The sequence below is a fragment of the Micromonospora sp. DT201 genome (genome assembly GCF_049841575.1).
GTDB lineage: Bacteria > Actinomycetota > Actinomycetes > Mycobacteriales > Micromonosporaceae > Micromonospora.
Window position 1 is genome coordinate 1 of record NZ_JBNCKP010000036.1, and the last position, 49,864, is coordinate 49,864.

43 protein-coding genes and 2 pseudogenes are annotated in these 49,864 nt (G+C 70.0%); 32 read left to right on the plus strand and 13 right to left on the minus strand.

What is annotated here, in order from left to right; genetic code table 11:
• Window positions 1-1,461: 1,461 nt before the first annotated feature.
• Together ACLQ28_RS32975 and ACLQ28_RS32980 are read right to left on the minus strand one after the other, a co-directional pair.
• Complete coding sequence (locus tag ACLQ28_RS32975) at window positions 1,462-2,355, minus strand: IS982 family transposase (RefSeq protein WP_425690168.1); 894 nt, start codon at window positions 2,353-2,355, stop codon at window positions 1,462-1,464.
• 61 nt (window positions 2,356-2,416) lie between these two features.
• Window positions 2,417-3,130: a hypothetical protein gene (locus ACLQ28_RS32980; RefSeq protein WP_425690169.1), complete on the minus strand. Its 714-nt coding sequence runs from the start codon at window positions 3,128-3,130 to the stop codon at window positions 2,417-2,419.
• A gap of 544 nt (window positions 3,131-3,674) precedes the next feature.
• On the opposite strand from ACLQ28_RS32980, the gene ACLQ28_RS32985 reads away from it, so the two are divergent.
• From ACLQ28_RS32985 to ACLQ28_RS33010, 6 genes are all read left to right on the plus strand, one after another.
• Window positions 3,675-4,466, plus strand: coding sequence for a hypothetical protein (locus ACLQ28_RS32985; protein WP_425690170.1), 792 nt, complete (start codon window positions 3,675-3,677; stop codon window positions 4,464-4,466).
• 418 nt (window positions 4,467-4,884) lie between these two features.
• Window positions 4,885-5,223, plus strand: a complete 339-nt coding sequence (locus tag ACLQ28_RS32990; protein WP_425690171.1) for a pilin — start codon at window positions 4,885-4,887, stop codon at window positions 5,221-5,223.
• A 1-nt stretch (window position 5,224) separates the two neighbouring features.
• Window positions 5,225-6,475, plus strand: a complete 1,251-nt coding sequence (locus ACLQ28_RS32995; protein ID WP_425690172.1) for a conjugal transfer protein TrbL family protein — start codon at window positions 5,225-5,227, stop codon at window positions 6,473-6,475.
• Window positions 6,472-6,693, plus strand: a complete 222-nt coding sequence (locus ACLQ28_RS33000; RefSeq protein ID WP_425690173.1) for a hypothetical protein — start codon at window positions 6,472-6,474, stop codon at window positions 6,691-6,693. The genes ACLQ28_RS32995 and ACLQ28_RS33000 overlap by 4 nt, the downstream gene beginning before the upstream one ends.
• Window positions 6,680-7,642, plus strand: a complete 963-nt coding sequence (locus tag ACLQ28_RS33005; RefSeq protein ID WP_425690174.1) for a PrgI family protein — start codon at window positions 6,680-6,682, stop codon at window positions 7,640-7,642. The genes ACLQ28_RS33000 and ACLQ28_RS33005 overlap by 14 nt, the downstream gene beginning before the upstream one ends.
• Entirely contained in the window at window positions 7,620-9,416 is a 1,797-nt protein-coding gene (locus ACLQ28_RS33010) for a VirB4 family type IV secretion system protein (protein WP_425690175.1), read from the plus strand. Before ACLQ28_RS33005 ends, ACLQ28_RS33010 begins: the two co-directional genes overlap by 23 nt.
• A 156-nt stretch (window positions 9,417-9,572) precedes the next feature.
• Here the strand turns inward: ACLQ28_RS33010 and ACLQ28_RS33015 are convergent, their stop codons facing one another.
• A complete protein-coding gene (locus ACLQ28_RS33015) occupies window positions 9,573-10,226 on the minus strand; it encodes a LysE family translocator (RefSeq protein WP_425690176.1) in 654 nt (217 codons plus the stop codon).
• Window positions 10,227-10,540: 314 nt separating this feature from the next.
• Between ACLQ28_RS33015 and ACLQ28_RS33020 the strand changes: the two genes are divergently transcribed.
• The 17 genes from ACLQ28_RS33020 to ACLQ28_RS33100 all read left to right on the plus strand — a co-directional run bounded on the left by ACLQ28_RS33020 (window position 10,541) and on the right by ACLQ28_RS33100 (window position 27,680).
• Window positions 10,541-13,084 (plus strand): helicase HerA domain-containing protein, encoded by a 2,544-nt coding sequence (locus ACLQ28_RS33020; RefSeq protein ID WP_425690177.1) that lies wholly within the window; start codon window positions 10,541-10,543, stop codon window positions 13,082-13,084.
• A gap of 243 nt (window positions 13,085-13,327) precedes the next feature.
• On the plus strand, window positions 13,328-14,305 hold the full coding sequence (locus ACLQ28_RS33025; RefSeq protein ID WP_425690178.1) for a replication-relaxation family protein: 978 nt from the start codon (window positions 13,328-13,330) through the stop codon (window positions 14,303-14,305).
• Window positions 14,306-14,883: 578 nt separating this feature from the next.
• Window positions 14,884-15,546 carry a hypothetical protein gene (locus ACLQ28_RS33030; protein WP_425690179.1) on the plus strand — a complete coding sequence of 221 codons (663 nt, stop codon included), beginning with the start codon at window positions 14,884-14,886 and terminating at the stop codon, window positions 15,544-15,546.
• A 90-nt stretch (window positions 15,547-15,636) separates the two neighbouring features.
• Window positions 15,637-16,401, plus strand: coding sequence for a GGDEF domain-containing protein (locus ACLQ28_RS33035; protein WP_425690180.1), 765 nt, complete (start codon window positions 15,637-15,639; stop codon window positions 16,399-16,401).
• Between the two features lie 280 nt (window positions 16,402-16,681).
• Window positions 16,682-17,104, plus strand: coding sequence for a hypothetical protein (locus ACLQ28_RS33040; RefSeq protein ID WP_425690181.1), 423 nt, complete (start codon window positions 16,682-16,684; stop codon window positions 17,102-17,104).
• 35 nt (window positions 17,105-17,139) lie between these two features.
• Window positions 17,140-17,889, plus strand: coding sequence for a hypothetical protein (locus ACLQ28_RS33045; RefSeq protein WP_425690182.1), 750 nt, complete (start codon window positions 17,140-17,142; stop codon window positions 17,887-17,889).
• A gap of 148 nt (window positions 17,890-18,037) precedes the next feature.
• On the plus strand, window positions 18,038-18,391 hold the full coding sequence (locus ACLQ28_RS33050) for a hypothetical protein (protein ID WP_425690183.1): 354 nt from the start codon (window positions 18,038-18,040) through the stop codon (window positions 18,389-18,391).
• 64 nt (window positions 18,392-18,455) lie between these two features.
• A complete protein-coding gene (locus ACLQ28_RS33055) occupies window positions 18,456-19,469 on the plus strand; it encodes a DUF4192 domain-containing protein (RefSeq protein ID WP_425690184.1) in 1,014 nt (337 codons plus the stop codon).
• A gap of 137 nt (window positions 19,470-19,606) precedes the next feature.
• Window positions 19,607-20,290, plus strand: coding sequence for a GGDEF domain-containing protein (locus tag ACLQ28_RS33060; protein ID WP_425690185.1), 684 nt, complete (start codon window positions 19,607-19,609; stop codon window positions 20,288-20,290).
• On the plus strand, window positions 20,290-20,631 hold the full coding sequence (locus ACLQ28_RS33065; RefSeq protein WP_425690186.1) for a hypothetical protein: 342 nt from the start codon (window positions 20,290-20,292) through the stop codon (window positions 20,629-20,631). Before ACLQ28_RS33060 ends, ACLQ28_RS33065 begins: the two co-directional genes overlap by 1 nt.
• On the plus strand, window positions 20,628-20,927 hold the full coding sequence (locus ACLQ28_RS33070) for a hypothetical protein (protein WP_425690187.1): 300 nt from the start codon (window positions 20,628-20,630) through the stop codon (window positions 20,925-20,927). Before ACLQ28_RS33065 ends, ACLQ28_RS33070 begins: the two co-directional genes overlap by 4 nt.
• 308 nt (window positions 20,928-21,235) lie before the next feature.
• Entirely contained in the window at window positions 21,236-22,381 is a 1,146-nt protein-coding gene (locus ACLQ28_RS33075) for an ArdC family protein (protein ID WP_425690188.1), read from the plus strand.
• Window positions 22,381-23,286: a DNA-processing protein DprA gene (locus tag ACLQ28_RS33080; RefSeq protein WP_425690189.1), complete on the plus strand. Its 906-nt coding sequence runs from the start codon at window positions 22,381-22,383 to the stop codon at window positions 23,284-23,286. Before ACLQ28_RS33075 ends, ACLQ28_RS33080 begins: the two co-directional genes overlap by 1 nt.
• Before the next feature lie 5 nt (window positions 23,287-23,291).
• Window positions 23,292-23,441: a hypothetical protein gene (locus ACLQ28_RS33085; RefSeq protein WP_425690190.1), complete on the plus strand. Its 150-nt coding sequence runs from the start codon at window positions 23,292-23,294 to the stop codon at window positions 23,439-23,441.
• A gap of 291 nt (window positions 23,442-23,732) precedes the next feature.
• Window positions 23,733-25,082, plus strand: coding sequence for a hypothetical protein (locus ACLQ28_RS33090; protein ID WP_425690191.1), 1,350 nt, complete (start codon window positions 23,733-23,735; stop codon window positions 25,080-25,082).
• Between the two features lie 268 nt (window positions 25,083-25,350).
• Complete coding sequence (locus ACLQ28_RS33095) at window positions 25,351-26,481, plus strand: hypothetical protein (RefSeq protein WP_425690192.1); 1,131 nt, start codon at window positions 25,351-25,353, stop codon at window positions 26,479-26,481.
• A 161-nt stretch (window positions 26,482-26,642) separates the two neighbouring features.
• Window positions 26,643-27,680 (plus strand): M23 family metallopeptidase, encoded by a 1,038-nt coding sequence (locus tag ACLQ28_RS33100; protein WP_425690193.1) that lies wholly within the window; start codon window positions 26,643-26,645, stop codon window positions 27,678-27,680.
• Window positions 27,681-27,891: 211 nt separating this feature from the next.
• Here ACLQ28_RS33100 and ACLQ28_RS33105 read toward each other — a convergent pair whose 3' ends face one another.
• Window positions 27,892-28,374 (minus strand): hypothetical protein, encoded by a 483-nt coding sequence (locus ACLQ28_RS33105; protein WP_425690194.1) that lies wholly within the window; start codon window positions 28,372-28,374, stop codon window positions 27,892-27,894.
• Between the two features lie 356 nt (window positions 28,375-28,730).
• On the opposite strand from ACLQ28_RS33105, the gene ACLQ28_RS33110 reads away from it, so the two are divergent.
• Entirely contained in the window at window positions 28,731-29,291 is a 561-nt protein-coding gene (locus ACLQ28_RS33110; RefSeq protein WP_425690195.1) for a hypothetical protein, read from the plus strand.
• A 19-nt stretch (window positions 29,292-29,310) separates the two neighbouring features.
• Here ACLQ28_RS33110 and ACLQ28_RS33115 read toward each other — a convergent pair.
• Together ACLQ28_RS33115 and ACLQ28_RS33120 are read right to left on the minus strand one after the other, a co-directional pair.
• Window positions 29,311-29,523, minus strand: a pseudogene (locus ACLQ28_RS33115) (recombinase family protein); the annotation flags it as partial.
• Window positions 29,524-29,862: 339 nt separating this feature from the next.
• Window positions 29,863-32,712: a LysM peptidoglycan-binding domain-containing protein gene (locus tag ACLQ28_RS33120; protein ID WP_425690196.1), complete on the minus strand. Its 2,850-nt coding sequence runs from the start codon at window positions 32,710-32,712 to the stop codon at window positions 29,863-29,865.
• Window positions 32,713-33,372: 660 nt separating this feature from the next.
• Here ACLQ28_RS33120 and ACLQ28_RS33125 point away from each other — a divergent pair.
• Entirely contained in the window at window positions 33,373-33,714 is a 342-nt protein-coding gene (locus ACLQ28_RS33125) for a hypothetical protein (RefSeq protein WP_425690197.1), read from the plus strand.
• Between the two features lie 61 nt (window positions 33,715-33,775).
• On the plus strand, window positions 33,776-34,513 hold the full coding sequence (locus tag ACLQ28_RS33130; protein WP_425690198.1) for a hypothetical protein: 738 nt from the start codon (window positions 33,776-33,778) through the stop codon (window positions 34,511-34,513).
• A gap of 195 nt (window positions 34,514-34,708) precedes the next feature.
• On the opposite strand, the gene ACLQ28_RS33135 is transcribed toward ACLQ28_RS33130, so the two are convergent.
• The 5 genes from ACLQ28_RS33135 to ACLQ28_RS33155 all read right to left on the minus strand — a co-directional run bounded on the left by ACLQ28_RS33135 (window position 34,709) and on the right by ACLQ28_RS33155 (window position 40,672).
• Window positions 34,709-36,778, minus strand: a complete 2,070-nt coding sequence (locus ACLQ28_RS33135; RefSeq protein WP_425690199.1) for an AfsR/SARP family transcriptional regulator — start codon at window positions 36,776-36,778, stop codon at window positions 34,709-34,711.
• A 1-nt stretch (window position 36,779) separates the two neighbouring features.
• Window positions 36,780-38,627, minus strand: coding sequence for an Hsp70 family protein (locus tag ACLQ28_RS33140; protein ID WP_425690200.1), 1,848 nt, complete (start codon window positions 38,625-38,627; stop codon window positions 36,780-36,782).
• A 344-nt stretch (window positions 38,628-38,971) separates the two neighbouring features.
• The gene (locus ACLQ28_RS33145) at window positions 38,972-39,643 is read right to left on the minus strand and encodes a hypothetical protein (protein WP_425690201.1); all 672 of its coding nucleotides are present in this window, start codon (window positions 39,641-39,643) and stop codon (window positions 38,972-38,974) included.
• Between the two features lie 126 nt (window positions 39,644-39,769).
• Complete coding sequence (locus ACLQ28_RS33150) at window positions 39,770-40,045, minus strand: MTH938/NDUFAF3 family protein (RefSeq protein WP_425690202.1); 276 nt, start codon at window positions 40,043-40,045, stop codon at window positions 39,770-39,772.
• Between the two features lie 66 nt (window positions 40,046-40,111).
• Entirely contained in the window at window positions 40,112-40,672 is a 561-nt protein-coding gene (locus ACLQ28_RS33155; RefSeq protein WP_425690203.1) for a DUF4240 domain-containing protein, read from the minus strand.
• Between the two features lie 36 nt (window positions 40,673-40,708).
• On the opposite strand from ACLQ28_RS33155, the gene ACLQ28_RS33160 reads away from it, so the two are divergent.
• Window positions 40,709-41,113 carry a transposase gene (locus ACLQ28_RS33160; RefSeq protein WP_425690204.1) on the plus strand — a complete coding sequence of 135 codons (405 nt, stop codon included), beginning with the start codon at window positions 40,709-40,711 and terminating at the stop codon, window positions 41,111-41,113.
• 16 nt (window positions 41,114-41,129) lie between these two features.
• Here ACLQ28_RS33160 and ACLQ28_RS33165 read toward each other — a convergent pair whose 3' ends face one another.
• Entirely contained in the window at window positions 41,130-41,369 is a 240-nt protein-coding gene (locus tag ACLQ28_RS33165) for a hypothetical protein (RefSeq protein ID WP_425690205.1), read from the minus strand.
• A 9-nt stretch (window positions 41,370-41,378) separates the two neighbouring features.
• Between ACLQ28_RS33165 and ACLQ28_RS33170 the strand changes: the two genes are divergently transcribed.
• A protein-coding gene (locus ACLQ28_RS33170; protein ID WP_425690206.1) for an IS5 family transposase occupies window positions 41,379-42,271 on the plus strand; the annotation gives its coding sequence in 2 pieces (ribosomal slippage) (window positions 41,379-41,759 and window positions 41,762-42,271; 891 coding nt in all).
• A gap of 322 nt (window positions 42,272-42,593) precedes the next feature.
• Here ACLQ28_RS33170 and ACLQ28_RS33175 read toward each other — a convergent pair.
• Window positions 42,594-42,884: pseudogene (locus ACLQ28_RS33175) on the minus strand (ADP-ribosylation/crystallin J1); the annotation flags it as partial.
• Between the two features lie 1,815 nt (window positions 42,885-44,699).
• On the opposite strand from ACLQ28_RS33175, the gene ACLQ28_RS33180 reads away from it, so the two are divergent.
• The 4 genes from ACLQ28_RS33180 to ACLQ28_RS33195 form a co-directional block, all read left to right on the plus strand.
• Entirely contained in the window at window positions 44,700-45,875 is a 1,176-nt protein-coding gene (locus ACLQ28_RS33180; protein WP_425690207.1) for a metallophosphoesterase, read from the plus strand.
• A gap of 399 nt (window positions 45,876-46,274) precedes the next feature.
• On the plus strand, window positions 46,275-47,048 hold the full coding sequence (locus ACLQ28_RS33185; RefSeq protein WP_425690208.1) for a hypothetical protein: 774 nt from the start codon (window positions 46,275-46,277) through the stop codon (window positions 47,046-47,048).
• A gap of 213 nt (window positions 47,049-47,261) precedes the next feature.
• Entirely contained in the window at window positions 47,262-48,761 is a 1,500-nt protein-coding gene (locus tag ACLQ28_RS33190) for a hypothetical protein (RefSeq protein WP_425690209.1), read from the plus strand.
• 10 nt (window positions 48,762-48,771) lie between these two features.
• The coding region (locus tag ACLQ28_RS33195; RefSeq protein WP_425690210.1) for a S8 family serine peptidase at window positions 48,772-49,864 on the plus strand (1,093 nt) is incomplete at its 3' end.

Consider the following 49,864-nt stretch of genomic DNA (forward strand, 5'->3'; position numbering starts at 1 on the left):
GCCAGGCCACCCTCGACGCAGCTCACGCCGCGCACCCAGACAGGTTCAACCACCGGCCCCGCGCACCCAAACTCCCCGACCAAGTGTGGATCAACCAGCCAGCCCAACAGGCACAGACCGTCTCAGTTTGACTTGACAACTACCGCATGGCCGGCGAGATAGGTAGCGAGCACCTGCCGCTCTTGGCGGCTGAGGCTCTGGCGGAGGGCTTCGATAGTCCGGCGTTGCGGGAGCTTGCTGGGCTTTCTCGCACCGATGTGCGTGAGGCGCGGGACTTGTTCGTACGTGCCGCCAGAGAGCTCGGTGCGGCTGTCCCCGACGAGGACGCCTGCCCAGAGGACCTGGTGCTGTATTGGGCTTCGCGGATGGTGGACGGCAGCGTTGGGCCCGCTGCAGGTGCCAACTGCATCGTCAGTCATGGGGAAGCCTTGGGCTGGCCGGATCGACTCTCGCACCTGCTCGGCCTCGCTTCTGTGTGGGATGACTGGCCGGAGGGTCGGGACGAGACGGAGCGAAGCATGCTGGCGGGGGCGCGCGCCCTGCTTGCCGAGGGACTCCCCACCAGTCCTCATCCAGTCCTCAAGAGGTCGACCCTCGGCCGTGGACACTGACAGATGTCGAGAGCAATTTCCGCAGGCCAAGCAGGGTTCGGGCAGGTAGGGCAAGGTAAGCAACTTGATCTCATAACCCCTCGGTCGACCGTGCCCGCTGCGTGCCCGTTGGTATGGGCGACGGCGGTCAACGGCGGTCAACGGCGGTCAACGGCGGTCAGCTCCTGGACGTGGCAGCCAGGGTGGCGGCGCAGGTCAGGCCAGCTCACTGCCGAGCAGCTTCTGCCCGTGTCCACACTTCCTAAACCGTGCGCTGCGGTCATCGAGCGTGTCAGCGTCGGGGACCAAGTAGGGACCACACGGCCTGCGCGATGGTGCGCGGCACGACGTCGACCGCACGGCCTGATCTTGGGGATAGCGTGTGTGACGTGCGTGGACGTGTGACGAAGCGTCCTGGGGGTCAAGGGGTCGTCGGTTCGAATCCGGCCGTCCCGACGCAGGTGAGGGGCCATCTCGGAAGATCGAGACGGCCCCTTTGTCGTACCTGGGTGACTAACTGAGTGACTACGCCTGAGAGTCGAAGATCCGGTCCATGGAGACTGCGCCGCCCAGGAGCACCGGCCGTAGTTGGTGCCGGTAGACGCTCCCGCGCGGACGCTTGTCCGTCCCCAGCGAGCCGTATCGAGCACCCGTCGACTATCTATGATGTGTCGCGACATGATGCCAGAACATTCCTGAACCCGTCGTCGCGCATCCCTCCGGGTACTCAGCGCCGGCCTTGAGTCGCCACCACGCGGAAGTTGACCAGTCGCCAGACGAGCGTGGATGTGGCGTGCTGGACACAGCTTTTCGGCGAGACGTCACGGCAGGGACCACCGCGTGCCCCTAGACGAGTAAGTCCGAAGTCTGGTCAGTGGTCGTAGGCGATCAAGGACCTGGTCACGGGTTGGCCGGTGGCCCGGTTGTGCCAGATCGCGGCGGTCATCGCGAGGAGGCGCTGGGCGACCCGGGCGGCTACCCCTTCGATGCTGCGTCCGCCGTGCAGTTCGAGGTCGAGTTGCCCTTTCAGCGTGTCGTTGACGGACTCGATGAGCTGCCGGATCGGTTTCAGTAGGTGCTCGTCCGGGCGTGGGACGCGGTTGCGGTACGACGGTCTGAGCAATCGCACCCCACGTTCTGCCAGCCACCGGTCCAGTTCCGCGGACACGTATCCCTTGTCCGCGACGATCAGCAGGCCTGGACGCTCGGCGATGAGGTCGGGGTCGTGGTCAAGGACAGCCATCAGGACCTGACGTTCGTCGACCTTCGGTGTCGCCAGGGCCCAGGTGATCGGCAAGCCGGCCGGGGTGCAGATCAGATGCAACCGCAGTCCCCAGAAGAACCGCGAGTGCGAGGCGCAGTAGCCGTAGCCGGCCCACCCGGCCAGATCCGAGCGTTTCACCGTCGGCCTGGACCGGCCGCACTCGACCGGCGTCGAGTCGACCACCCAGGTAGCGTCGGTCCACAGGTCGGTGTCCGCCGCGACCACGCGGATCGCTCGTTTGAGCAGAGGCACCGCCGCACGCAGCCGCTTGTTGTAGCCGGACTGCCCGGGCAGGTACGGAAACGCCCCAGGCAGATGCCCCGGGACGAACCGCAGCCAACGGGCTTCGGACCGCACACCGAGCAGGGCCTGCGCGACGGCCAGGGTCAGCAACTCCGCGTCAGAGAGCTTCGGTGGCCTACCGGTCCGGCGAGGACGCCCAAGCCAGTCGTCGATCTTCACGTACAGTGCGGTCAGAAGGGTGTTGAGGTCGGTCGTCACAAACTGATCCTCAACACCCTTCGTCTATCTCCACCACCCAGGGGCGTTAGGACTTACTCGTCTAGTCATGCCACTGCCCTGCGGTGAAGACCATCAGCTGTGAGGAGTAGATGCCGCCCTCGTCGGCCCGCGACTTCTCCCGCGATGCCTCGGCCTCACTGGCGTAGTAAAGGAATTCGTCGCCTTCGCCGGTACCGCGGACAGCGACGATGTGCAGCACGTGGTTCAGGCCCGCGGCGCGGGCAGCGGGCAGGAGTTCGTCGAGGTGCTCGGCGTATGTTGTGCCGGGTTGGCCCGGTGCCGCGGAGCTGACGGCGGCGATGGCGCAGGCGTCGGTTTTCATGATGAGCCGGCAGGCGGTGAACAGGTCGGTGACCGCGGACGGTGTGCTGATGTGCCGTGGTGGCCATCGCAGGACGGCGAGGTTGACCGGGCCGATGAGCGTGTCGAGGTCGGCGACCGCGGTGGGATCGGTGATGGACAGGTACGAGCGGGATGTGCGGACGCTGGCGTGTTCCACCGTCGGGTCACTGTCGAAGTCGACGACCGTGTCGCCGCGCCGGGTGTATACGAGGATGAGTCGCTGCGCCAGACGCGACGCAAGTTGGCCGCCGGGGGCGGCGCTGGGGTCGGTGTCGTCACGGTCGTCGAGGCGCCAGACGGTGATCGGGACATCACCGACGAGGGCCGCCTCGTTGTTATGCTGTCGCGCCTCGTGGTGGAACGGGTTCGGGCAGGTTGCGCCATTCGGCGCGGGGTCAGGTGCAGCAGGCATGTGGGGGTGGCTCCCGCGCTGGTTGGCCGTGTTCGCATCTACAAATGGCTCGGCCGTCCCGGCTCAGAGCTCGCGGTGGCGTGGTCGGCTACCCAACGGGCGCCCAACAGCGTGCGGGGATGTTGGCTGTAGCTCCTCAACAGACCACGCGGGTCTGCCTGACAATGGGTCGGGCACCAACCCAACGGCCACAGGTGCTGGGCAACAGCATCGGGTGGTCGGCTGTGAGATGGGGTGGCGACACCTGCTCTTTATGTTCGGACCCTCACCGCTGAGCGTTCCGTGGTGGCTAGGGTCCGGCCGTTCATCGACTCGCGGGTCTTCCCTGGCCAACAGCGTCTAACAGGGCGGTGAGCTGGGCTGTTGGGCTGTCGACGTCGGACGTCGCCCTCCCGTTGGCTGTTGGGTGGACATGTGCCCTGAGCAGGCCCAACGGGGGTCTCGGCCCTGCTCGGTTGGTCGTGGCCTGTTCGGTAGCCGTGCGCGGATAGGGGTCTCGCACTGCCGACACGGTGCGGTGCCTGAGCGCTTCGCAAGGGATGCCATGTCTACTCGATCTTGGCCGTCATCGCCGCTGGCCGCGGCGAGTCGTGCCTTCACCCTGCTGGTGCAGCCGCCGACCCAGATGGGATTCGATGGTCGCGGGTTCGACGGCCTGCCGGATGAGATCCTGCCGCTGCAACGGCTCCGCGTGCTGCTGCTGCAGCCGCAGACCAGCGTTGAGGTCCGCGACGCGGTGTGGCGTGAGCTGGTTTTCCGCGCTCGCCGGGACGGCCCGGCGTGGGTGGTGGTCGCGGTCGGTGTTGCCCTGCCGGGCCTGCGGCACATCGCCGGACTTCTCGCGGCGGGGTGGCGTGGGGACACCCGTGACCTGGACGCGGAGCTGCTGGTCGGGTTCATCGAACGACTCGCGACCATCGACGTGGAACCGCCGCGGGTGGTCGGCCGGCTCATCGACGCTGGTCTGCGCAAGGCTCGCAAAGCCCGCGACGCGGACTCTGACGCCCAGCTCATCCGCATTGACGCGACCGGGCCGATCGCGCCTGTTCAGCCGTGGGATCACCCGGACCTGGTCCTGGCCAGGGCCGTCGCGGCCGGGGTCATCGACGCCGATGAGGCGAACCTGATCGCGGCGACTCGCCTGGAGAACGCCACGCTCGCGCAGGCAGCGGCACGCCTGGGTATCACCGCCAGTCTGGCCTCGTCGTGGCGGTTGAAGGCCGAACGTCGGCTTTTGGAAGCGATTCGCGGGGGTGACCTCGCGTTCGTGTCGTTGCGGCCTCGTCGACGCCGCCGCGCTGCCGTGACGCCCCACCGGGCCGTTGCGACTCAATAGCGGGTCGCTGCCACTGACGACCGCATGACCACCGCCCACCAGCGTCACTGCCACGGACTCCGCGACTCAACGTCCGGTCGCCGCGACCCACCAGCGCACGGCCGTCGCCCAACAGCACGTCGCTGCCGCGGGTGCGACCCAACAGCGGCCGCCTGTTGGGTCGCTGTTGGGTCGCCGCGACGCGGCGGACGCGGTGTTGGCCACCCAACAGCGGGCCCTTGGTGGGTAAGACATCGGACCGAGAGGCGGCCGGTGTCGGCGCCCCGGGGATCGGGGCGCGGCCGGCCTGAGTGGCCGTGTTCGCACCCGATCACCTCACGGCTGGAAGGAGCGACGCTCCCACGGCCCGCCCTGATTCCCGGTGGCGCACCTCAACCCCAATCAAAGCCCTGCGTACGCGGGGCGGGAGGTGCTCACGATGGTCCGCCACATCCTCTACCGCACCATTGCGGTCATGGTCGTGTTCCTGGCGACCGTGGCCGGCTCGGCCCCGGCGTACGCGGCCGAGCCGCACATCGTGGCCGCCAACTCGCTACCCGTGGTCATCAGCAATATCACCACCTGGATCGTCGGGATCCTCATCGGCGTCGCCACCCTGTTCCTGACCATCGGCGGGCTGCGCTACCTCGCGGCAGGCGGGGACCCGACCGAGGTGGAAAAGGCAAAGTCCGCGCTCAAGAGCGCGCTGATCGGTTACGCCCTGGCCGTGCTCGCCCCCATCCTGCTCGCCATCGTGCAGGGCTGGGTGGGGGGCTGAGGTGGACGACTGGCTCGTCGGCCAATTCATCAATCCCGTCATCGGGTGGTTCGCCGAGACCATCCTCGGCGCGTTGGCCGTTCTGTGGGACCTGCTGGCCGCCACGGTGTTCGTCAGCCCCGACGTCACGCAGCTGCCGCAGGTCACCGCGTTCGCTGACACGTCGCTGGCCATCGTGAACACCTGCTACGTGCTGGCGTTCCTGTGGGTGGCGGTCCTGGTGATGGGCCGCGACACCATCCAGTCCCGGGTGGGGCCAGGGGAACTCATCCCCCGGCTGGTCATCGGCCTGATCGCGGCCAACTTCGCCATCCCGATCTGCTCCACCGCGATCGAGTTGGTCAACGCATTCACCGCAGCCCTGACCGGGCAGGACATCACCGCGCCCGGCTCGCTGCAGCAGCTGCGCGCCATCACGGCCGCGGCGCTGACCGGGCAGACGGGAATGAGCCCGGTCGGGTTCCTCCTCATCCTGATCGGAGGGCTCATCACCGTGCTGCTCGGCATGCTTATCGTGCAGTGGATCATCCGGTTGGGGTTGCTGGTCATCACCGTGGGCATCGCCCCGATCGCCTTGGCCCTGCACGGCACTGCACAGACCGAGGGCGCGGCGAAGCTGTGGTGGCGGACCCTGCTCGGTTGTCTGGGGACGGTCACCCTGCAGGCCGTTGCCCTGCACACCACGTTGCGGATCTTCCTGGCCCCGGACGCTAACCTCCCGGTCCTCGGTCTGCCCGGCGACCCCGGCGCGGTGATGAACCTGCTCATCGTCGTCTGCCTGCTCTGGGGCGTGGTCAAGATCCCCGCGCTGATGAGGCGGTACGTCACGCAGAGCCGGCCGAACCCGATGGGCACGGTCCTGCGGGTCGTGCTCGTGCAGCAACTGACCAGGGGCCTGCCCCGCGCGGTCGGTTCCAGAGGCAGGGCCGCCCGCGTCGCCGGCCCACGAGGCGGCGGCCCGGGCCTGGGCGGGGCGGGCGCGGCGACCCGGCCGTGGCCGGTGAGCACCGGCGGGGGAGGAGGAGCGCGACCCCGCCCCGCCCCGTTCTCCCCATCACCGTACGTCGGCGGATCCGCACCCCGACCGGTTCCGCAGCCGTCGGGCGCCGGTCCCGGCCGCGCCGGTACCGCCTACCCCACGGGCCGCTCCGTGCGTCCGTACCGCCGCGACGACATCACCGGCGGTGTTGACCTCTACACCCGTGCGATGAAGGCCCGCGCCGGCTCCCCCTCTCGAAAGGCACCCCGATGACCACCACCTGCCCTGCCTCGCGCCCGGACACCAAGGTCACCGACTCCACCCCCATACGGGACACGTCCACCATCGTCGCCATCGCCTGGCCCACTGGTCGGCCAATCCACCGATACACCGCCGCTGAGATCGCCGACGGCGTGGACGTCTACACCCAAGCGATGAAGGCCCGTGCCGCCGGCACCACAGAACAGGGACACCACGATGCGCCCGAATGACGACACCACCCCGCACGCCCGCATTCCCGCTGACGTCGACACCCCCGACAAGATCGTCTACGGGTTGACCGCGCGGCAGTTGGCCATCTTGGCGGTGGCCGCAGTGCTCGGCTACGGCACCGTCCGGTCGGTGGGGACGCTGCTGCCGCAGCCGGTCCTGATCGCGGTCCTCACCCCGCTCGCCGGTGCGGCCATCGTGCTGGCCCTGGGACGCCGCGACGGCCTGTCCATGGACGCCTGGCTGATAGCCGCCCTCCGACACCACCGCAGTCCCCGGCGGCTGGCCCCGGCCGCGACCGGTCGACCGGCCACGGTGCCGGCCTGGGCGCCGGCCACCGGAACGCCCCCCACCGCGGTACCGGTACTACGGCTACCGGCGACGGCCATCAGCGACACGGGTGTCATCGACGTCGGGACACACGCGGTGGCGCTGGTCGCCTGCACCACCGTGAACATCGGGCTGCGCACCGGCGACGAGCAAGCCGCCCTGATCGGCAGCTACGGACGGTGGCTCAACTCGCTGTCCGGGCCGGTGCAAATCGTGATCTCCGCGCAGCGCGTCGATCTGTCCAGCCACGCCCACCGCATCGCTGAGAACACCGAGACGATCGCCCATCCGGCGCTGGCCGGCGCTGCTCGCGACTACGCCCGCTTCCTCGAGGACCTCGCGGCGCGACGGGACCCGCTGTGGCGCACCGTCACCGTCGCGGTCACCGCCGCCGGCGACAAGGGCCGCGACACCGAGGTCCTGCGCCGCGCCGCGCACGCCGCGTCGGCGCTGTCCGCGCTCGGGGCGCAGACCAGCGTTCTGGACGGCGGCCGAGCGGCCGCGGTGCTGACCTGCGCCACCAACCCCTACACCCCGGCCGACGTCACCTGGGCTCGTGCCCTGCCGGACGCGGCCATCACCGGAGCAGGAGACTCACATGCCCCCACTGCCAGGGCGTAAGCCCGCCAGCGCTGACCCGAGCCCGGCCGATGCGGCCGGGCTCGCGGCCGTTCTGGGCCCGGCCGGGATCGAGAACACACCCCGCTACCTGCGCGTCGGTGACGGATACGCGGCCACGGTGATCGTGACGGGTTACCCCGCCGAAGTTGGACCGGCCTGGTTGGAGCCCCTGCTGGCCTGGCCGGGCCGGCTCGACGTTGTCGTCTACATCGACCCCCTCACACCGCACACGGCCGCCGCCCGGCTGCGTAAGCAGCGGGCCCGGCTGGAATCCAACCGGCGCACCGACGCGGAGAAGGGCCGCCTCAGCGACCCAATCGCCGAGGCCGCCGCCGACGACGCCGCAGAGCTGGCCGACCGGATCGCCCGCGGCCACAGCAAACTGTTCCGCGTCGGCCTGTACCTGTGCGTGCACGCCACCACCCTCGATGACCTCGACGAGGCAGTCGCGCACGTGCGGGCCACCGCCGCGTCGGTCCTGCTCGACACCCAACCGGCGACGTGGCGGCACCTGCAGGGCTGGACCACCACCCTGCCCCTGGCTACCGACGGGATCACCATGCGCCGGGTGATGGACACCGACGCGGTCGCCTCGGCGTTCCCCCTCGCCTCGGCGGACCTGCCGGCGCCGCTGCCCGGTGAGCCCGGCGCCACCGGCGGGATGCTCTACGGCCTCAACTCCGCCAGCAACGGCATCGTCTGGTGGGACCGATGGGCGCAGCACAACGCCAACAGCGTCGTCCTCGCCCGATCCGGGGCCGGCAAGAGCTACTTCGTCAAGCTCGAAGTGCTCCGCTCCCTCGCCGACGGTGTGCACGTGGCGGTGATCGACCCCGACAACGAGTACATCCGTCTCGCCGACGCCGTCGGCGGAGTCACGATCGCCCTCGGCGTCGGCGGGGTCCGGCTCAACCCCCTCGACATTCCGCCCGGGGACCGCCGCCCGCAGGCACGCACCTACCGGGCGCTGTTCCTGCACACCCTGATCGCGGTGCTGCTGGGACAGCAGCCGCCGCCGTCGGAACGGGCCGCGTTGGACAAGGCGATCAACGACGCCTACGACCAGGCGGGCATCTCCAACGACCCCGCCACCTGGCGCCGGCAGGCCCCGCTGCTACGCGACGTCGCCACCGCGCTCACCGATCAGCGCACCGACGCCGCCGACACCCTCGCCGCCCGGCTGACGCCGTGGACCACCGGATCGTTTCGGGACCTCTTCGACGGTCCCACCACCACCGTCCCGAACGGACAGTTGCTGTGCTGGTCAACCCGGCAGCTCGCCGACGAACTGCGCGCCCCTGGCATGCTCCTCGCGCTGGACGCGATCTGGCGTGAGGTCGACACCCCGGCCATCCGCTCTGCGCAGACGCCCCGGCGGCTCGTCGTCGTCGACGAAGCGTGGACTTTGCTGCGCGACGGTGAGGGCGCCCGGTTCCTGTCCCGCCTCGCGAAGTCCGCCCGTAAACGTCGGGCCGGGCTGGCGGTCATCACCCAGGATGTCGGGGACCTGCTCGGCTCCGACCTCGGGCAGGTGGTCATCGCGAACGCCGCCACCCAGGTGCTGCTGCGGCAGGCACCGCAGGCGATCGACGTCATCGCCGACGTGTTCGGCCTGACCGCCGGCGAAGCCCGGGTACTGCTCGGCGCCGGCCGCGGCGAAGGCTTGCTGATCTCGGGCACCCACCGGGTGGGTTTCCAAGCGGTGGCCTCCCCGCAGGAGCACCGACTGTGCATCGGAGACCTGGAGTTCGCTGATTCTGAGGGCGATTCCTAACGAACCCAGGGGTCAGCTCCGGCTTGTGAGCATGGAATGACCCCCAGGTTCTATCCTTCCGTCGAAGGTCGGGGGGACCTACGCGGCGGACCGCCCGGCATCCGCTTCTGCGGGGATTTGAGTGCGGCCGCCCTGGGGTCCCTGACCGCCGGTGGATCACGGCGTGGCGGTGACCACCGCGCGGGACCGGTCTGCGGCGATCCGCACCGCCATGGCGCCGAGCACGGTGCCCATCACATAGCGCTGGGCCTTCAACCAGCCCGGCCGGTTACCGAGGAATCGGGAGATCGACCCCGCAGACATCGCGATCAGGCCGTTCACGGTGATCGCGATGGTGATCTGGACCAAGCCGAGCGTAAAGCTCTGCGCCGCGACGCTGCCCCGGGCCGAGTCGACGAACTGGGGGAGCAGCGAGACGTACATGATGGCGATCTTGGGGTTGAGTAGGTTGGTGACCAGGCCCATCGTGAACAGCTTCCCGGGCCGGTGCACCGGCAGCGCCTTGGGCGCGAACACCGACTTGCCACCAGGCCGCACCGCCTGGAACGCCAGCCACAGCAGATACGCGGCGCCGGCCAGCTTCAGCGCCGTGTAGACCGCCGGCACCAGGGCGAAGATCGTGGCTACGCCGGCCGTGGCGGCGACCAGGTAGACGAAGAAGCCGCAGGCCACCCCGGCGAGCGAGGTCAGGCCGGCCCGGCGGCCCTGGGTCACGGTCCGCGAGACCAGGTAGATCATGTTCGGGCCGGGGATGAGCACCATGCCCAGCTCGATAGCGGCGACGCCCAGCACGGCGTTGAGGGTGACCATGGCGCGACCCTACGCACCGCACCGCCCGCCGCCAGCGACGCCGCCCGCCGCCGGCGACCCGGATCACACCTTGCTGAGTTTCCAGACCAACGGCCGGGCTGGTGAACGTCACAGTCCGGTCGGCGCAGGTGCAGCCCGGGGCATGACGTCGAACTTCGCTCGATCCCGAGCCGGCCGCCGTTCAACCGGCCGGCAGTCGACGAGTGACACCCGACCGGCCGCGACACGACCACCCATCCGAGGGGTCACGGGCGGCCAGCCCGCAACGGCCACGCCCGACCCCCTTTGTCCGTGCTCTCGGAGGGATCCGACCGATGACATTCAGCATCGATTTCGCGTTCATCACCGCGGGTGTTGGCACACCCGCGCCCGCTCCCACCCCACCGCCGGCCCCGCCGTTGCCCGGCCCGTCGCAGTGGCTGCACGACACCGCCGCCGCTGCCGTCGACTGGTGCCGGGACCGGCCCTGGCTCGCGCTGCTCGCCGTGCTGCTCATCGCCGCCGGCTTCGCGGCTCGCGCCGTGGTGGCCGGCCGCTGGCACGCCCGGATGGCCCGGCACGCCCAGCTGATCACCATCAACCCGCCGCCGCAGGTCGACCCGGGCGGCGCCGCCACCCTCTGGGCCACCCTCGCCGAGGTCCTGCACACCGGCTGGCGACGCCGGCTGCGCGAGGGCCGCCCCCACCTCGCCGTCGAGTACCGGTGGAGCGGCCGGGAACTCACCATCGCGCTCTGGGTGCCCCGCACCGTCCACCACGCGTCGATCCAGGCCGCGATCCGCGGCGCCTGGCCTGGCGCGGCGTGCACCGTCACCGACGCCACCCCGCCGCTGCCCGTGGACGCGCTCGCCGTCGGTGGCGCACTCGCCCCCACCTTGGCGCCCTGGTACCCGCTGCACACCGATCACGACACCGACCCGCTGCGCACCCTGATCGCCGTCGCGTCCGGCCTGCGCGCCGCCGAGTCAGCCTGCGTGCAGGTCCTGGCTCGGCCCGCCACCGTCCGGCAGATCCGAGTCCTGCGCCGCGGCGTGCAGAGCCTGCGCACCGGGCGGGCACCGCGGAACCTGCTCGACCCCGCCACCTGGCTGCGCGCCGTCCTCGACCTCAGCCTGGAGGTGTTCACCACCGGCCGGCGGCCCTCGACATCAGCACCGCACACACCCGTACCCGGCGGCGACCCGCGGCGCGAGCGTGACGGGCGCGCCGGCATCGACAAGCTCACCGGCACCCCGTGGGAGGTCGCGCTGCGCTTCGGTGTCGCGCACCGCAACCCCCGCGGCAACGACCCCAACACCCTCACCCCACGGCTGGTCGCCCTCTCTGACGGTGTCGCGTCGGCGTTCGGATCCTGGACCGGCCGCAACCGGCTGCGCCGGCTGCCCCTGCACCATCCGGCCCGCGTCCTGGCCGCCCGGGTGCTGCGCCGCGGATTCCTGCTCTCCGTCGCCGAGCTGGCCACAATCGCGGCACTGCCGCAGGACATCGCCGTGCCCGGTCTGGACCGGGCCCGCGCCAAGCCGATGCCCGCACCCGTCGCCGTCCCTACCGGAGGACGCGGCACGAAGGTCCTCGGCCGCGCCGACGTCGGCGGCCACTCCGTGGCCGTGACCGTCACCGACGCCCGCCAGCACCTGCACGTGCTCGGCTCCACCGGCTCCGGTAAGAGCACCCTGCTGCTCAACATGATCCTCGACGACATCCACGCCCGCCGTGGCGTCGTCGTCATCGACCCCAAAGGCGACCTGGTCCTCGACCTGATCGACCGGATCCCCACCAGCCACGCCAACCGGCTGACCATCATCGACCCGAACCAGCCGGCCGGCACCACCCTCAACCCGCTGCAGGGCGACGACCACGATCTGGTCGTCGACAACATCGTGTCGATCTTCGGGCGGATCTTCGCCAAGCACTGGGGACCCCGCATCGACGACACCCTGCGCGTGGCATGCCTGACGCTGCTGCGCAAAGCCAACGCCACGCTGACGCTGATCCCGCCGCTGCTCAACGACAAAAAGTTCCGCCACGCGTTCACCCGAGACCTCGACGACCCGGAAGGCCTGCGCGGCTACTGGGAATGGTTCGAGTCGACCCCACCGCCGCTGCGGGCCCAGGTCATCGGCCCGGTCCTGTCCCGGCTGCGCGCCTTCCTGCTGCGCGACTTCGTCCGCCGCACCCTCGGCGCACCGCAGTCGAGCTTCGACATGCGCCGCGTCCTCGACGGCGGCATCCTGCTGGCCCGTCTTCCCAAGGGGCAGATCGGTGAGGAGACCGCCCGGCTGATGGGCAGCTTCGTCCTCGCCTCCGCCTGGCAGAGCGCCACCGGCCGCGCCCGGCTACCCGAAGCCGATCGCCGCGACTCCTTCGCCTACATCGACGAAGCCCACAATTTCCTCAACCTGCCGGGCTCGGTCGGCGACATGCTCGCCGAGGCCCGCGGCTACCACTTCGGCCTCGTCCTGGCCCACCAGAACCTGTCGCAGATGCCGCGCGACACCCAACTGGCCATTTCGGCGAACGCCCGTAACAAGGTGTTCTTCTCCTGCGCCCCCGAGGACGCCCACCAGTTGGCCCGGCACACGATGCCCGAGCTTGACGAGCACGACGTGTCGCACCTGGACGCCTACCGGGCGGCGTGCCGGCTCGTCGTCAACAGCCGCGAGACCGCGGCGTTCACCCTGCGGACGAACCCGCCGCGGCCGCTGATCGGGGAATCGACGGCGGTCCGGCAGGCCGCCGCGCCGTCCGTTGCCGGGAAGTCCGCACGACGGCCGGCGATCGCCCGGCTCGCTGGCGTGGCCAACCCGCCGGACGCTGATCCGGGTGACCCGCCAGCCATCTCACCGGACGGTGCGTGACCCGCAGGCGCGCCACCAGACGACGCCGCAATGGGGGAGCCGCTGAGGGATACCGCCAGCGGATGCCTGTCGCTGACCTCGTACCGGATCGAGGAGTCTCCTCGCCTGACATCCCGGTCATGGCCGCGCCAGGTCGGCCAGGACCCGATCGTGACGGCGGCCACCGACCCGGCCGGCACCGGGCGCCGTGCTGCCGGGCCGGTGGCCGCCCCTGCCCACCCAACAGCCCAGCTAGGAGCCGTCATGTCCGGTCACACCGAATCCCGACACCTCCCTGAGGGGGAGCCATCCACGGGGGACACGTCGTTGACTGCACTGCGTACGACCAACCCTCGTGCGACCCCTGCGCACACCCTCATCGACGTCTCTCATCGTCTGCGACCTCGCGACTACACCATCGCCGCGCTCCTCGACGAGCACGGCACCCTCACCACCGAGCACCTCACCTCCATCCTGTTCGCCAACCCCACCACCTGCCGCCACCGCCTGCACCTGCTGCGGCGCCTCGGCTTCATCGACCGGTTCATCCGCAACCGGCCAGGCGCACCCAACCCGGTGTGCTGGCTGCCCGGCCTGCTGTCCTCCCGGTACGTCGCCCTGTCCCGCGACGACACTCCACCGACCGCCCGAGCCTTGCGGGAACGTCAGGACCGCATCTACGCCAGCCCCACCCTGGAGCACCTGCTCGCGGTGAACGACGTCTTCGTCGCTCTGCTCGTGCGCGCCCGCCACCAGCCGGGTGCCGCGCTGACCCGCTGGTGGTCGGAGCGCAGCACCGCCGCGGCCTTCGGTCACCGCATCAAACCCGACGGCCACGGCGTCTGGACCGACGGTGACCAGGAAACCGGGTTCTTCCTCGAACTCGACCGCGGCACCGAGCCGATTGGCCGCCTCGTCGATAAGTTGGCGTCGCACCGCAAGCTGCACGCCGAGGGCGGCCCGCACTATCCGCTGCTGTTCGTCCTGCCCAGCCGACTACGCGAGCAGAACCTGCACCGCAGGCTCACCGACCGGCCGGAGCCCACTCTGATCGTCGCCACCACCTCACCGGAATCCGGGTCCGATCCGGCCGGACCGGTGTGGCGGCTCGCCGGTAACGGACGTCACCGGCTCACCCTGGCCGACCTGCCGAGCAGCCACGGCCCACCTGGCCCGCTGACCCCCGGACCGGCGCGACCGCAGGACCATCCGCTGCGCCTCGTCGTCGACGCCACCTCGTGACCAGGCAGGGGGAAGTTGTGCTGACACAGCCACGGGTACGGAGCGTTCAACGCCGGTGATCCTGGTGGTGGCCGAGGCGGCGTCAGCGGTGGAGCCGGGCGACGCAGGCCCGAGACACCCCATCGGGTTACCCAACGCCCAGGACGACGGCGGGTTGGCCAACAGGGCGCCACGCCGACCCAACAGCGTCGTGCCCGGCGGCGCCGTCCCACCGGCGCGTACCCGACAGCGCAGGTCAACCGGGGTCGTCGGCGGATCCGTACGGCCGGTGTCTGTTGGGTGATCGGGCTACGGTGAGGGCTCACATTGATTGAACCCCCTTACGCAGCACCATCCGGGCCCCGCCGCCCACGACCGCGGTCGCCACCGCCCACCCGCCACCTGGCCGGTCGGCCTGCGCCGCCCGTAGGCGTCTCGCCCACCCTCAGCACCACCTCACGCCGTTTCGGCGCCCACCGCGGATTCGTCCCGCGAGCCGCTGACCGCATCGCGGTCACGCCCTCCCTTCCCCACCTCACCTCCCTGGGACACCGCTCCCGGCATACCCGCGTCTCGCCACGCCCGTGCAAGGAGGAACCATGCCCCATGCGCCCCTGACCATCGTGTGCCTGCCTGACGGCACCCCCACCAACCGACTGGCCACCACCGCCGCGACCCGCCTCGCGGCTACGCCGCTGACCCCTCTCAGCAGCGTCAGGCACTTCATCACCCGCACCCGCTGGCACCGCGGCAGCCTGCTGCAGCCCTGGAAGAACACCGCCGCCGGTGGACCCGTCCGACATCTGGACCTCGAGACGATGCGCATCGCCGCCCGCGACGCCTTCTGGTGGCGCTGGCACATCTGGAACCAGGTCGTCGCCGGCACCCGGCCCGCCCAGCCCTACTGGACGTTCCTCGACCGGCACCGCGCCGACCCAGACAGGTACCCGATCGTCAAGGCCCGCACGCAGTACCTCGCCCAGCCTCGCATCGCGAGCATGCTCACCTACAACGCCCTGCCGACCCGGCTCACGGATCTGCCCACCAGTCACCTGGAGGCGCTGCAGACCGGCGCGCACAGCTACGCCCACGTCGGCTGGCTGCGCGCCGTGCCGGGTCGCAACTTCATCTGCCTCGACGGCACTCACCTGGTAGCCGCCAACGACCAGTACGTCACCCAGATGGCCTACCTCGCCGCGGTCAACCACCACATCAGCCTGCTGCACCACCGCGATGTTCTCGTGGCGCTCTCCACCCGCTGATTCCGTGCCGCACCCCGAACGAGCAGGCGAACCGGTCACACCGGTCCGCCTGCCGGCGTGCGCGCCCCCACATGGAAAGGAGAACCGTTCATGCGCTTCGCCCCACGGGCGACAGCCCTGCGCCGGATCCCGGTCGCCACCACGATCGTGGCCCAGGCCGTCCTGCTCTCTCTACTGCTCACCGGTCGCACCTCGGTGGCGGGCATCATCGCCACCGTCGGCATCACCCAATCGATCCTGCTGGCCCTGTCCCACCACCGTGTCGGGCACGCCGCGGACCGCATCGCCGACCTGGAAAGGGACCTCTCCGTCGCGTACCTCGACCCGGTCACCGGGCTCGCGGTCCGCCGCGTCGCCGAACACCATCTCATCGACGCCGCCGGCACTGAGCTGACCGTCGCGCTGATCGACGTCGACGGCATGCATGCCATCAACACCACCCACACCCACGACGGCGGTGACCGGTACCTCGCCGACCTCGCCGACCGACTCGAGAACGCCAGCCACACCGGCGACCTCGTCGCCCGCCTCGGCGGCGACGAATTCGTCCTCGTCACACCACGCGACCCGCAGACCCTCGCCCGGTCCCTGACCACCGCCCTCGCGCCGCCCATCACGATCGACGGCATCACCCGGCCGATGCGCGTCAGCATCGGCATCTGCCGCACACCCGGCGGGGACCCGCACCGTGCCCTCGGCCGGGCCGACCGGGCCATGTACACCGCGAAACGCCGCGGCGGCGGAATCGCGCACTACGACCCCATCCGCGACGGCGAGCCGCCCGCACCCGGCGTACGCCCGGCGGTGCGACACCGCGACCGCCGCCCCCACCGGCATCGCACCGGCGCCTCCTGACCCCACCCCGCGTCTCGTGGGCGCACAACGGGGTGCGGCCGCCCCACATCCGGCCGGGCCAGGGCGACGTCACGTACTGACGCCGCGCGGTGCTGCCGCGCGCTGACCGGCCCGGCTACCGCTGCGTCGCGCTGCCGCGACACGCGCGCCGGACAACGCCGGCACCCCTGCGTTCGATGCACCGGCCGCTGCCCGGCCTGACCACGTGATCACCGCACGCTCCCGGGCACGGCACCGCCGCCGTGTCCGGGTTCTTCATCCCTCCATGAAGGAGCCCGGCATGACCGATCTGTTCACGTCACCCTTCCTCCCCACGGCCGTGCTGCATGTGGGGCAGGCCGTCCACGTCAACGCCCGCGCCGCCTGGCTACCGGCCACCATCACTTCCCTGGCACCGGCGCGCGTCGGCGTCGACTACCGCATCCCCGCACCGCCCGGTCGCCGGCACACCGAGGCGGTCGCGGCCTGGCGGGTTCGGCCCGCCGACGGGGTGCGCCTGCGCCCGGTGCGCGAGCTGCGCGCCGGTGACGACGTGCTCGCCTTCGACGGCACCACCCGCACCGTCGCCGCCATCTGGCCCAGGCGCGACCGCTGGTGGGTCATCTCCCACGCCGACGGGGCCCGCGCGGTCGTACCGCCGACCGCTGTCCTGCGCCTGACCGACCCGACCCCGACGGTCAGCGTCCACGGCATCCCGCTGTGAGCACGCGCCGTCACCCATTCACGGAGGAACACCCGATGGGCAACCGAGCCGTCGTCACCATCACCGACCAACACGGGAACAGCCGCTCCTTCTGGGCCGGCTGGGGAAGCCCCGATTACCAGATACCGCACCTGGCCGACTTCGTCGCCTGGGCCGACCGGCATCAGCGGCCGCTGACCGTGGACAACTGGCTCGCCCACGCCGACACGTTCCCCGGCACACTGCCACGGCTGGAAGTCACCGGCACCACTGCCGCCCACGACACCTACATCGGTGACCTCGACTACCGCTATCAGTTGGTGCTGCACGACGACTCGCATGCGGTACGGCTGCGCGTGCAGCAGCTGCGCGGGCCAATGGGGCAACCGCAACCGCACCTGGTAGCCGACCTGACCCACGCCACCCTCTACGGGGAAGCGGCTCGGCTGTGCGAGCTGATGGCCGACCGCGCCCAACAGTGGGCCGACAGTCACGGCGGCACCGCGCCGCCGGGCAACGACCCCGACGGGTGGCGGCGCCGCGCCGCACAATTCCACGAGATCCACCAGTCGACGCCGGTGGTCGCGATCGGCGCGAACCTCGACGCCCGCCTCGTCGCGGCGAGCTTCGACGCGCCGCACCCGGCGATCCACCTCGCCGGGGTGTGGGTCTTCGCCTACGTCGACGCCGCAGGCGTACTGCAGCTGTCCGCGCGGCTGCAGGACGCGGCCGGGTGGCTGCGCCGCCCCGACGGCACCGTGCCGATGCGGGTCACCGTCGACGGTGAGCCTGTGTTCGACGCGTAACCACCATCGCACCCCCGCCGCGTAGAGCCGCCGACGGCGGGCTCGACGGGCGCACCTCTTCCGCCCCTGGCCGACGCCCGGCCACCACGTGTCGCCGGGCATGGCCAGACGGCCCTGCCCGGCGACCCCACCTCCATGGGGGTTGCGCATGGCGCACACCGCTTACACGTTCCTCGTGGTCGCCGAAGACGGCACCAGCCACGAACACCACATCCGGCAGCGCACCGGCCGGGCCGACACCTGGCTGCGCCGCGCGGTCGGCGCCGCGCCGACACCGATCCCGCTCGCCGCCGCACACCTGGTCGCCTGGTGCGACGCGCACGCACCGTCGGTGGGCCGCCGCCCCAACCCCGTCGCCGGTGCGCTCATCGCCCGTCTCGGCGGTGCCCGGCTGCCGCTGCTCGGCCCGATCGCCCTGACCGGCTACCAGGACGGCACCGCCCGCAGCCTCACCACCGCACAGGTCGACGCGGTACTGGCCGCTCTCGCCCACTGCCGCTGATTGCCCGACCGGCGGCCCCGGGTCGCCGGCCCATTTCTCACCGCATCGTCAAGGAGGACCCACCGTGGTCGCACCCCGCACGCTCCGACTCACCAGCCGCGACGACATCATCGTCGCGGTGCCCTACCTTCTCGGCTTCCACCCCACCGACAGCCTGGTCTGCATCGCCCTGAACGACCGGCGGATCCAGTTCGTCGCCCGACTCGACCTGCCCGAACCGTCCGCACTCGACGACTTCGCAGAGCCGGCCGCGCACACCGCCACCCTGGTGGCGCAGTACGCGCCGACGGTGATCCTCGTCGGCTACGGCCCGGCCGACCGCGTCGCACCCGCGACCGCCGCCCTGCGCACCGCGCTGCACGCGATCGACGTCGACGTGCCCGAGGTGCTGCGCGTCGACGACAACCACTACTGGTGCCTGTGCGGCGCCCCGGACTGCGCCGACGGCGTGGCGTATGACCCGTCCGCCAGCAGTGTCCCGGCGGAGGCCGTCTACCTCGGTATCGCACCGCTGCCGGACCGGGACGCGCTGCAGCAGCTGATCACCCCGGTGAGCGGGCCGGAGCGGACGCGGATGCGCGCCGCGACCGAGACGGCGCTGCGCCGGCTCGCCGGCATGCTCGCCGACGGCCGGGACCCCGCCGCTTCCGCCGGGCAGCAGCCGTCGCCGCTGGAGACGGTCGTGCACGACGGTGTCACGGCGGTGCGGCAGGCCTACGAGTGCGCCGTGCGCGGCGACGTCCTGTCCGACGACGACGTGGCGTGGCTGACCGCCGTGCTCATGGTCACCGAGGTACGCGACCACGCCTGGACCACCGGCGACGGCAGCGACGAGCAGCGGCGGCTGTGGATCGAGGTGACCCGACGGGCGATGCCGGAAACCAGCGCCGCCCCGGCGTGCCTGCTCGCCTGCACCGCGTACCTCAGCGGCGACGGTGCGCTGGCGAACATCGCCATCGAACGGGCCCTGCACGCCGATCCGGACTACCGGCTCGCGCACCTGCTCGGCCTCGCCCTGCAGGCCGGCGTGCCGCCGCACATCTGGCAGGCCGCCATCACCGGCACCACCACCGACTAACCGCCCCGTTCGGTGCCCGCACAGGGCGCCGCCGGCACCGCCCCGCAACCCCGCGCCTGGGGTTCGCGCACCGCTTGAGGTGAGGGCAGCCGGTGGCACCCGGCTGCCCTCACCACCTCCCCAACCAGGGATTGGAGGTGTGGGCACCAGTGTCCACCTTCGCGCAGATCACCGCAGTTCTCGCGGCGCTGACGATCACCGCCGCCATCACCCACCACCTGACCCGGCACCGCACCGCCGGCCGCTACCGCGCGGCGGTCACCGCCGCCGTGAGCGCCGCCCGCCGCGACGACCTGACCGGCCTGGGCAACCGCACCGGCTTGCACGCGGCGCTGGCCGCCGCCGTCGAACGGCGCCGCCCTGTCGCCGTCATTCTGATCAATCTCGACGACACACACACGGTCGTGGGGCGCGTCGGGCACCGGGCGTTCGATGAACTACTCGTCCTTACCGCCGGCCGGGTGCAGCACGTCGCGTCCGCCGCCGGCGCACCGGTGTTCCGGATGCGACGCGACGAGTTCGCCGTCGTCCTTCCCCACCCCGGCGACGCCGCCGGCCACGCCGCACATCTGGTCGCTGCCGTCGCCGAACCGACCGACCTGCATCACGCCCGGCACCCCGTCACTGTCACCGCTTGTGCCGGTGTCGGCGTCTTCACGCCACACGCCGACGCTGATCAGCGGCGGGCGCTCGTCCGCGCCGACCGGGCGATGCGCGCCGCGAAGAGGACCGGCCGCGGAGCCACCACCGTCTTCGACCCGATCACGATGCGCGGCAACGGCGGTCCACCTGCCGCACCCGCTGACCGGGGGCAGGCGTGATGAAGACCCGAAGGGTGATCATCTGCCGGGTGGGGGAGCGGCCCCCGACGGCACCAGCCGGTGGCGATGTGTACGGGCTGATCGACTGGGACGACGCGCCGATCCTCATCGTCGGGCGCAGCACCGACGGGGTCACCCGTGAAGCCATCCGCATCTTCGCGCGCACCCTCGCCGAGGCCGGTGACCTGGCCGAGGACGACCCGGACTTCACCCGCCGGCACCCGCTGCCGGACCCCGACGGCCCCATCGCCGACATCGACGGCTGGCTGACCCTGCTGCGTCGGGCGACGGCCATCCCGTGGTTCGCCATCCTCGACGACGAGGTGGTGATCGCCCGATGACCGCACCTCACTGCGCCGGTCTGCCCGGGCCGACGCTGCCGCCCCTCACCGATCAGCCCGTCCCGTTGGCCGACCTGCCGGTCGGCGCGCACCACATCAGAGTGTGGGCGGACCGGCCGGCGCGCGGGCTGACCAGGATCATGCTGGTCGACGCGGCCGGCGGCGGCTGCGGCGACGCCGTCCTGCGCGACGACACCCTCACCGTCACCCTGCCCGCCGAGTGGAGCGGCGCGGACCGAGCCGCAGTGGCATGCGTGATCGTCCACCTCGTCTATCAGGACGGGTCGGGCTCGTGACCCATCAGCCGCCCACCACCGGGGCATCCGCCGGCGGTGCGGCGACGTCTCCGACGCCGCCGACCGGGAGGCGTACTACCGGCGGGCACGCCGAGCAGGTCCGGGCCGGAGAAACGCCGCACGGACCCACACCGTCGAGGTGGGTGCGGCCCGCCACGAATCACTGACCGATCCCGACACCTGGTTGCAGCAGCCAGCTCGCCCCCACACGGGGGCGACGGCCTCACCTCGTGCCTACGGGCAGGTTGGGGCCGCAGCGGGTCCCAACCTGTCCGCCGCCACGAGGCGGGGATAGGAGGGCCACACTGATGGCCACGCACCACCCCATGGCCACGAAGGCCAGGGCCACCGGCTCCCGCACGTCACGGGCCACCACCAGCACGACCAACGGGCAGGCCCGCGGCGACGGCGACCGCGCGGAGCTGCTGGCGACGATCAAAGCCGACTTCGACGCCCGGCTGGCCCGGATGGCGACTGATCCGGCGCAGTGGGTCGAGTTCATCGACCACGTCGCCACGTTCGGCGCCCGCTACAGCCTCGGCAACCAGATCCTGCTGCTCACCCAGGCAGAAGAGCGCGGCATCACCGCACGCTACTTCCTGCCGTACGGCAGGAAGGACGGTTCAACCGGGTGGAAGGCCCACCAGCGGTACGTGCGCGCCGGTGAAACCGCGTTCAAGATCTGGGCACCGATCAAGCGCCGGCCGACCGAGGAGCAGGCCGCCGAGTGGGAGGCCACCGGCCGCACCGTGAAACGGGAACCGTCCGGACGCCCCACTGTCCAGCTGGTCGGGTTCGGCCTGGCCAACACCTTCGAGGTGTCACAGACCGACGGGAAGCCGTTCGAACCGCCGACCGTGCTGGTCCGCCGACGGGTACACCAGCGGGAGCACACCCCGCAGCTGCTCGTCGGCGACGACCCGACCGGCGTCTACGACGACCTGGTCACGCTCATCACCGACGAGGGCTACCGCTACGAGCTTGTCGCACCGCACACCGGCTACCTCAACGACGCCAACGGCGTCACGGTCCGTCGCCCGGGAGTGCAGATCGTGCAGGTCCGCGACGACGTCGACCCGGCGCAACGGACCAAGACCACCCTGCACGAGTTGGCGCACATCCGCTGCGGTCACCTCAACACCACAGCGGCCGACACAGTGGTGCACCGGGGCCGCGACGAGACCGAGGCCGAGAGTGTCGCCCACATCGTGTTACGGGCGTTGGGCATGGACAGCGCGGCTTACTCCGACGCCTACGTCCTCGGCTGGGCCGACGGTGACATGAATCTGGTCAAGGAGTGCGCCGAAACGGTGCTGCGGGTGGCGAAGCAGGTGCTGGCCGACCTCACCCCACCCGAGCGCACCGACGAGTCCGACCCCGCCGCGGCGGGACCCGACGACCCGGATCCGGTCACAGTCGAACGGGCTGCGGCGGACGGACGGGAGACCGCGTGATGGACACCATCGACGATGAGCGGATCGTCCGGGGCATGCTCAGCTGGCTGTGTGAGCCGGGTGATGCCCGGCTGCGGCAGCTGCTGGCGCAGCACACACCGATCGACGTGCTCGACCTGCTGCTGCGCCGCGGTGTGTCGTTCGTGCGCCGGCCGGAGATCCGGCACCTGCCCCTATCCCGGCTGCGGGGTGAGGCGGCCGCCGCGGTCGAGGCAGCCCAGCGGGGCGGTGGCCGGGTGGTGATCCCCGCCGATCCCGACTGGCCCACCGGGTTACGACACCGGGACGGCGGCGAGCCGGTGTGTCTGTGGGCGCTCGGGCCGGCCCCGATCCCACCGCAGGCGGGATCGGTCACCATCGTCGGGTCGCGGGCCAGCAGCAGTTACGGCAACCACGTCGCCGCCGACATGGCCGCCGAACTCGCCGCCACCGACTGGACGGTGGTGTCCTCCGGCGGGCTCGGGATCGACGGTGCCGTGCTGCGGGCCACGCTGGCTGCCGGCGGTCGTGCGGTTGCGGTCCTGCCCTGCGGCCTCGACCGACTCCACCCGCACCAGCATCGGGCTTTACTCGAACGCGTCGCCGAGACCGGCCTGCTGCTCAGCGCCCAACCACCGGGTGCCGAGCCGACCCTGGCGCGGATGGCAGCGCACCGGGCGCTGTTGGCGGCGCTGACGGCGGGCACCGTCGTGGTGGAGGCGTCGACGCGCAGCGCGGCGCTGCAGACTCTCCGGCAGGCCCTCGACCTGGGCCGTGCCGGCCTGGTCGTGCCCGGTCCGGTGACGTCCGTGCTGTCGGCCGGCTGCCTCGAGGTGCTGCGCACCGACGCCCGGGTCCGGCCGGTCGGCTGCGCCGGGCACATCGTGGCGGACCTCGCCCCGCCACCCGCGCCGCCGGGGAGGTGACGCCGGTGACGGGCACGCCTGACATCCCCGCGCACCGGGTCGACCGGCCTCGCGGCGGCGGTCCCGTCGGCCCGCGGATCACCCCGGCCACCACCGGCGGGGGACGGGATCTGTTCGCCACGATCGGCATCCGGGCCCTCGCGGCCACCGCCTAACCGCACCACCGCACGCCGCGCTGCGGCACGTGCGCTTGCCGGCACGTGACGGCCAGGTCTGGCCGCGACGGACAGCACCCCGCGGCACGACCGCACGGCCGGGCTGCGCCGTACCCCGGTGCCCCGCCGATCACGTCGACCTGCCCGTCGGGGACTGGCAACGGCGCCAGCCCCACCAGCCCATCCAGTGAACCTTCCGGGGATCGTGGCGGCCGCGTGCCGTAACCCCGGGGGCTGCCCGGGGTGAGGTACGCGGCCGGTGTGGTACCCCGGTGACCGAGGAAGGCCACCATGTTTGAACCATCCGCGCAGATCACGTCCCTGCTCACCGCCATCAGCGTGAAGGAGTCCACCGCCGCGGGAATGCGGGCGATGATGCACCGCGAACAGGAGTTCCCCAGCCCGACGCAGGCCAGGCTCACCGGTATCGCCCTGGACCCGTCGGGCCGCGCCTACGCCGACGAGGTCCTGGACGCCTCCTGGGCTGACGAGCAGCGTCAGCACGAGCTGCTCAGCGTCGAGGGCACCAACCGTGAAGTCGTCATCGGCAGCGGCTTCCACGCCGCGACCTACGCCGCGGTGCGCGTCCTCAGTGGGTACCCGAAGCCGCTGGTGCTGGAGCGCAGCGAGCGCGTCGGCGGCAGTTTCGCGATGACCACGCGGCCGGTGTTTCACCTCAACTCCCGCAACCGTGCCGGCAGCGCGGGCCTGGCGGGTGACCAGGGCACAAGCCCGAACTACCTGCCGGGCGCACCCATCCAGGCCGCGAACGTGTCCATGACCGAGTACCAGACGAACACGGACATGGCCTTCGTGATCCGCCTCGCGTTGGCGCAGTTCGCCGACGTGGTGCCCCACGCCACCGTCCTGTCCGTCACCGACGGCGACCCCGGAGTAGAGCTGGAGATCGACGGCAGAGCGTCGCTGCTCGCCGGGCGGGTCATCGACGCCCGCGGCCTGGGTGACCCGGCCGGCCAGGACGTGGCCAACGGCACCACGATCCTCACCTACCCGCAGTTCATGCACCGCATGGCGGGCAGGTGGCCGCTGCGCGGGGTGCGTCGGGTCGCGGTGATCGGTGGCGGCGATTCCGCCAAATGTGTCGTCGAATCGTGCCTGGGCCTCGCCCCACAACCGTCCATGGCCGCTGCCGCCCTGGACCAGGTGCAGCGCATCGACTGGTACGCCGAGGACCTGCCGACGACCTGCGACCGGTGGCGAGAGGAGAGTCGGGGCAGGTATCAGGGGATCGGTCGGTACCTGCGCCCGGACCGGTTCGGGGTGCGACGACTCACGGTGCTGCCTCGCCGGGCACGGCCCGTCGCGCTGCCGGGTGTGGGCCTCATCGACGGCCGCGCGTATGACCTCGTCGTCGTGTGCACCGGCAACCAGGAGACCGACATCGACCGGCTCGGCCTCGGCGATTTCTACGAGTACACGGCCGACGACGGGACCGTGGTCGCGCGTGAGCACTACGAGCTGCCCGCGTTCCGCGTCGGCCCGCACGCACGGTTGCCCTTCACTGCGCGGGAGCGTGCCGACGGTATCGCCGACATTGCCGCGAACGCGGTGTCGATGTTCCGGACGGCGTCCAAGACCGCCGCGTTGGCGGCCACACTGCCCGCGGTGTTGCTGGCCTAGCCCGACGGCGTTGGGCGGAAAACCGGCGTCACCGCCGGCACGACGGTGTCCACGTCGTTGCGGGAGCGGGCACTCCTGGCTGCCCTCGCCGGTTGCGGGGTGCGGGCCGCAGCCGGCAGCTAATCGCCACCTCTGCATCACCACCTGACCCGCACGCAGTGAGCGACGGACACCCCTGTGGTGGCCGTCGCGGCGGGGATGCCTACCCCTGGGTGGCCCAGCGTCGCGTCCCGACGCTGGGCCACCTTCGCCTATGGAGGAGAAGGTCATGACCCTCGACGAGCGCCACCGGCGGGTGGATCTACCCAACGGAACGACGCCCTCGCGCCGCCCAGCGGTGGAACGCGCCGCCTGGGTCTTCTACGCCGTCGCCGCCCTCGGCTCCACCATCGGCCAGATCTGGGTCGGGGTGCAGATCCCGCCGTGGCCCGACACCCTGCACTGGTGGTGGCGTGTCGTGTTCGTCGCGCCGTTCGCGATCGTCATCGACCTCGGTGGTGCGGTCACCGCGGCGTTCGCCGACTGGCGGCAACGTCTTGGTGAGGCCGCCTACGGGTGGCGGACCCTGTCGGCCGCCACGGTGACCGTCGGCGTCACCACCAACATCCTCGGTCACGCCGACGTGGCATACCTGGCCGTCGTCTTCGGCGGCCTCGGCGTCTTCGCCTACGCGATCTGGCTGATGCACAGCGCCGCGCGGCGCCGTGATGCCCTGCGCGCCACCGGGAAACTCGCCGACACCGCCCCCGTCTACGGCCTCACTCAGTGGTGGCGTGAGCCGGCGGTCACTCGCCGCGCCCGTTCCCTCGCCCTCGCCCAACGTCTGCCGCTGCATCAGTCCCTCGACGTCGCCCGGCAGCAACTGCGCGACGAGAAGCGCCGCGCCGCCCTCGCCACGCACGTGGAGACGCTGATCCGGTCCCGGCACGACGACCCCGTCCGTGCGGACATCGCCGCGACCACCCTCGACCTCGACGCGGTCGCCGCCGCACTTACCGCCCACGCCGATGTGCCCGGCTGGGCGCGCGTCATCGGCGCCGACCTGCGACCACCGCCCGTGCCCGTGCCGGCGGCCGGCACCGACGTCGACGCGGACCCCGAGCGGGACCTTGTGACGGTGGCCGGACCGATGCCGCCCGCCGACGTGCTGCGCCGGGTGCCGCAGGACCAGGCGTCCTACGACCGGTGGCGGCACCTGTGGGCCGACCTTAAAGCCGACCCGGACATGGAACTCGCCGCGTTCGCGCAGCGGCACGGTATCTCCCTGCGGCAGGTCCAGTGGATCCGTCGTACCGGCGCCAGCGGCCTACTCGACTCACCGCTCACCCTGATCGACCGGATCGCCCAACTGGCCGCCACCAACGGTCACGCCCCGCACCACCCGGCGTCCACCTCGTGAACCTGTGCCGCAGGTGGCGCAAGACGCACATGGTCCACGACCGGCGCGCATCCCTGCCCGGCCCACACCAGCCACCCTGCGGCCCCCTGTGCGGCAGACCGGCGTAGGCACCTACCTCGACGGGAAATCACCATGTGCGTACACACGTTGCGGCGGCTGCCATGACCAGCCGCACCATCGCCCTCACCGCCGCCGTCATCGTTGGCGTCGCATCTCTGTGCGTCGCCGGACTGATCAACCTCACCGGGGCGGCAACGGCCTGCTCGGTCGTCACCACCCCGAGCGGCACCACCGGCCGCTACGACACCGAGCAGGTGCACCACGCCCAGGTCATCGTCACCGTCGGCGTCCAGCACGGGATACCTGTCCGCGGTCAGGTCATCGCCGTGGCCACCGCGCTGCAGGAATCCGGGCTGCGGAACCTCGGGCACCTCGGCGAGGACAACGACCACGACTCACTCGGGCTGTTCCAGCAGCGACCGAGCCAAGGTTGGGGCACACCTGCCCAAGTCATGGATCCGGAGTACGCGGCGGGGGCGTTCTTCGGCAGGCTCATCACTGTCGCCGGCTGGCAGTCCATGCCGATCACCGTCGCCGCGCAGGCCGTGCAACGCTCGGCCTACCCCGACGCCTACGCGAAGTGGGAGGGCGACGCCACCGCCCTCGTCGGGCTCGTCTCCGGCCCACCAAGCGCCCCCGGCGGTCCGGGTGAGCAGTGCATCAGCGTCGGCGGCTGGATGACACCCGTGCAGGGAACGTTCGTGTCTGGCTTCCGGACCGACAGCCGGCCCGGCCACGACGGCGTCGACATCGCCGCCGCCAAAGGCACCCCGATCCACGCCGCCGCTTCCGGTCTGGTCATCCGCGTAACCTGCAACGCCCACCTGCGCGACGGCAGCCCCTACTCCTGTGACGTGGACGGCCACCCGGTCACCGTCCTGGGTTGCGGGTGGTACGTGGAACTGCGGCACCGCGACTCGACCGTCACCCGCTACTGCCACATGCTCCGGCGCCCATCCGTTGACGTGGGCCAGCAGGTCGTCGTTGGTCAGGTCATCGGGCAGGTCGGCAGCAGCGGCCACTCATCCGGGCCGCACCTGCACCTGGAGACCCACACCGGCGAGCCTGCGACCGAATCCAATGCCGTTGACCCCATCGGTTTTTTCGCCTCGCGTGGCATCGACCTGACGACCACCTAGTGCACGTCCCGTTCGTTCAGGAGGTTCGCCAGGAACCTGCGCGGTGTGGAGGTCGCTTGGCACTCGAACGTCACCGGGCGGTCGGCCCGGCTGCTCACCGTGGACGCGCCCGAGGCGCGACAGGCCCTCTTCTGCATCCCCATTGACTACTCTAAGTAATTGAACGGTCGCTGGTGCTGCGGCTCTCGATGGAGATGTTGCACAGGAGCGTCTAGCGAACGGGCTCGACGTCCAGCAGGTCAGCTGCGGCGAGGACGGTGGCCACGAACTCGTCTGGCGCAATCGTGGCAACGAAGATCGCGCCGAGATCGTCGGGGAGCGGATGCGTCGGTCGCCAGAACGAAAAGACCAGCACCAGGTCGCCGTCCAGATAGGCATACCGAGGCACGTTGTCCAGGATTTCGCCCCACTGCAGGAACCAGAAACGTTCCCGGAACTCCGTCCCGTCCTGCTCCAGGAGCCGGAAAACATCTTCTGGAGAGCGTCCCGGGAAGGGGCAGGCAGGGACGTGGCGCTGCCGCACGCGCGCTGCGGTCGACCGCATGGCCGCGAGCAAGGAGGGCACGTAGGCCGAGTTGTCGTCCGTGGTCAGCTGCGTGCCCGCCGCCCACAGATCAACGGTACGAAGATGGGGCGACTCGACCTCGCCGACCTCCACCGCGAAGGTATCCCGGTCACCGAACCGTCGTGTCATCAGCTCAGCAGGCTAGCAGTCACCGCAGCCGCGGTGGGGTGTGCCATTGCGCCAGCAAGGCGGAATGGATCTTCCGCCCAGCCGTAGATCCTCCGTCCACTATAGGGACAGAAACCCGTCCTAGTCTGCGAAAACAATCGGTCCTGAATGGGTGTACGCCTAGCGCGCTGCTGGTTCTCGCGGTGGTCGTCAGTTTCGCGGTCGGGCGGCTGTCCGGGTGGAAACCGCGAGGGGGGACACGGCTGCTCTAGCCCAGCCGACCAGCCACATCCGCAGTCACCAACCCGACACTCTGTGGCCCCGCGAACGTGATCACACCCAGCATCAACCAGTCAACACCTCGTGGGGAGAACACCTTGACCGACCCGTACCAGCCGCAGCCGCCCGCGCAGCCTTACCAGCAGGGCGGCCCCGCATACCCGCCTCAGCAGTACCAGCCCGGCCCCGATGGGCAGCAGGATCCGCAATTCGGTTACCCCGGGCAGCAGCCGCCTCCGGCGTCGCCGGCCGCGTCGTCGTCGCGGAAGCCGCTGCTGATCGCTGGCCTCGCGTTCGTTGCCGTACTTATGCTCACCGCGGGCGGGTACGCCGTGTACGACCGGTTCATCCGCGAAGACTCCGGGATTGCCGCGTGCAAGGCGATGGCCGACGGCAAGCAGATGGACGGCAGCCCGAAAACCTCGGACGACGACAAGCTGACGGAGGCCGAGTACCGGGACGCTCGCAAGATTTTCGAGGACTCCCGCAACACGAAGATCCGGGAGCACGGGACAGCACTGATCGACATCCTCTGGCAGGTGCAGGGCATGGAGGACGGCGGAGCATTGGCGTTGCTCGGGCCGATGGGCACGCATGTGTCGGGGTTGCAGACGGCGTGCGCTGATGAGGGTTTCATCGTGAAGCTTGACTCTGACTGACGTTGCGGCGTGGGGCCGGTCACCTGGTTGGGTGGCCGGCTCTTCGTGTCGTCCACCTGATACTGGGAGTGCGGTGAAGCCGGTCGGAGTGCCAGGAGAGCAGACCGCGCACCTCCCTGGCCTCCACGCCGGCCAGGAGCCGTTCATAGCCAGGCCGGAGATTGCCGGAGTAGGCGGAGATGTCGTTGTCCCGGTAGACCTCCGCGACGGTCCAGCCCAGGGCGCTCGGCCAGCGCGCGGCAGTCCGCCTCGTGGCGGGCCCACGCCCAGGCCCCCACCGGTCGCGTCGGAGGAGATCCGCACGTAGATCGCGCGCTAATCACGCCTCGATCGTGGCATGACCTGGCTGATAGCTGTGTGGGGGAGGGGCTTTGAGGACCGGATGAAACTGCTGGGTTGCTGACGGGGGTTGCTGACGACGGCGGTGAGACGCTGAACGCCACCGTCCACGTCTAGAGACGATCGACCAGTGGGATGGCCGCTGCTGCGGCCACGGTTCAGCGGGTGCCCACGTGCCCGAGGTGTGTGCCGGCCTGCGGCCTCAGCCTGTTGCCGTCGGGTGGCGGACCGTTCACGGGTGGGTGAGATCCTGGAGCAGGCTGGTGGCGAGGTCCTCGGTGTCAGGGTCGATGTCGAGGTCGGCGTCACCGAGGTCGCGGCGCAGCGCGACGAGCCGTTCGCGGACGCCGACAGCGTCACCGAGATGCGCTGCGGTGCGCATCGCCCGGCGGGCCAGCTCGTCGGAGAGCGGATCGAGTGCGCGGGCGGTGTCGTAGAGGGCGAGCGCGGCGGCAGGATCACTGCCGACGTGAAGCCCGGCGGCCTGGGCGTAGATCTTCACGAGGCGGCGTCGGGCGTGCTCGCGGTCGGTGTCGATCCACTCGTAGGTGCTGCCGTCGGCGAGTCCGCCGCTGGCGGCGCCGATCGCGGTGTGCAGGTGGGCGAGGCGATCCGCGTCGTTGACTGCGGTGGCGACCCGGGCGTAGGAGTCCTGGACGGTCCACCAGTCGACGTCGAGCAGGTTCGGGTCCAGGTGGTAGCGACCGCCGGTGTTGATGACCGGTTCGATCTTGGGGGTGTCGTCGTTCGGTCCGGTGCCCGTTCGCGCGATGGACCGGATGGTGGTGCGCAGGTTCGCCGCGCAGGTGGAAAGGCGTTCTGACGCGCGGGAGACGGTGACGTCCGGCCAGATCGCCTCCATGATGTCGTCCAGGTTGGCGCCGCCGCGGTGAATGACCAGGTACACGAACAGCTCCAGGCTCTTGGCGCGCAGGCCGCGCACCGGCTTGCCGTCGGCGTCGAGGATCGTGGGATGGCCGAGCACACGGGCACGCACCCGGCCGCCGGCGGCGGCGCTTCCCGGATCGGGTGGGGCTGCGCCCTGCGCCGGCGCGGAGATCGGCGGCGTGGGGTTCACCTTGTCGGACGCTGCCCGGGTGGTGTCGCCGTGTCGTATCGGGGTCGTTGCCGGCTCGGCGGGTGCAGGTGCGGGGTCCGGCGTGGTGGTGGCGGGTGCAGTGTCGCCGTGCGCTTCGGCGAGCATGTGGAGGATGTCGGTGGTCGCGGTGGCACCGAGGACGCCGACGCGCTCGCCGTGGCCGCCCTCGGTCGTGCCGTCGGCGGCGACGGTCAGGGTGGTGCCGTGGGGCCAGGCGCCGATCAGGGCGGTGCCGATGTCGACGTTGTTGCCGAGCTGGATCGCGGTGGCCAGCCGTGGGTGCCAGCTCTCCTCGGGGACGTCGGCGATGAGGAGCAGATGCGGCAGCGGCTCGCCGAACGTCTGCTCCTGTTGGAGGGCGGAGACGGTGGCGGCCTTCTGGTCGGCGAGGATCCGGCTGCGGCGGATGATCTCCTCTTCCAGCAGGGTGAGCGCTGCCGCGAATGTCGGGGCGACGGTGAGGGCGTGCATCGGGTCGAGGCCGACCGCGGACATGCCGAGCAGCGTGGTCAGTGTGGCGGCGGGGACGATCACGCGGCCTTGCGCGTGCGGGCCGGTGTCGCCGGAGGTGAGGGTGGCCACCAGCAGGGCACGAGCGGCGTCCAGGGCGGCGGGTCCGCCCAGGCCGAGCCCGGCGGCGGCCGCAGGCGCGATGAGGCCTGACTGTTCGGCGTCGCTGGATACGGCGGACGGCAGCGGAGGTGTCACCTCCGCGGTGGTGTCCTCGCGGACGGTCCGGCCGCGCTCCGGGATGCGGTTCAGCAGGTGCGGTGCGACGCGACGCAGACCGTGGCGCAGCCGGGTCAACGCCGCCAGCGGTGGCGTCAGGTCCGCATCAGCGAGAAGCGGGCTGGTGATGGGCGTGGGCCGGTAGCGGTGACGGCGGCGCCTCCACACCATCGTGACGGCGGAGACCAGCGCGGCGGCTAACCCGGCGCCGATGGCGCCACCGGCGATCTCCACCCATCCCCACAGCGAGTTCGAGGGCCTGTCGTCGGCGGTACCGGACGGCGGTGTGGTGGCGGTGCTCCGATCGGCAGGTGTCGGACTCGGTGCGGTCGTCGACGCCGCCGGGCTGGTGACGCCGGGGGCCGTCGATGCTGGCACCGATGGTGAGGGTGGTTCGACGACCCCGTCGTCGTCGGCGGCAGGTGGTGTTGCCGAGGGCGCGGGGCTGGTGGTAGGCGACGCGCTCGGCGCTGCCGTTGGTGACGCGGCGGGCGGAGTCGTGCTCGGCGCGGCGGTCGGATTCGTCGATGGTGATGCGGTCGACCCTCGTGGCGGGTCCTCTGCGGGGGGATTGCGCGGTGGTGTGGCTTCCGGCGTCGCGTCAGCGGCGGGCAGGGTCAACACCCAGCCCGGGAAGATCAGGTTCGGGTTACGCAGCGTGCCACCCACGTTGGCAAAGTGGGTGCCCCGATTCAGGGCGAAGATCTCACGCCAGCGCTTGTCGTCGCCGAGGGCTTGCTCGGCGATCTCGGACAAGGTGTCGCCTCGCCGGACAGTGTGGGTGGGCGCGGTCCGGTGGGCGGGCTGCGAGTTCGTGGCGGTGAGTTGGATGGTCACTGGCGTGTGTGCGGCGGCGACCGGTTCAGTGGCGGGCTGGTCGGTGGTGCTGGTGACAGGTGCGGCGTCGGCGCTGGCGCCGCTGGCTGTGGCGACGGCGCTCGCACCTAGCAGCGCTGCGGTGAGGCTGCGAATCGGGCTGGGAAGGCGGATCGCGACCGTCCAGCGTGCCCGTCGCGCCAGCGTGTCGTAGGCGTGGGTGAGCAGGGTCGTGATCAGCAGCAGCCACAGCGTTACTGCTGCCGTGCCGATGAGGGCGGTGACGAGGTGAGCGCTCATGGGAGAGGCGATCAACTGCCGGATGTCGGCCGATGGTGGTAGCGACGGTTGCCAGGTGTCGGTCGCGGCGAGAACGACCGGCGCTGCGGCGGTGGCTAGCACGCTTGTGGCAATCGCGAGGGTGCGGGTACGTGTCACCTGCCCTCCGTTCATCGTCTGGTCGCCAACCGGAATCGGCGGCGGGTGGCATCAGCCGGTACCGCGACGCTATGACCGGCGACCCGCCGGGGGAGTGGCTCGTTGACTAACAGAACCTCACCCCGCCTGACACGACCTCACACCTGCAGGTCAACGAGGCGGCGGTCCCGGCGGTGAGAGGCGCACGGATCGCCGCTCGATGAAGGCGGCAGGTGAGTGCCCGCATAGATCTCTCTCCGTGATGACACCGACTCTCGGGCGGCCCCATCGTCAGGGAGTCACCCGCGATTCTTTCGCGCCTGCTGGTTTCCGCCGAGGTGGCGGCCGCTACGCGGTACGCCCACCGACGCATAGGCTAGTGTTCGTCGCCGACGGAACTGATGCTCCTGCTTCATCCTCCCCGCTCCGCAGAAACTGTTCATCCTGAAATCCGTCGAAATGCGTGTTCAACGCCACGAGGCATGCATGCAATTGATCCGCCGCCGCGTTGGTCGTCAGCACAGGAGGCATCGCGTCGAGCATCGATCTTGGTAGAGTTCGTCATGCCGGAGCGTCGTCCGTCTCTCTCGTGGCCGGCACTACCATCATGGTGGCTCGAGGATTCGAACTCACACGCTCCGTTCGTCTCGGCCGGCGATACGGGAAAATGGGGTCGCGCTGGTGGATCTTTTGCAAGCCGCATCGGCAGGACCCGCAGGCCTGTTGGTGGGTGCCGCCCTCGGCGTTGTCGTCTCAGTCATGTTCGAGGACAAACTGCTCAAGATTAGGAAGTATTTCGGTCGCCGTTTTCGTCGGGTCAAGGCGAGGGTCGTCGCCGTTGTTGGACGTGGGCGGTCCGACGTCCCGCGTACTTTCTCGATCGGACCACTTGATACCCCACTGCTCATCGTGGAGGGCGATGGCGAACAGGTGATCGACGAGCAACGTGTCAGCGTCCGAGTCGAACCGCATTTCGTAGACGTCCCAGACGAAGTCGTCGCTTCGGCCGCGACAGGTCGGTGAAGAGCAGGAGCAACTTGCCGCCGAGGGGCGACAACGATTTTGGAACGGCAAGAACTATGCGGTGAAGGGCCTGACCGTCAGCCGCACGATCTATGATGAGCGCCCAGAAATTTGTCTTCAACTACAAGAGTCGGACTATTTCACGTTCTTGGCTACGAAAGATCACGATCGTAAGCTCTCCGATGGCAGCACACTGCGGGCCAAGTACATCGACAACCGAAGCTTCGAAGATGTTCCGCCATTCCTGTCCTCGAGCTTCGGCACGAATGCCGCCCTGGTTTCTGCTGATGATCAACTGATCGTGGCGCGCCGAAGTAGACACGTGGGATCGCGACCCGGAGTTTGGAGCTCATCGGCAAATGAGGCGATGTCTCGGGACCTGGATTCGGACGGACGGAATCCTCCGGACGTATATAGGGTCATGCGGCGCGGAATACGGGAGGAACTCGGCGTCCACGAACAAGACTATCTGCTTGAGCTGCTGGCCATCTCCCTTGACACGGACATGCACCAGTGGGGAGCACTCTTCGTCGGCACGCTTCGCTCCATGGAAGGGGCCGAGGTTCTCGCCAAGCGAGGTCGTGGTGTAGCCGACAAATTCGAAAACATGGAACTCAAGCTCGTTCCATTCAATCCATCCTCGGCCTTTCGATTCATTGGTGAAGAGTGGAGCCGAGAAATGCTTGCCCCGCACACACCGGCGCTCTTGTATCTCGCATTGGTGAATAGGTTTGGCCGCCGTGACGTGGAAAAGAATGCCGAGCGTTCCTTGAAGTCACTGCGGCCACGACAAGCCTGACGGCACACCGATGTCAGCGGGGCAGGTGTTTGGTCTCCGAGAGGGTCCGAGTCGAGGGCTACGAAACACCTTGCGTACGAATGTGGGCGTCGAGACGCTAAAAGGTGTCGCGGTAGCGCTCCACGTGAAGGCGGGCAACCATCAGACACTTACTCAGGATGTAGACGGCCGCGCCAGCCCAGGTTGAGATCGTTTTTACACAGCGGACGGGGGCGCTGCGTTGCGCTCAGGGGGGTGGGAGGGCGAACTCCGGCCGGTACTGCTGCTACTGGTAGCGCGGTGATCGAGGGCTTCGTCATCGATGCCTTCCTGCGCGAGGGTGCGCAGGTAGCGGTTGTGCAGCTGGTCAGCTGCCTCATTGTCACCGAGGGCGGTGAGGACGTTGACAAGGCGAGCGTGGAGGTCAGCGTTGTACGGATCGATGTGGACGCCGCCCTGCAGCAGAATAAGAGCTCGCTGGGAGTCGTTCTCGGCGTCGGCGAGGGCGGCGCAGGCGTCGATGACGCGCCGGCGGGTAACTTCGCGGATGGGGTCCAGCCACGGCCAGGTGCGTCCGGCGGCGAGGTCGGCGGGGTAGGCGTCGCGGATCGCTTGCCAGGCTGTCGTGGAATCCGTGACGGTGGTGGCGGCGTGTTGCACGGCGGCGTGTAGGTGCCAAAGGTCGACGGTGACGTGTGCGGGGTTGAGGCGGTAGCGGTCGTCGGTGTGCTCGATCACGTGGAGACCGCTGGCGGTCCGGATGGTGCCGCGGAGGTCGCTGAGGGTGGTGTATAGCCGGCCGGTCAGGGAGTGGCGGGGCAGGCCCGGCCAGATGGCCGCGGTCAGTTGTCGGGTGTCGGCGCCGTTGGGGTGAGCGGCGAGGAAGGCGAGAACCTGGACGGCGGCGCTGCGCCGGATGGTGAGGGGCTCGTCGTCGATGAGCAGCGTGGGTCTGCCCAGGACACGCAGGTGCAGTCGCTGGTGGGAGGCGGTCGGCCGAGGGTGTGGTGCTCCTCGGGTGCTCTGTCGCGGCAGCCGTGGTCTCGGCGTCACCGCTTTCGGCAGCGGGGTGTGCGGTGTTGCGGGGGAGGGTGTTGTCGGTTCGGGGTGGGCGATAACGGTGAGGAGGTCGGCGGCTGTTGCCTGGTCGAGGACGCACAGTCGGGGGGCAGGGTTTTCGGGGTGGGTGGGGTCATGTAGGTGGCCTGTTGGTTCGGCATGCCAGGTCTGGCCGGTCGGCCAGCTTCCCAGCACGACCAGTCTGCCGGCGTTCGCGGCCGTCACGCCCGCCAGGCGTGTCGCGTCGTCTGTGTCGCAGTCGTTCTCGACCAGGATCACCATTCTCGGGGGGTCGACACTTTCGACGTGCGGCGTGGCGTCGCCGAGGCCTTCCACGATTGTTAGCTGTGGCAGACGCCTGCCGAGTGGTTCTGCGTGGGGGCCGAGTAGGTCGGTCAGTGCTGCCTTGGTGATGGCCAGTGTTGGGGTGGGGTGACGGTGGCCAGCCAGGAGTGCACTGAGGAGCAGACCGCGGCCGATGGGCAAAGCTCCCGGTCCGGTGAGGCCCAGGCCACCGGTCGGTAGGACGGCGACGAGGGCGGTGAAGCTGTCCGGGGGTGCCGGTGCGTTCGACGGTGCGGGGGCGTCGGTGAGGGTAGCTTGCACGGCTGCGATGGCTGGGGGTAGCCGGGCGGGGTGTGCTTCTTCGGGGCCGTTCGGGGTTAGCGGGCGAGGTTGGTAGTCGCGGCGGCGGCGTAGCCAGAGCAGGGCTGCGGCGGCGGCGACCGATTCGGCGGTATCCCGGGGTAGCCATCCGCCGGGCACAGTGATCCCGTCGTCGCTGACCGCCCTGTCGTCAGGTGTCGGGTTGGCGTCGGCGGGCTGCTCGGGTGTTTCCGCTGCTGACGATGGTGGTGGCTGCGGTGGGGCGGTGGTGACGGTGTGAGTGGTGACGCCGAAGACTGCGGCTCCGGCCATTCCGCTGGCCGTCGCCTGCAACGGTGTGGGCAAGGGAACTTGTCGTAGCCATGCCGCGGTCGCTTGCAGGCGGGTCAGGGCCCGAACGGTGACGGTGTAGGCGAGTAGCAGCCATAGCAGCCATGCTCCGATCGTCAACGCGGCGGTGAGGGTCTGCTCGGTCAGCGGTTGCTGCACCCACGCCTGTACCTGCTTCGTGCTGGGCCGCCCGCTGACGGGTGGGCCGATCAGGAAGAGCAGCACCATGGGCGGGCCGGCCAGGAGCGCGAGGACGACCAGCAGCGACATCAGCTGGCGGGGCCACCGCACCTCACGTACCCCCACCCGGCGTGCCGGCGTGCGCTGCTGGTGCTGTCGCGGTGGGGCCGGCTGTGGCGGGGCGGACGATGCGGGTCCACAGCCGGGCTGCCCACCACATTGCTACGGCCACGGCGTAGCTGACGCCGAGGATCCCAGCGGCCTGCTCGCTGACGATTGCGGCGCTGATCACCGCGACGGGGGCGCAGAGGATGAGGCGGAACATCAGCGGCGCCACCAGCGCCATGACCAGCCCGATGCCGAGGAGCAGTCCACCGATGCGCCCGGCGATGTCGATCCACAGCACCTGGTCGGGCCACCTGTCGGCCGTCAGCGAGTACTGGATCAACCCCATGCCGAGCCCGGCGGTGACGATCGATCCGGTCGGTGCGGCCAGCAGCGCCGACCAGCCACCGTGCGGGGTACGCCATTGCCGGGCGGCGACCACCGCCATCGCCACGGCCATCACCACGATCGGGGTGATCGGCCACAATGCCCACCTGAGGAAAGGGCTCACCGGTAGGCCGAAGTACTGGCTGGCGACGACCGCGTAGAGGCCGGCGATCGCCGCGCTGAGGCTGACGGCGGCGAGGATGCCGATGCTGACCTTCCCGCCCTCGGTGCGGGTGCTCGGTGTGGGGTTACGCGCGGCGATCAAAGAACCGAGGACAGTGCCCGCGGCGAGGCATGCCATCAGGGCGAACACCGCGGCCATCGCGAGCTCACCCCAGTTCAACCGCACCGAGCGGTAGACGTTCATCACGTTGTGCTCTTCGGCGGTCAGGAGACACTGCCAGATCAGGGCCAGCGACGCGAAGCCCGGCACCGCGATCGCCACGGCCCGTCGCACCGGCGGTACCGGCCCCTCCACAGCGGTCGCCGTCCCCACGTTCGGAGCGCCAGCGTCCGCGGCGCCCCGCGCCGCGACGAGCTGGGGTTCGGGGACAACCGTGGGGGTGACGCCCGTCTGCTCGGTGACGACCGTCTCCAGGTGCGGCAGGTGGGCGCTGCCGCCGACGCAATAGATCCCCGCCAGGTCGCTGGCGGCGAGCTCGGCAGCGGCGATGCTCTCCCCGACCAGCTCCGCGACGCGTCGTACCACTGGCAGGGCGGCTTCGACGAGCATGGCGCTGTTCGCGATAACCGGTGCCCGCCCGGGAAGCGGCACCGTGACCGCAGGGCGGGCTCCCAAGGTTTCCTTCGCAGCGCGGACGCTCTCCGCTGCCTCCCAATCGCCCCTGCCGTCGCCGGGCGCGTCCCGACCGCCCGTCAAGGCGGCAGTCAAGGCCAGGTCAACGGCGGTGCCACCGGCGGCAGGGTCAGCGAGGGTCGAGAGGACCTCAAACCCCGCCGGGCCGCGGCGAAGCACCGTCACCTCCGCGCCCGCGCCCACGTCACACACCACGATGAACGCCCCAACCGGTAATTGCAGGCCAGTCGCGAGGAGGTGCTCGGCGACGGCTACCGGAGCCTCGACGAGACGCGGCTGCGCCAGACCCGCCCGATGTGCGGCCCGCCTCATCCAGGTACGCCGACGTGGCCCCCAACCTGCCGGCACCACCAGCCGCACATCCCGCACCGGCCCACCAGCAACCCGCTCGGCTTCGGCCGCGACCGTGCGGAGCGGCGCCGCCGCCAACGCGAGTCCCTCCACCGCAGTGCTATCGACCGTCACGTCGCCATCGACGGCACGGCGAGGGCTCGGAATGAACCTGCCCGGCTGCTCCACGGCGGTCTGCCACGCCCGCTGTCCCGTCCGCACCTCCCCATCGGGGCTCACGTACACGGCGCTGGGCAGATACGGCAGCCCGTCGAACGACAACGCAGACGCACTGCCGTCAACCCAAGCCAGAACGGCCACGGTACTGGCGCCACCACAATCGATCGACAGCCGCGCATCCCCCGCCCGCATACACACAGTTAAACATGAAGATCTCATTCACGTCACCCGTCGATCACACACAGGTAGCCGATGTGAGTGGGTCTTCGGGCGTGCCCGCCAGCGTGCGTACGGATCCGGCGGGTCGACACCCCGGGCGATTGCGCACCTCGCGTGCGGCTGCCACCATCACCGCCGCGTCCCCGCCGGTTCGACTCACCGTCTCGGGCACGCCGCTGCACCTGTTGAGGCGACTCTGGATGTTGTCCTACCTGCGGGGCGGCGTCGACGCACACGCCTGCCCTCTGCAGTAGCGCACCCCATCACTAGCCCCAATCCTCCGGGGCCTCGGCGAGTTTGCATCGGAGCGCGTCGCGGATGAGGGACGCATCCTCTCCGAACGGACTGCTGAGATCCCAGTACTCGTGGCTGAGCGCGTCATCTGGTTCGAGGCGGCCGATCAGGTCGGCGATGTCGTTGAGTTCGAAGTAGGTTGCGGCTGCGGTAAACGCGGCGATCTGGTCGGCGGTGCAGTCGTCCAGCGGCCAAGCGGCGCCGTTGGCCATCGCGCCGTTGTGGAACCACATCAGGTAGGACAGATACACCAGGCCAGCCGGGCCCTCCGGTGCCGCCCACGGTTCCATGTCGAGGGCACGGTTGATGATCGCCTCGACACGGTCGCGGTCGAGGTATTCGCCTGCGCCCCAGCGCCAGTCCAGGGAGTGCACCCATCGGTAGTCCGCGGTGGGCGCGCGCAGGATCTCCAGGCCACGGGCGCGGGGCAGGAGGTTCGTCCCGGACTCGACCAGGTGAAGATTCTGGCCGCGGGCGTGCCGTTCGACCTGGCAGTGGTCGGGGTGGCTGACCCACACCATTACGCCGTTGTGCTCGAAGACCGGTTCGGTCTCTGGGTCGACCGCGAAGTAGGTGACCTCGAGATCGGCAGGATCGATGACGCGCTGCCGTTCACGAGCCTTGTACAACCGCAGTCTGATCACGCCTCTAGTCTGCAGGCCGTTTGGAGAGGCGATCCTGTGCGCGCTGCGGTCGGGTGAACAGCCCCTCAAGACGACATCCCGTCGATCGAATGCACTCTCATGACCGCTGCCCGGCTGTGGTCGCGTCTAGCAGGTTGAGTGGAATAGCCCTGCGACGGCGGTGCCACCGGTGACGAGGTTGTTGTAGATCTGGACTGCCTCGGTGGTCTCGGCCACGTGGACAGTTGCCCCGCACTCCTCGAGCAGCCCGAGGGTACGCGCGTCGACCTGCAGCTGCGGTTGCATGCCACGCGACAGATCGACGGTCTTGGCACCGTGAGACAGAAGTTCTTGGACATCGTCGGGCTGGACGCCAGGGCTGTGGCGGGTGCCGGTTTCGGACCAGTTCCAACGGGCGACCACCGCCGGGGTAGAGATTGAAATGGCTTGGCCACGCCGTCCCCAAGCGTCAGGGCTCAGCTGCCGAGATCAATCCTCGCCGCAGTCGAGGAACAACTCGGCCAGCCGGGGCAGCCGACGCCGCATCTCGTCATCGTCATCGAAGTCGAAGTCCTCCCCCATGGGCTCGGCGGCCTCGTCGATGCCGCCCGCAACGTGCTGACGAGCCTTCATCGCTTCATAAAAGGCATGGTCCTCACCCGTGACCTGCTCGTAGGCCCCGCTGGCCACGTAGTTCACCGACTCGGCGAACAACGCGCCGTCGTCTTGCCCGGCCGCCGCCTGTCGCACCACGGGATGGTTCGCCAGTCCGTCGGGGGAGGCCAGGACACGTTCGTACCACTCGCGCCCGAGCGCGATGACTCCCGCCCGGAAATCCGGGAAGCTGTCGTCCGAGCATCCCCCACCGATCAGGTACGCAGGGGCCCACACGTCCCAGCGATAGAGGGCGCCATGAAGTTGATCGAACACCTCCTGGAACTCGAGGATGCCCTCCGGTGATGTTGCCGCCAGCCGCGTCACCAGTGCTGCAGCAATCGCCTCGCCATCGTCGCCGGTCCGCCCATCGAGACCCGCTCCGGCCGACTCCACGACCGTCCAAAAAAGCCCGGACAGCGAGGCCGGCTGATGTGGCGAACCCGGCTGCACCGCGGTCGCGCCGGGGAACGTGGCAGTTTCAGCGAGGACGACTACGTCGGCTTCCTCGACCAGGCCCACCAGCGCCTGCAGGCACCGATAGTGCTGATCTGGGACAACCTGAACACCCACGTCAGCGGCCGCATGCACGCCCTGATCGCCGCCCGGCCGTGGCTGACCGTGATCCGGTTACCCGCCTACGCTCCGGACCTCAACCCCACCGAAGGCGTCTGGCGCTGGATGAAACGCGGCCTGACCAACACCGCCGCCCGGGGTGTCGACCACCTCGCGCAACTGGTCAAACGTCGGCTACGCGCTTGTCAGCAACAGACCGATCTCCTCGCCGGCGTCTTCGCCAGCACCGGCATGACCCTCGAACCCGAACCACCGAGATAGCTCGAACCTTGGTCTTTCAACCTCTGTAGCCCTCGTAGTTGAACTCGAAGGTGCCCGCCTCGATACGGTTGACGAGCTGGTGGACATCGTCGGCTTGTCGGATGGCGCTGTTCCAGCCGCTGCTGGTCATGTCGACTAGGGCCTGTGTCGAAGTCGGCTGCGGGTGCGCGAGGGTGAGGAAGTTTCGGCGTGGCGGTGATCGATAAGTAGCGAGGTCTCCGGTAGATGGTTCATCGACGAAGAAGACCATCGGCACGGAGACCTCGTGGCTACTTTAGCGGTGACGAGGCGGCATGACCTGACCGACGTGCAGTGGGCGGCGCTGGAGCCGTTGCTGCCCGTGGGACGTAGGCCGGGTCGGCCGTCGGCGTGGACGAAACGGCAGCTCATTGATGGGATCAGGTGGCGGACCCGGGTAGGTGCGCCGTGGCGGGACATCCCGGAGTGCTACGGGTCCTGGTCGGCGGCGTACGCGGTGTTCCGCCGCTGTCAGCGAGACGGGACCTGGGCGAAGATCCTGACCGCGTTGCAGGCGGTTGCCGACGCGGCCGGGCGGGTGACGTGGGACGTGTCGGTGGACTCGTCGGTCGCCCGGGCGCATCAGCACGCCGCTGGGGCGCGTAAAAGGGGGATCTGCAGGTCGAACCGCCGGGCGGCGTCGCGGCCGAGCCGGCCGATCATGCGCTCGGGCGGTCGCGGGGCGGACTGACCACGAAGGTGCACCTGGCCTGTGAACAGGGGCAGAAGCCGTTGTCGATCGTGTTGACCGCCGGGCAGCGCGGAGATAGTCCCCAGTTCATCGCGGTCCTCGACGGCATCCGGGTGCCTCGCCAGGGTGGCGGTCGGCCACGGACACGCCCCGATCGGGTCTTGGCCGACAAGGCGTACACGTCGAAGGCGAACCGCCGCTACCTGCGCCGCCGCGGGATCGCCGCGACGATCCCGTCGAAGGCCGACCAGGACGCCAACCGGCGTAAGAAGGGGTCGAAGGGTGGGCGGCCACCGGCCTTCGATCCCGAGCGGTACAAGCAGCGTCACGCCGTGGAGTGCGGCATCAACCGGCTCAAACGCAACCGTGCCGTGGCCACCCGATTCGACAAACTCGCCGTGCGCTACGAAGCCACCGTGCACATCGCCGCGATCAACGAGTGGCTATGACCGACTTCGACACAGACCCTAGCAGTACGGGTGCGGGGTCGCTGCGTAGGTCGAGCACGAGCTGTTCGCGTGAGCCGTCGCCGCCGATGATCGCGATGCCCGGGTGCGCGTCGGTGGCTTGGTCCCATGCGTCATGCAACTCGAGCATCTCGCGTGGCGTATTGAGCCGGACGTAGGCTCCGCTGGTCATCCAACCTCGCCGGAGCCACGACTCGCCCTGGAGATGGGTCCGCCACGCGTCAGGCAGGGCTCGGCCGAGGGCCTTGTTGGCGTCGGTGAAATCCTGATCGTCGACCGGGCCGCGGTACTCGGCTTCCTCGATGATCGCGCCGACGATGTGTGCGTTGAGGTCGGCAAGTTCCTCGGCGGGGATCCAGTACTCCAGCACGTTGCGGCCACCGGCCTGCTGAATCTCGTAACGGTCCAGGTGTGCCCGCTGGACGTCGAACCGGGTTACGTAGCCGACACCCTCGGCGGGGACGTTCCACTCACGGGCGATTTTCGTGGCGTACCAGCAATTGAGCACGGGGTAGAAGATTGGTTGGTCGGGCAGGCGTGGTGGCCAGGCCCGCCACCGGGACGCCGCGACGAGGTCGAGTTCGGCCTGACCAATGGGTCGCCACCGGTGATCGTGTCGGAGTCGTCGATGGGTCTACTCCTCGCCAAACGCGGATGCGGCGTGCCCGTGGGGCAGTCGCTCAACATTCTGGTGATATCCGCCCCGATTACCTCCGTGGCCCTGGCGGGGAGGCCGGTCGCCCGACCATCTGAGATGGTGCAGGAGCTCAGGCCGGGCTGAACTGGATGAGGACCGATGCGGTCGGCAGCTCGTCCGGAGCGGGTGGCGCCTCGGTGCGCCAGGCCAGCCGTACGCTCCATCGGCGGCCCGGCGGCCCGGCGGCCCGGCGGTAGGCGGTAGGCGTCGGCGATGCCGCCGGCCGTGCCACTGGAGAACCCGAGGACGCCCGACTCGAAGACCACCTCGAGGACGTCGCTGCGGTCCCAGCCGGCCGGATCGAAGTCGGCCGGCCCGTCCCAGGTCTCCAGCCGGGTGTCGCTACCCAGCACCACGGCGTCGTCGATGTTCTCGACCACCACGTAGCCCGGCGTCGAGCTGACCCATTGATCGAGCTCGTGCGGCGGGGGCGGCACGTTGCGTCGGTCGTTGCTGTCGTCGATCATCGCAAACAGGCGATAGTCGACATCGACGTACAGCTCGGTGTGCTCGACCAGCACCGCCATGCTGGCCCCTCCCCGGCTCGGTCGACTTGTCAGGCCGTCAGGCATGTGCCGAGGCGTGCCAGAGGAGAATTGCTCGGTAGCGAAGCGGCTGTGAGAGTTCGCGCGAGTCCTTCATGTCGGCCAGTGTTCTCCCCATGCGGTGCGCGCGAACCGCACGAGGGCGGGAAGCGGTGTGTCGGCTAGAGGCCACGTCAGACAGTTCCGCGCTGACGGCGGTTGGGGTGCGTTCCAGCAGTGGCAACAGCCACACCAGCCGGTCCCCGGCCGGGTAGACGAGCCCGTCGGCAGCGCCCTGGATTAGCCAAGTGCCGACACCATCCCGCACGAGGAGCAGGGTCGTTGTTGATCCTTAGCGTCAGATGGGGACGATCATCAGCAGAGCCCACGCCGAACAGCCTTTCATCCCCTGATAAGGCGCGGCATCCGAGCAGACGGCCGGTGATGGCCGGGGCCGTGGGGAGCAAGTTGGAGACCTCTCTGTTGCCAACGCCTTGACACAGAAAGGTGCCGTTAGATCCACAGTCCCGCCCGACGTGTACCGCCGTCAAGAAATGTTCGTCGTGGCCGACTGTCCGTCTGCGGTGAGCGCAATAGTTCGATCACGTGCGCCGGCATTGCTTGGTTCCCTGCCTGAGCCTGACCGGCTGCCTCGTCGCGACGAAGCACGGACAACCGCATCGCCGGGTGCGGACATCCGGTGCCGATAAGGGTGCCAGCGAAATGGCCAAACCGACCACGCGGCTCCCACTTAGCGCCACCTGGTACGGCGTGAGGTCGTCACGGGCCCGCTCGAACTCTTCCGCAGTGGGGTCTTCGTCGTCCGACGATCCGCCGCCAAGCGTTCGCCGGGCTCCTGGTTGTCGACGGCCAGCAAGTGCGTCTCGTCCCAGTAGCAGCCAAAGCCTCGGCGTAGGAACCGTGTGGCGGCGACGTCGCCGCCCAGGTCGATCGCGACCGGCGCGAAACGACAGCGCCGACTCAACCGCACGGGCCGTCCGGCGAGCCTGAAATGATCAGGCGCAGACTCTCGGCTGGGGCGTCGCCCGCCACCCGCTGACCGTGCCCGAAACGGGGCGCCCTCGGGTCGCGGGTCGATCACCTACGGGCCGGATTCGTCCCGGTTTTCGGGCGTGGTCGATCTGGCTCGGACCGTGTCATGCTGCACAGACCCGAACGGAGGACGACGATGGTTGCTGGCGATGCGGTACAGGTGCGGCCGGCGCGAGGGTCGCTGCGACCGCTGGTGTCCGGGGTGACGCTGGTCGCGGTCCTGGCGTTGCTGTTCGGGCTGCCGTGGTGGACGTTGACGGTGGCGGCGCGGTGGCCGGCGCCGGTGGTGGCTGCCGGCACGAGCGTGTTCGTCGTCGCGCTGGTCGTGTTCCCCGTTCTGATGTATCTCGGGCACGGCCGCCGGCGGCTGGACGCGGCGGCCCGCGCGGGGGACACGCTCCTTGGCCTGGTCTGGATCCTGTTCGTCTGGGCGCTGCTTGGCAACGTGGCCCGGCTCCCGCTGGCCGCCGCGGGGGTCGCCGATCCGGTGCGGTCCCGGGCTGTGGCGGTCGGTGCGGCGGTCGTCTCGGTCGTCCTGGCCGTCTGGGGGTACGCCGAGGCGATGCGAGTGCCCCGGGTCCGGCGGGTGGACGTCACCGTGGATCGGCTGGGTGCGGGTCTCGACGGTGTCCGGGTGGTGCTGTTGACGGATACCCACTACGGACCGATCGACCGGGCCCGCTGGTCCGCGCGGACCACCGAGGTGGTCAACGGGTTGGCTGCCGACATCGTCTGCCACACCGGCGACATCGCCGACGGTACGGTCGACCAGCGCCGGGCGCAGGCCGCGCCGCTGGGCGCCGTCCGGGCCCGGCTGGCCCGGGTGTACGTGACGGGCAACCACGAGTACTACGGGGAGGCGGAGGGCTGGGTCGAGCACATGCGGACCCTCGGCTGGGAGCCGCTGCACAACCGGCACCTTGTGGTGGAGCGGGGCGGCGCCCGGCTCGTCGTCGCCGGGGTCGACGACGTGACCGCCGCCTCGTCCGGCGTCGCCGGTCACCGCGCCGACCACGCCGCGGCGCTGGCCGGCACCGACCCGTGGCTGCCCGTGCTGCTGCTGGCGCACCAGCCCAAGCAGATCGACGACGCGGTCGCGGCCGGCGTGGATCTGCAACTGTCCGGGCACACCCACGGCGGCCAGATGTGGCCGTTCCACTACCTGGTCCGGCTCGACCAGCCGGTCGTGCAGGGCCTCAGCCGGCATGGCCAGACCCAGCTCTACACGAGCCGGGGGACCGGTTTCTGGGGTCCGCCATTCCGGATCTTCGCGCCGAGCGAGATCACCCTGCTCACCCTTCGAGCGAGGTAGCCCAGCGGCTACGGGGACGCGCTCGATGGCGCGGCCGTCGTGGTGTCGGCGAGGATGGGCTCTTCCGTAGCTGGTGGTCTGGAACAGGTGGGGCATGGCGATGGATCTGGTCGGTGCCGCCACGTTCAGCGCGGTTCGAAGGCGGCCGAGCGTCAGGCGCACTGACCGGACGCCGAGCCCCGTTCCCGGCTTGCCGCCACGTTTCCGGCCCTCCGTCAGCATCCAGTCGATCAGAGCCTCGATGTCGGCCTCGGTGACGTCCTGCAGTGGCTTGCTGCCACCCAGAGCATGGTTATGGTCGACATCGGGCTGCCCGGATGGCTCCATGACGGGCGCGATCACCTCGCCGAGATCTACCGTCCTGTGGCAGAGGCTGCCAGGTGGACCGCCAGCAGCCGGTTGAGCGCAGTCGCCCGTGAGTTGATCGCCCTGGGCCGTGGGCAACCCCAACTACACGGGCTCGACGTCGCCCGGTCCCCGCTGAATCCCGTACCGGGCGTCCGCACGGCGGACGACGCGGTCGCCGCCATCAACGCCGCGCGAACCTGGATGTGGCAAAACCCGAAGGAGCTCACGGGGGCCCACCTGCAGCTCGGAACTCAACTCGGCCTGGCGGTCCATCTCCTCGCCAGCGACGGTGACCCGAGGATGATCGGTGGCTGGCGGCAGGCAGCTATTGCAGCCGCTGACCTGCGTGCCACCCCTCCGGTTGGCCCGGCGCGCGACACCGCTGCTGAGCTGACAGAGGTCCTGCGCTGGCTACGATCACGCGGGGGCGGCGACAACGACAAGCCCGGTGAGCGGGACTTCCAGCAGATCTCCCGCCTCAACTCAGAGCTCCCGTTCCTGGCGGCCACGCTGCACAAGGGGATGTCCGCTGCCCTGCAGCGACGCGAACTGTTCGTCAAGGACGAGGGGGTCCTGCAACGTCCTGCTGGGTCGCTCGTTTATCGCGCTATCGAACGCTGGCGTCCCGCCGTGAGAGGCGACGAGGTCGTTCAGGATCTCGCCCACGCGCTGGCGCAGGGGCAGGACGCTGTCAGCAGAAGTGAGTCCACAAGCCCGTCGGGCAGGGCTTTCCCCAGCCCGCCACGACCCAGGACGTCGGTATCTGAGTCGTCCCGGTGGGCGCCCGATCCGTCGCCCGGGCAGACCGTCCGTCGGTCACGGTGATCTTGCACTGACTATCTGTTTGGTTCCTGCAGCGCTTCGGATTGGTCCGGCTACTGTATGCTCTCGTCGTCTCGGGGGAGGACGTTCATTGATGCAACTCCATCTCGTGTCGCAGCGGCGCTTTGCGGACGACGTCTGTAACGAGCTGCTCCAAGCCGTCGCCTCGCCACCGGCGACGCCTACACCTTCCCGCCAGGCCTGAGAGCGACAACCATGGCAGGGACATGGGAGCAGTGCGTACGTGAGGTCACGTTGTCGGCGGACCCGGACCTGGTCGGCGAGGTGGGCGTCGGCTGGAACAATCTTTCCACCACCTTGGGCTACATGCGCGACGCGCTGGTCGGGCGCTCATTCGTTGGCCCGATCGCGCCAGGTGCGGCGCGCCCGCACACCGATGGTCTACCCGGCATGCTCGCCGGCTGGGCGGGCAGCGGCGGGGACGCTTACCGCGAGCACCTGAGCGGCATCGGCAGGAGCATCGAGGACCTGATCACCACCGCGAGCAACGTCAGCGGCGCGCTGTCGCGGATCGAGGGTGACATCCGTAAGGCTGTCGCGAGCATTCCGATCCCGCTGATGGACGACTTCGGCGTCAACGAGTGGAGCCTGCCCAACGGCGGTGAACTCGACGATGCCCAGGACGGCGAGAACGCGTCGGGCTTCTTGGCCGCGCTGCGTGCGGACTACCGGAGCAACCCGTCGTCGTACGCCGATGGCGCGTTCCGCGAGAAGGCCGATGACCTGGAAGCGACCATGAAGGCCGACGGCCAGGCCAGCGACCACAAGCGGGGCGGCCTGTGGGATACCAGTTCCCACCTCAACAACTGGTATCGGGACAACCAGCAGGCGGCCAGCAGTGCCATGGCCCCGCTGCCCAAGGCGGTGGAGGCCGAGCGGCCTCGGCTCGTCGTACCGGAGGTCGACGACCGCGGCGCTGCTGACGGGTACCGTTCGCGGACTCCTCCGTCCGGCTACGCCCCCAGCGGGTTGGAGGGCGGCTCCGGGGCGGGCGGTGGCTCAGCTGTCGGTGGCGGCTCGGGTTTCGGCGGTAGTGGGGCTGTCATCGGCGGAACAGGTGTCGGCGGTGGCGCCTGGTCTGGTGGTAACCACACGCCGGTCGCAGCGCCGCCCACCGCTGGCAGCTTCGGAGGCGATTTCACCGACCGTGGTGCGGGCTCGTACACCGCACCCTCACTGAGCGCCGGCGATCCGGGGGTGGATCTCGGCCTCGGCACCAGCCTGGCCGGTGCCAGCGGTCCGACCACCATCGGCGGCGGCTACGGCGGTTCGGCGAGTCTGGGTTTCGGCGGCCAGAGCCCGCTTGGTGTCGGTGCCGGGCCCGGTTTCGGCTCGCCGAGCGGGATCGGTGGCGCCGGCGTCGGTGCCGGGGCTGGGATTGGTGGGGGCGGTCCTTTCGGCGGCGGTGGGATCACCCCGGCCGGCATTCCTGGCATGGTCGGCGGTGGTAACGGCCGGGTGCCGCCGATGACCAGTGCGGCCAGCGCGCTGCGTAACGCCGCGGGCTCTGGCCGCGGCGGTGCCAGCGCGGACGGTTCGCGTGGCAGCGCCGGCGGGATGATCGGTGGCTCGGGTGCGACCGGACGCGGTAATGGCACTGATCACGACGAGATCGGTCCGGAGTCGTCGTGGTTGACTGAGGACGACGACCCGTGGCGTGCCGATGACACCGGTTCCCCCGGCATTCTGCGATGAGGACGAACGAATGAGCGTGAACGTCGGCGTGCTCCGGCCCCTGGCGGCCAGCCTGCTGAGCGTGCTGCTGGTGGGTGCAGTTGCGCAGCCTGCTGTCGCCGCGCCGCAGCGGGCCGAGCAGTGGTACCTCGACGAGCTTCGCATTGATCAGGTGCGCAAGCTGTCAACCGGGCGTGGCGTGATCGTCGGGGTGGTGGACGGCGGTGTCGACGCCACGCACCCGGACATTCGAGGCCAAGTGCTTCCGGGTGGCCGCAGCTATGGCGCGGTCGGCGACGGCCGCGCCGACGAGGAGGGCCATGGCACCCACATGGCCGGCATCATCGCGGCGACGAACGCCGCGGCCGACGGTGTGGACGGGATCGCCCCGGGTGCCCGGATCCTCCCCATCAAGATCAAGAAGGGGAAGGTTCTGGCCAGCAGTCAAGCGGTGGCCCAGGGCATCCGGTTGGCGGTCGACGGTGGCGCCACGGTGATCAACGTGTCGGTCGGAGGGGCGGCTGCGGCCTCGCCGGGGGAGAAGCAGGCCATTGCGTATGCCCTCGCGCGGGACGTTGTCGTGGTCGTCTCCGCGGGCAACACCGCCAAGGGAGAGAAGGCCGTCATTTCGCCGGCCAACGTTCCTGGCGTGATCGCGGTGACCGGCACGACCCGTGGCGGAGCCTTCTGGTCCGGGTCCGTGCAAGGCTCGGAGGCAGTGGTGGCAGCACCTGGCGATGGCATCTTCAACATCGGCCCGGACCATGGCTATGGGTGGGGTGACGGTACCTCGGACTCCGCCGCCATCGTCTCCGGCGTCGCGGCGTTGATCCGGTCGAAGTATCCGGACCTGGATGCGGCGAACGTGATCAACAGGATCATCCGGACTGCCCGGGACGCCGGACCGGCGGGCCGTGATCCGCAGTACGGCTTCGGTCGCATCGACCCGGTGGCCGCGTTGACCGCGGACGTGCCGGTGGTCTCCGTGAACCCATTGCTCGGGCCAGCGGCCCCGGCCGGAGGCACTGCCCAAGCAGCCGAGGACGGCAACTTCGACGTGACCAAGTACGGCGATCAGGGCGGTCCAACCGACCAGCAGATCGTCGTCATCGTCGCCGGCATCG

What these genes read in the sequence shown, in the direction of transcription:
- ACLQ28_RS33015 (WP_425690176.1), bottom strand. Translation starts at nt 10,226, where the DNA reads ATGGTCACCCTCAACGCCGTGCTGGGCGTCGCCGCTATCGAGCTGGGC.
- ACLQ28_RS33000 (WP_425690173.1), top strand. Translation starts at nt 6,472, where the DNA reads ATGACCACCACCTGCCCTGCCTCGCGCCCGGACACCAAGGTCACCGAC.
- ACLQ28_RS33040 (WP_425690181.1), top strand. Translation starts at nt 16,682, where the DNA reads ATGACCGATCTGTTCACGTCACCCTTCCTCCCCACGGCCGTGCTGCAT.
- ACLQ28_RS33010 (WP_425690175.1), top strand. Translation starts at nt 7,620, where the DNA reads ATGCCCCCACTGCCAGGGCGTAAGCCCGCCAGCGCTGACCCGAGCCCG.
- ACLQ28_RS33105 (WP_425690194.1), bottom strand. Translation starts at nt 28,374, where the DNA reads ATGACACGACGGTTCGGTGACCGGGATACCTTCGCGGTGGAGGTCGGC.
- ACLQ28_RS33035 (WP_425690180.1), top strand. Translation starts at nt 15,637, where the DNA reads ATGCGCTTCGCCCCACGGGCGACAGCCCTGCGCCGGATCCCGGTCGCC.
- ACLQ28_RS33065 (WP_425690186.1), top strand. Translation starts at nt 20,290, where the DNA reads ATGAAGACCCGAAGGGTGATCATCTGCCGGGTGGGGGAGCGGCCCCCG.
- ACLQ28_RS33075 (WP_425690188.1), top strand. Translation starts at nt 21,236, where the DNA reads ATGGCCACGCACCACCCCATGGCCACGAAGGCCAGGGCCACCGGCTCC.
- ACLQ28_RS33025 (WP_425690178.1), top strand. Translation starts at nt 13,328, where the DNA reads ATGTCCGGTCACACCGAATCCCGACACCTCCCTGAGGGGGAGCCATCC.
- ACLQ28_RS33160 (WP_425690204.1), top strand. Translation starts at nt 40,709, where the DNA reads ATGTGGCGAACCCGGCTGCACCGCGGTCGCGCCGGGGAACGTGGCAGT.
- ACLQ28_RS33080 (WP_425690189.1), top strand. Translation starts at nt 22,381, where the DNA reads ATGGACACCATCGACGATGAGCGGATCGTCCGGGGCATGCTCAGCTGG.
- ACLQ28_RS33020 (WP_425690177.1), top strand. Translation starts at nt 10,541, where the DNA reads ATGACATTCAGCATCGATTTCGCGTTCATCACCGCGGGTGTTGGCACA.
- ACLQ28_RS33030 (WP_425690179.1), top strand. Translation starts at nt 14,884, where the DNA reads ATGCCCCATGCGCCCCTGACCATCGTGTGCCTGCCTGACGGCACCCCC.
- ACLQ28_RS33100 (WP_425690193.1), top strand. Translation starts at nt 26,643, where the DNA reads ATGACCAGCCGCACCATCGCCCTCACCGCCGCCGTCATCGTTGGCGTC.
- ACLQ28_RS33090 (WP_425690191.1), top strand. Translation starts at nt 23,733, where the DNA reads ATGTTTGAACCATCCGCGCAGATCACGTCCCTGCTCACCGCCATCAGC.
- ACLQ28_RS33050 (WP_425690183.1), top strand. Translation starts at nt 18,038, where the DNA reads ATGGCGCACACCGCTTACACGTTCCTCGTGGTCGCCGAAGACGGCACC.
- ACLQ28_RS32990 (WP_425690171.1), top strand. Translation starts at nt 4,885, where the DNA reads ATGGTCCGCCACATCCTCTACCGCACCATTGCGGTCATGGTCGTGTTC.
- ACLQ28_RS33190 (WP_425690209.1), top strand. Translation starts at nt 47,262, where the DNA reads ATGGCAGGGACATGGGAGCAGTGCGTACGTGAGGTCACGTTGTCGGCG.
- ACLQ28_RS33045 (WP_425690182.1), top strand. Translation starts at nt 17,140, where the DNA reads ATGGGCAACCGAGCCGTCGTCACCATCACCGACCAACACGGGAACAGC.
- ACLQ28_RS32985 (WP_425690170.1), top strand. Translation starts at nt 3,675, where the DNA reads ATGTCTACTCGATCTTGGCCGTCATCGCCGCTGGCCGCGGCGAGTCGT.
- ACLQ28_RS32980 (WP_425690169.1), bottom strand. Translation starts at nt 3,130, where the DNA reads ATGCCTGCTGCACCTGACCCCGCGCCGAATGGCGCAACCTGCCCGAAC.
- ACLQ28_RS33095 (WP_425690192.1), top strand. Translation starts at nt 25,351, where the DNA reads ATGACCCTCGACGAGCGCCACCGGCGGGTGGATCTACCCAACGGAACG.
- ACLQ28_RS33005 (WP_425690174.1), top strand. Translation starts at nt 6,680, where the DNA reads ATGCGCCCGAATGACGACACCACCCCGCACGCCCGCATTCCCGCTGAC.
- ACLQ28_RS33070 (WP_425690187.1), top strand. Translation starts at nt 20,628, where the DNA reads ATGACCGCACCTCACTGCGCCGGTCTGCCCGGGCCGACGCTGCCGCCC.
- ACLQ28_RS33180 (WP_425690207.1), top strand. Translation starts at nt 44,700, where the DNA reads ATGGTTGCTGGCGATGCGGTACAGGTGCGGCCGGCGCGAGGGTCGCTG.